The sequence below is a fragment of the Vibrio sp. 10N.222.55.A1 genome (assembly GCF_041473835.1).
Lineage (GTDB): Bacteria > Pseudomonadota > Gammaproteobacteria > Enterobacterales > Vibrionaceae > Vibrio > Vibrio crassostreae_C.
Genome location: NZ_JBFRSX010000073.1, coordinates 1 through 47,065, shown reverse-complemented (window position 1 = coordinate 47,065; position 47,065 = coordinate 1). Strand labels below are relative to the sequence as shown.

Sequence of the window (47,065 nt, the reverse complement as noted above, 5' to 3'; positions counted from 1 at the left end):
ACAGCAACAGCAACAGCAAGGCGATTCTGACTCCAAAGACCAGAATGACCAAAATCAGCAAGGTCAGCAAGGTCAGCAAGGTCAGCAAGGTCAGCAAGGTCAGCAAAATGATTCTTCGCAAAGCTCTCAGGATCAACAACAAAGCTCCAGTGGCAAGTCGCAAGATCAAAGCAGTAACCAAGATCAACGCGGTAGCCAAGACCAAAACTCATCTCAAGGCCAACCTGAAAATCACTCTGACTCTGAAAAGTCTAAACAAGACGACAAGCAAGCCACGCAACAAAGTAACAGTGATCAGCCGAAACAGAGTGACCAAGAAGGCGCTACACCTCAAAGTGCTAGCGCACAACAAGCTTCAAAAGAAGATGGTGAGCAAAGTAGTCAGCAAGCTGTAGCACAAACCTCAGATCAACCTCTGTCGAGCGACCCTGACATGCGAAAACTTGAGCAAGTAGAAAGCGCCCGTGACCCGAGCCAACTGCTTAAAGCGCAAATGATTTTACAAGCACGACAAAAAAGTGCTCCTAACAACCAGAACAAAAAGTGGTAACCATGCGATTTTTAAACAAGCCATTTTTATCCGTACTCCTAACATTGTTGTTGGGAGCTTTCTCGTCCTTCTCAGTATTGGCTGCAAACGCCGTGGCGAGCGTTTCACATAACAGTGTCACCAAAGATGAAGTGTTCCTTCTTAGAGTTGCAACCGATGAAAAGGTCTCCTCTGATGCTCTAGATCTAACAGCGCTCCAGCAGGATTTCTATGTTGGCACACCAAACTTTGGGTCGTCGATGCGAATCGTCAATGGCAGCCGTTCGGTATCAAGTGAATGGAACATTAGCCTTGCTCCACTGCGTTTGGGTAAGTTGCAAATCCCGAGTTTTGATATTGAAGGGGCAAAAACCAAGCCTATCACCATCAATGTTGCAATTAACAAAGCCGCTCCAACTCAACATGATATGGCAGAGTTCCAGCTTAATCTCAGCAAGAACTCGCTGTACCCAGAAGAAGTGGCTGAGCTTGATGTAAAACTCATCATCAAAGCTGACCCAAGAAGGCTGCAAGATCCTAAAATAGCGCCACCGAGCTCTTCAGGCTTAGATGTGGAACCTATTGGGGAATCGAAGCAATTTCAAGACGTTCTCAATGGAAAGGAGGTGACGGTAGTTCAACAGTCATTCCGTATCTCGTCACAAAAAGCAGGTCAATTTAAGCTTAACGGACCGAAGCTGACTGGAGCCGTTGTTTACTCAACCAACAACTCAAGCAAAACGCGCCTTTTCCAGCTCGACACGCCCGTTGAAATCTTAGATGTAACTGTGAAGGACGTACCAAAAGGCTACCAAGGTGAGTGGTTACCAACATCAAACTTCAAACTGATTCAACAATGGTCCGATAGCCAAGGCAATCAACTGGGAAATAGTAATGGTTTAGAAGGCGACAACCCAACCATTGAAATGGAAGCGGGTGACTCGTTAACTCGTACCATCACCATGACGGCTAGCAACTTAACGCAACACCAACTGCCAAAACTGAATATCACCTACCCTAATTCGGTACGTGTTTATGAAGAGAAGCCGCGATTTGGCACAACTCAGTCAGGTGATGCTGTCGTTGTTTACAAGCAAGTCTTGATTCCGAAAGAGGCTGGAAATATCTCGCTTCCTGATGTGTCTCAAGCTTGGTTTAACACCGATTTGCAATCAGAACAAACCAGCAAAGCGCAGGGGCTAGAGTTAGCGGTAAAAGCAAGTGATCGCGCAGCGTCAAGCACTCCACCAGTTACTGCTACGCCCGCCCAACAAGTAAGCCCGACGGTTGTTACTGTGGATAGCCCAGGGATCTGGCCTTATCTCACCGCCCTATTTGCAGCTTTGTGGCTAATCAGCTCAGCATTGGCATTCTACTTCTGGTCACGCCGCGGTGTAACGACAAAACCAACACACACTGTTGAACGTCAATCAGATACCGCAGAAGCGCTTATTGAAGCTCTAAGAACGAAAGATGGCGTGATGACCAGAACCTTATTTGAGCAATGGAAATCTGAAAATACAGATCTAAGTGATGAGACGTTACAAACCGTTGAAGCCGAACTCACCAAGCTAAACCAAAGCCTTTATGGTGAAGCCGGTTCACCAGCCCAAACATGGAGCCCTGAGCTGGCAATCAAAACGGTGAAGAAGCCCAAGAGAGTTGCGAGTAAAAAGCATAATAGTTCGCTAGAAAATCTTTAGTCGACGCTGTTCATCAAGAACAGTAAAACACAAAGGCCGTTGATCATCTTGAGATCAACGGCCTTTATTTTAAGAAAGAGAGGCTGTGACTTTTTTACGTTTTAAGGCAGAAACGATTCGATTTCTCCCAGAGTCTTTGGCTTGATACAAGGCTTTATCTGCCTTGCCATACAGTAGGTCGAAGTCAAACTGGTGCTGATCAGAAGTTATCGATGCATACCCGACAGACGCAGTTAAATACTGACTAGTGCTGCTTTCACAATGGAGGATCTTCGCCTCTTCAATGCATTTTCTGATCGACTCTGCTCGCCGCTTGGTCTCAGAGTGATGGGTGCCGATCATCAACAACATAAACTCCTCTCCGCCAATCCGGCAGAAGGTTTCTTTATCATTGTGAACATGGGCATTCAGTATCTCACCTACCGTCCTCAGAGCCGCATCCCCTTCAGTATGACCATAGACACTGTTGTACAAACCAAAGTGGTCGAGGTCGACAAGAATCAAGCCAAATGTAATTTCGTTCTGTAAGGCAAAGGCACCTTGATCGTCACCGTTCAAGTCTTCTAGAACCTGCGACAACATACGGCGGTTTCCAAGGCGCGTCAGTGGGTCTAGCTTAGAAATGATGTCTAACTGTTCATTGGCTCTTTCAAGCTCTTGAGTGCGCTTACTGACTTCTTGCTCCAATGTTTCATTGAGCTTTTTCAGTTCTTCTTGAGCCATGGTTCTTTGCAGCACCTCAGCAAGGCTCGAAGCAAAGATACGTATTACCTCACGAAGCTGTGAGGTTAAAGGACTGCGAGTTAATAGGTTATCAGCAGCGATAAACGCAATCGGCTCACCCGTATTGGTGGTGAGCATGGTCATTGCCGTCCAACCGACTCCCACAATATTGAAATCGTGATAGATAGGAACTGATTCTTCAAAGGCAACTTGATTAGGGCAAGCACGAGCTGCGGCTACAATGTCACGTTCCACCAGCTCAGAGCGATAATAGGACTCATCGACAATATCGCCTTTGATGTCAGTGCCCCAAGTACCTTGCATGTAGCTGCAATTCTTATCCGTCAGGAAAACTGCCAATCGGTCGATGCCTAGGTGTTGAATAGCAAAGCTAACCGCAGACTTACACACCTCACTAACACTGTCGCAGCGAGACAACTCCACCATGCTCGAGTGCAGCATGCGTATGTTCTGCTCTTGGCGTTTACGAATGTATATCTGAGAGAGCAGCGAGCCGAAGGACTCAAGCATCTGCTTTTGATAATTGGTAATGGGTGAACGGTGGATGTAGTTATCCATCGCAATCCAGCCGACCGGTTTATCCCCTTCACGCAAGATAAGCATCCCATTCCAGCCCTGCCCCACCACCTTGCCTTCGGTGTAGAGTGGCGCTTGTTCAATAATGACTAAGTTGGTGTGGTTGTCAGACAGCGCTTCAATGTATTCCGCTTCAAGTTGGTGCAAATCGTATTGAGTGTGGTGTTCACTGTTGGTTTTACCCGCTTCGTCAGTGCCATAAGTTCCGCTGAAACAACGCTTTTTCATATCAAGCAACATGAAGATCGCACGATCAAACCCTAACCTGTCTCGCACAGCCTCAACCGATGCTTTATACAAAGCATCGAGTGACTCAGGGTTAGAAAGCTCAAGCGCGACCTGATGAACCAGCTTCATGTTCTCTACAAACAGCTCACGTAACTTTATCTCATCTAAGTATTGAGCTTCACGTTTGTCTCTGTGTTTGATTTCTAGCGCCGCGTTCTTTTCGGCACGAATACATTGCCAACGGGCAGCCGCGAGCTGTAACACATCAAGATCTTGGTCAAAGGTTTGATTAACCTTCTCAGCATTGCAATTTTGAACAATTAAATAAGTTCTGGAGGCAGGTGCGTTGTCGAGCATCATGATAAACGACTCCCCACCAAGCACTTTCATGTGTTCCCACTTGCAGGTGTTGATAGCCATTGGCAAAACCCCGTCTGCGGTATCAAACTGTGAGACCCACGGCCAAAATGTAGAGGGGTAGCTCGCCAATGAGGTTAGGTCGCCATAAGAAAAAAGCGGTAATGCGTCGCTCTCCGGCGTCGGTTCAGCAAATATTCCTATCCCTTTTGGAGTAAGTACCTTAACCAGATAGTCAAAAAGAGACTCAGCCAACAGACGATGGTCGCGTGTCGCAGATATTTGTTTTGCAAAGGCTTTAACAGGCACAGCTTCCTTCCATTGGCGATTAAGAATAAAGCAAAAATACAGAAGGCTTGATATGCAATCAATGTAAGTGAAAATGAGATGTTAAGCGGGTCGCAGTTTCACCTTTAACATTATCACAAGCATGAGAAGGACGACAAAAATGGGATTCTCTGCCCAAAATCACATCGACATTGGGGATTTTTTAGACACATAAAAAAGCCCCACCTATAGTGGGGCAAAACTTCCATCGCTTATAGTTATAGTGATAATTCTGTTGTTCTATTTGATTATCTAACCTGCGTTTCAGTTAGTGTGTAAAGGTATCTAATCGCTTAAATACCACACGTAAATCGTCGATTAACCGAAGTCACCGTTTACGTAACCTTTAGTACGATCATCTTTTGGTTCACTGAAGATAACGCTGGTTTCGTTATGCTCTACAAGCTCTCCCATTAGGAAGAAAGCCGTGCGGTCTGAGATACGACGCGCTTGCTGCATTGAGTGCGTTACGATAACGATAGTGAAGTCTTTCTTCAGATCTTCCATCAATTCTTCAATCTTGTGTGTCGCGATTGGGTCTAGAGCCGATGTTGGTTCATCCATCAGGATTACATCTGGTTCCATTGCAATGGTACGTGCGATACATAGACGCTGTTGTTGACCACCAGACAGACCAAATGCATGCGCTTTAAGACGGTCTTTTACTTCATCCCACAGTGCAGCACTGCGTAGCGAGCGCTCAACCACTTCATCGATGTGTTTTTTGTCTTTGATACCTTGAGCACGTAGGCCGTATGCCACGTTCTCGTAGATGCTCATTGGGAACGGGTTTGGCTTTTGGAATACCATGCCTACGCGGATACGTAGGTCAGCGACATCGATATTACCGTAGATGTCAGTGCCATCCATATCCAGCTTACCCTTAATCGTAACGCCTTCAATTAGGTCATTCATGCGGTTCAAACAACGCAATAGTGTTGATTTACCACAGCCAGACGGGCCAATCAGAGCAGTAACCTGGCGAGTTGGAATTGGCAGGTTGATAGATTTAAGCGCTTGGTTGTCGCCGTAAAACAGATCTAGGTTCTCAATATCAAATTTATTCATGTTCGTAATCTCTAAATTCTTAAATTCGTGTCTAACTTGATGCTTTCTTTATCACGGGGGCTCGCTTTATTTATGAGCCAGCTAATGAGCTTAGTAAGTTGCCGTGTTGAAGCGTCTCGCAATCAGTTTTGTAACCATGTTGATCAAGAGAACCAGTACGATTAGGACTGTCGCCGTGCCGTAGGCTTGGTTCCACTCATCGATAGTAAATAGCTCTGTTGTCAGCTTATATAGGTGAACCGTTAGTGTACGGCCAGAATCGAATACCGACTCAGGAACACGTGCCACCATACCTGCTGTTAAAAATACAGGTGCTGATTCGCCAATTACACGACCAATACTAAGAATGACCGAAGTTAAGATACCTGGCATTGCGCTTGGTAAGATCAAACGCCAGATAGTGTAGATTTTTGAAGCGCCAAGGCCGTATGAGCCTTCGCGGTAAGTTTGTGGCACTGCCATCAATGCTTCTTCTGTAGTACGAATGATTACAGGAAGAATCAGGATACTTAGCGTTAGTGCACCCGACAGAATCGAGAAGCCAAGACCAAGAATCGAAACAAAGAAGGTCATACCGAACAGACCAAAGATGATCGATGGGATACCAGCTAGCGACTCAGTACAGAATCGAATCACTTTCACCAATCGGCTACCTACTTTCGCATATTCAGTTAAGTATATCGCCGTCATGATGCCTAGTGGTGCGGCTACCGCAATCGATGCAATTACCATGTAGATCGTGGCAATGATCATTGGAAAAATACCACGCTCTTCACCAGTACGAGTGTAATCGTCAGTGATGAAGTTCCAATCTACATATTGCAGACCGTTCGATAGGATGTACCAAATAATCCAGAATAAGAAACCAACGGTTACAGCTGCAGCTGCCCAGATAAAACCTTTTAGGATGTTATCTTTGGTTTGACGTGCTTGTTTTAGTTTTACGCGATCCATATTACTTATCCTCGCCTACTTCGCTTTTTCACGGTTAAGATAAAGTAGAGCACCATTTAACATCATGATGAACACTAGAAGTACAACACCTGTTGCGTACAGTGCGTTAGCGTGAACGCCACTTGCGTAAGACATTTCAATTGCAATGTTTGCTGTTAGCGTACGTGCAGAGTCCAAAATACCTTCTGGCATTGCTGGCGCGTTACCCATCACCATGATGATTGCCATCGTTTCGCCAAGTGCGCGACCGATACCCAAAATCACACCAGTCATAATGCCTGAACGTGCAGCCGGAACAAGTAGCTTAAAAATCGTGTAGATTTTCGAAGCACCCAGTGCAAGTGAACCTTCTTTGTATGTACGAGGTACAGCACGAATCGAAGTTTCAGAAACCGTTATAACGGTAGGAAGAATCATGATACCCAGAACAATGATACCCGCCAGGATAGTGTTACCTGCTGGTACTTGGAAAATGTTCTGAATCATTGGAACGATAATTACTAGACCGAAGAAGCCGTAAACTACCGACGGGATACCCGCTAGAAGCTCAACTGCTGGTCGAATAATATCTGCAAGACGCTTGGGAGCAATCTCAGCAATAAAAATAGCGGTTAATACACCTACCGGTACACCAACAACTACAGCTCCAAGTGTCGAAACAATCGATGCAACAATCATAGTTGCAACACCGAATAGAGCTGGAGGTAACCAGTCAACACCCAGAACGATGCCAGAAACACCGGCCTCTTGGAATGCAGGGATACTCTCTGCAACGATAAAGTAAGCGATAACGGCTAGTGATACGATGCCGATTACAGCACTCGATAAGAACAAGCCGTGGAAGATTCTTTCTCTCCAGTCGATGCGCTTCTTAGCACGTAGACTTGGCTTGTTGATTTGAGTCGCTTCAGTATTCATAAGCTTTTCACTATTTGCGATGGTCATATATAAAATCTCAAACTTTGTGGCTCAATAAGAGCTCGAAATAAACAAAGTTGAAAGAAAAGGCTCAGCCTAAAGCAGGCTGAGCAATAATTAAGATTGAGTCAGTTAAGATTAGTTAACTGTGATGTAGCCTTTCTTACCAGCGATAGCTTGAGCTTCATCTGCAACCATCCAATCTAGGAATTGTTGAGTTTCAGCTGTTGGAGCGCCTGCTTTGTAAAGAACTAGGAATGGACGAGCAACTTTGTAAGAACCGTTCTTAACGTTGTCTACAGTCGCAGCAGCGCCGTCGATAGTTAGAGCTTGAACAGATTCGTCAACTGTACCTAGAGAGATAAAGCCGATAGCGTATGGGTTGCTTGCTACAGAAACTTTAAGTGCGCCGTTACCGTTTGCAACTTGTGCACGTTGAGAGATAGCCGATACTTTCTTATCGCCAATCTTCTTCTTAAGCTTCATGATGTCTTCGAATGCACCACGTGTACCTGATGCAGTATCACGAGTGATTGCTACGATTGGCTTGTCAGCACCGCCAACATCTTTCCAGTTAGTGATGTCGCCTTTGTAGATTGAAGTGATTTGCTCAGCAGTAAGAGCAGATACTTCGTTGTTCGGGTTAACAACAACTGCGATACCGTCACGAGCGATAACTAGCTCTTTCAGGTCAGCTGTTTTCTCTTCTTCTTTTAGGTCACGAGAAGAGATACCAAGGTCAGCACTTCCATTTTTTGCTGCTTTGATGCCTGCAGAAGAACCTGGTGCTTGAATTTCGATGAACACTGGTTCGCCTTTATTCATGTAGGTTTCTGCAAAAACTTCAACCAGTGGAGAAGCACTGTTAGAGCCAACTACAGAGATAGTTTCTTTAGCTGAAGCTGTATTCACTGTTAGAGCGCCTAGTAGTGCGATTGCACCGATAACTGTCTTTTTCATCACAAATTTCCTTTAGTGGCGTTATTGCCGTAATGTTTTGCTTGAACGAGGCCTACTTTAGAATCCGAATGTGACAGTTGTGTTTCACTTAATTGAAGCCTATATGACAACTACAAATTAATGGCTAATTTCTCTCCTACTCGATGAATTGATAGTCGCGCCCCCATCAGATGCAGTTAGTGAATGCAGGTCTCACCATCGTTTGAGCACCAAAAAGCTAGATTTCCTTCCCTATTTATATCGAATACTAACCAATATATTTCTCTATTTATCAATCAAGTAGCCCTAACACGATGGATAAAAAGATCCACCTTTATCGCCATTTAGAACAATAAACAACCATCTATATCAAATACCTATCGCATATAACGAAATCAAAGCCTTTACTGATTGAATTGTCAGTCTCATTAGTTAGAATCGCCAACTAATTCTAATAATAATAATTCTCATCTTTTTATTTTATTCAAAGAAGGACATTACATGCGCCAACTTCTCAGTGGCTTATCAATCAAAATACAAATTCTTATACCCGTACTATTTTCCGTCGTTTTACTTTTAGCCGGTGTCATTATCGGTAGTGAAAAGCTAGAAAGTGCATTCAAAGATGTATCAGTAGCGACCGACCAATTAATCTTACATAAAGAAGAACTAAGCGAAATCGTCGACAACAGCTATGGCATGCGCATCAAAGCGATTTACAGTCTATTCAATGCTGATGACGTAAAAACACTGGTTGAAACACTAAACCAAAAACGCGACCAAAATACTCGCCTACTGAATTCATTAGACACAGTGCCAGGCATGCAAGATGAAGTGGCCGCGATGAACAAAGCGATGAATCACTATGTCGACTTTTCTCGCACCACCATGCTTCCTCTATTAAGAGCGAAACACGGCGATACATCACTCTCTTCAGATTTTGAAAACCGCTACCAGATCGCAATCGACCAATACCGACACGCGGGTAATGACATGGTGCAAGCGATCAACACGCTTTCTAAAAAGTTGAATCTGCTTGCGACTCAAGAAGTCGACATCAATGGTCAGCAACACACCAGCACACTCGATACCGCAACCATTGCGCTTCTAGTGATCCTATCTGTAGCTCTAATTATCAGTTGGACGCTGGCTGGCATCATTGTTAAGCCGATCAGCAACATTCAAGAAACGATGCGGGAAGTAGCAAAAGGTAACTTGTTAGTTAAAGCAGAAGAGTATGGCGACAACGAAATCTCACGCCTAGCGCAAGACGTAAACCAGTCTGTTGAACAGCTGCGTGACACGGTAAGCTCGCTGTCTCGAATCAGTATCGAAGTGGCTTCTGCGTCGACAGAGCTAGCGGCTGTAATGACACAGTCCAGCGTTAACTCAGACCAAGAGAAGCAAGAGGTGGAGCAAGTTGCTTCTGCTGTGAACCAATTGGAAAGCACAGCAGCACACGTTAATGAGAACGCAGTACAAGCCGACTCAGCGTCTAAGCAAGCTGACGAAATGGCGACACACAGCATGAGCTTGTTTAATGAAAGCAACAAAGCTAACGAACAGATGGCGATTCAGCTAAGCGAAGCCGCAAATGTTGTGGGCACGCTAAAAGAGCACTCTGAACAGATTGGTAAAGTGATTGAGGTAATTCAAAGTATCTCTGAACAAACTAACCTGCTGGCGCTTAACGCAGCAATCGAAGCCGCTCGTGCAGGTGAAAGCGGTCGTGGTTTCGCAGTGGTTGCTGATGAAGTTCGAATGCTAGCGGCACGTACACAAGATTCAACCAAAGAGATCCAAACCATCATAGAAGGTTTGCAGGTTCAATCCGGTAACGCGAATGAAAGCATGAGCAGCTCATTATCTATGCTGGAACACAACCAAACTCTTGCAGGTGAAGTAAGCGCGGCGCTTTCAGGCATTGCTAACTCGGTAACGGACATGACTGAGATTAACACTCAGGTTGCCTCTGCCGCCGAAGAGCAAAGCCAAGTAACCTCAGACATCAACCGTAACATCTCAAACATCTACAGCCTAGTAAGCCAAAACGTTACCGGCATTACTCAAGCCGCTGCAGCAAGCCACGAGCTTTCTAACCTAGCAGAACAACAGAAGCAGCAGTTGGATTACTTTAAGGTATAGGCTTCAAGGTACGAAGTTCAAGGCAAACAGATTCAGGCTGTATGCTCTTTAGAACTCGCCGATAAACAAAAAGCCAGCCATCATGGCTGGTTTTTCGCTTTTAGACACTACTGACGAGATTCAGCCGCTCGAATTCTTTCAATCGCTTCTACCCTTCTAAGCTGTTCTGGTAGGAAATGTTCAGTCCTAAGTTGCGCAATCTTCTCTTGTTGTTCGGTTTTTGATAGGAATGAATCTTTCAAGACATCATTTCGTTCTGCGAAGTAGACCTCTAACGAGTCTTCAAAGGCCGCTCTTTGTTTATCAAGTGCTTCAAGTCTCTGGGTTGCTTCTTCACCGACAAGTTCGCTTCTCTTTAAGTATTTACCCTGTTCATCGAGACCTTCAGAGCTAGAGAGCTGTTGGAGTAACACCTGATTCTGGTGACTCGACTGAACATAATCAGGTTGCTCAGATAGATAGGATTCGAGTCTTTGTTGGTATTCTTCATCCTCTAATCCCTCCTGTTTCAGAAGTAACTTTTCTAAGGCGATTTCTCTCATTCTGTTGTCGTGCGTAAACAGAATACTTATCTCGCTCTCACTGAAAAACTGAGCTTGGAGGTCAAGGAGCGCTTGATTGAGTGCACGTAGATCATCAGCGGAAATGGATGTGGTACCGAACTGCACGTCCAACGATGTCAGTGCCGACTTATACTCAAGATATTTGGCAAACAGTGCTTCATCAACCACGGTTGTTGATGATTGTTCGTGGTGTTTCGCCACGTTGTCTCGAATATCTTCAAGGGTTAATTCTGTATTACCTGACACGAAATATTCCATCATGTCTTTTGCTGATGCGTTATCGATGTCGGTATCTTGCTGAGAGGTGACTTTCAATGAGGAGACGCGTTGTTCGTCGTCAGTATGTGTATCTTGATTATTTAGATATAAAAAGACCGCCGCTGTGCTCATCAGGGCTATCGTGGTTATCGACAAAATGGCGGTCTTTTTCATCATACTTCCCTTGTTTTCTTATTAAACGGCTTTGCAGACTACAAGCCAGCCAACTTCAATCGATTGGCATGCTGACGATATAGAGTTACAGGATCTGTCTCAAACAAGTGGTGAATTCCCAATAACCCATTAATCTCATCTAGGTGGTTCATTTTGTAATCATCACCAATCACTTTGCCCAAATGCGCGCTGCATGCTCCTACTAAGCCATCATTAGGTTCGTTGAAGGCTAAGCCTAGGATTGTCATCGCTCCGTCGGTAGGATCAAGAAGGTTGGTAAAAGTGGAAGACCCTGTCCATGAATAGTAATAAACGCCGTTACTTGCTTGCCACTCACCATCGCCACACTCAGACGTCGGAACGCCCTCAGGGTAAAACTGGTTGAAGGCTAGCGAGCCTTCTGTGGTCAATGCTTCAACAGAAGCGAGGCCGTCTTGGTCGAGATCCGTTCCACCAGATAAAAGGTTAATCAGTGTCGTTAATCCACCTGCTAATTTAACCGCGATACCTTCTGTGACAGAGCCTTCAGATACGTTCCCTCGAACGAGATCAGCGACCTTAGAACCTTTATGCACACCGCCAATACTGGTCACTGAAGCAACAAGATCAGGTCGAACTGACGCAACATAACGAGCCGTAGGCCCACCGTGGCTATGACCAACCAGATTCACCTTACTTGTTCCTGTTGCAGCTAACAGCGTTTCAACTTGGCTGAGTAACTGTTCACCACGGACCTCTGAACTGTTGGTTGCAGAGACCTGAGCGACATATACGTTCGCGCCATCTTTGGTTAGGGATTCAGGTACGCCATAGAAATAGTCAACGCCCGCTAATGTATCGAAACCAAACAGACCATGTACCAACATAATGGGGTATTTCGTTTCAGTGTATCCGCTGGCTTCTAATGCTGATGCGCTCGTTCCGGCATATACGCCAAAACTGGATAGGCAGGCTATCGTCCAAATTAATATCTTTTTCAATGCTCTTTCCTTAAACAGATTAGACCTCTGATGAGTAAAAGGACCGTAGATGATGATTTTATAAAACAGAAAGTAACGACTTCATATTTGTGATGGCGAACTTGAATTAAACAGGTGCGATGAACATCAGGCAAACAGAATCAAGAGAAAAACAAAAATATAAGAAATTGATTAAATTAACATTTAACTAAGGTTGATGAGATTGTTCTTTCAATATCCCGACTCAAATATCAATTCAACATTCTCAATAAACCAAAATTATTCGACAAATAACCGTTTGGAAACAGGTATTTTTCAACCAAAACTCGTTGATAACTTGATGCTTATTCCATTAACGACACACCACAACCCTGAATGTATTGACGCTAATTATTGATTTTAGATATAGGTCGTACCAGTTATCCACTTATCAAGAAACAAGAAACAAGCAACAAGCAACAAGCAACAGCGTTTCTGTTTGGCTCATCTAAATATAAAAGAGAATACAGTGATGAAAAATACGGCTTTAATACTCACGTTAGCCCTGCCTTTTGGCGCTTATGCCGCTGAAGACTCAATACCAACACCTGAATCGATTACATCTGCACAAGTACTCAGTGCACAAGGCTCAGAGACCTATTCATATGTTAGATGTTGGTATCGAACCGATGCCTCTCATGACTCCCCAGCCACCGACTGGAAGTGGGCAAAGAAAGAGAATGGTGATTACTACACGATCAACGGATATTGGTGGTCTTCCGTTTCATTCAAAAACATGTTCTACAGCGATGCCCCGCAATCGGAAATTAAACAACGTTGCGAACAGACGCTCGACATCCAACATGACGCCGCTGACATCACCTACTTTGCCGCAGATAATCGCTTCTCTTACAACCACTCAATCTGGACCAACGACAACGCTTTTCAAGCCAGTAGCATCAATCGTATTGTCACCTTTGGTGATAGCCTGTCCGACACTGGTAATCTATTTAATGGCTCACAATGGGTTTTTCCGAACGCAGATTCGTGGTTTTTAGGGCACTTTTCGAATGGTTTAGTCTGGACGGAGTATTTAGCAAAAGCGAAAGATGTCCCTCTGTATAACTGGGCTGTGGGTGGCGCCGCAGGTACCAACCAATACGTGGCATTGACTGGTGTTTATGATCAAGTCACCTCTTATCTGACCTACATGAAAGTCGCCAAAAACTATCGTCCGGAAAACTCACTGTTTACTTTAGAGTTTGGCCTCAATGACTTCATGAATTACAACCGAGAAGTCGCCGATGTAAAGGCTGACTTTAGCAGCGCGCTGATCCGCTTAACAGAATCTGGTGCGAACAATATCCTGCTGTTCACCTTACCCGATGCAACCAAAGCCCCTCAATTCAAATACTCTACCGAACAAGAGATAATAAAAGTTCGTGGCAAGATCTTAGAATTCAACCAGTTCATCAAAGCTCAAGCCGAGTATTACCAAGGTATAGGGAAAAACGTGGTGTTGTTCGATGCAAGTGCGTTGTTCGCCAGCATTACCGATAACCCAGAACAACATGGCTTTCGAAACGCGAGTGATGCTTGTCTTAATATCAATCGAAGCTCAGCCGCGGACTATTTAAGAAGCCACAGCTTAACTAATGATTGTGCGACCTATGGTTCAGACAGTTATGTATTCTGGGGCGTGACGCACCCAACCACCGCCACACACAAATACATTGCCGACCATATCCTAGCTTTTTCATTCTCAACATTTGATTTCTAAAGCCTTTAGAGCAACTCCGTAACCTGAGGCAGCACCTCTTAGGCACAAAAGTCAGATACAAAAAAACCGCCTAATAATGGCGGTTTTTATTTATGTCAGTTTTACAAACAAACGCTTTTAGCTGGCTGTTGATTACTCGTCGTCAGTTTTTGGCGCAACTTTTTTCTTAGGGATAAACACGGTATCACCCACTGCCACATTCTGGTGGAAGCTCTTATCGCGCTTAACTGGTTTCTTCGGCGTTTTCTTCGCTTGAGTGTTGGTCTTCTTCTTAGCAGGACCGCCTTTAGCAAACGCAGGTTTACGTGGCTTAATGCCTTTGAATTTACCTTTTAGGCCTTCAAGTACAGAGAAGGTCAAATCTTGTTGAAGGTAAAGTTCAACACGCTTGAAGCTGTCCCAGTCTTTTGGACCAACCAAAGAAATCGCATCGCCTTTGTTACCCGCACGGCCAGTACGACCTACACGGTGCACGTACTCTTCCGTATGCTTAGGCATATCAAAGTTGATAACGTGGCTCACGTTTGGAATATCAATACCACGTGAAGCAACATCGGTAGTTACCAAGATCTTGTAAACCGCACGCTCGAACTGGCTCATAATAGCATTACGTTGCGTTTGGTTTAGGTTACCACTCAGTGCTACCGCTTTAAGCTTCTTCTCGTTCAACTTATCTGTTAAACGGTCAGTATCAGCGCGTGTTGCTGTGAAGATCATTACCTGACGGTATTCAGCTTCTTCCAGTACACGGTCTAAAATCGCTTCTTTGTGATCTAGGTGATCACATAAGTAGAATTTCTGTGTGATATCTAAGTGTTGCTCGTTAGAAACACCAACAGAGATACGCTTAGGTGCGTCTAGCATTTCATTTGCAATGCCATTTACTTCAGCGTGATCTAACGTTGCAGAGAACATCAACGTTTGACGACGACGGTGTTTAGCTGCATTGGCAATGCGACGAAGTTCTGGAGCGAAACCCAGATCAAGCATACGGTCCGCTTCATCAAGGATTAGCGTTTCAACACCATCTAGGAACAATGAACGATGTTCTAGGTGGTCAGCAAGACGGCCTGGAGTCGCAACGATAAAACGAGGGTACTTACGCAGTGCTTTAACTTGGTCGTTAAAGTTCTCACCACCTAAGATAAGAGCCGCTTCATAAGACAGACCACCAAGCATGCTACGCAGTTCGCCGTAAACTTGCTTCGCTAGCTCACGAGTAGGAGCCAAAATTACACCACGAGGATCTTTAGCAGAAAACGCTTTTGTTTTTAATGCTTTATGTATCATTGGCAACACAAACGCCAATGTTTTTCCTGATCCCGTTTTTGATGAAGCCAATAGATCCTTACCAGCAATAGCAACAGGGATCGCTTTTGATTGGATCTCTGTCGCCTTCTTGAAGTCGTAATGTTTTAAGTTCTTCAGTAAGCGGTTATCTAAGCCTAAATCTTTAAAGTGCAAAGGACTCTCCAGTCATGATGGTATTGAATAAAATTAATTTAACGTGACATGATACCGCGAAAGTACTTTATAAGGATAGAGATCACAGTAAATTTATCCCTTTATCTATCTTTAGCTAGAACAACGTATGCATTGCTAGCAAAGGGATAGCTCTCCAAAAACACCTTCAAGTCGTCTCTAAATCCTTCATCTCATAAATGAGACACAACGTGATACTTAGCTAATTACCTCAAAAATTTAGCAATTTCTTTAGTTATTGTTTTTGCAGTTAAAAAATTAGTCGCTACAATCATTAATGAAGCGACTATATGATAAAGAATGTATAGCGCATCTTTTGATGATAAATAAGCAAGGAGTTCTTATGAATAAGACGTTAATCGCAGCTGCAGCATCAGTTTTCATTTTAGCCGGTTGTTCTTCAGAACCAGAAGAAGCTGCAGTGTCAGAAATGGATCAACTAACTAACCAAGTGGCTCAACTTACAAGCGAAGTTGAAGCACTTAAGAGTGACAAAGCAGCCGCAGAAATGAAGGCTCAAGAAGCAGAAGCAGCCGCTATGGCAGCGAAAGAAGAAGCGGATCGTGCTAACGAACGCATCGACAACATCGCTGAGTCTTACACTAAGTAGTTTGAGATCTAATCGCGATTAAGCTGTAGATTAAATAAGTCGCAAAAAGCAGTATATAGACAGCACCACTTCTTATCGGATGTGGTGCTTTTTTTGGGTGACACTAATGCGAGTAAACAAGATAAAACCGCCCCTTGTTGCAGAAGAGGCAATCGAATTAAAACTCAATCACAGGTGGTGCTATCTCTACAGGTACGCCGTTTTGAGCAAAGATAACCGCTTTCGCCTTTGAATTTGGCAGTTCTGCGTCTTCAAGCCACCATTTTAGTTCCACAGGGATCTGTAATGATTTCTTTGAACCATCACTTCGAGTTAATGGCTCGTGCGCTTCTACAAACACACTTCTATCAGGCTCTAATGACACCTTAATCGGCTCATTGATAATGGTGACCTGTTCACCACGGTTCACTTGCTCAAACAGCCACTCAATGTCTTTAGGTTCCATTCGGATACAACCAGAGCTAACTCGTAAACCTATCCCGAAATCTTTGTTTGTACCATGGATCAAATAGTCGCCAGCGCCATAAGCAAGCCTCAAAGCGTACTCTCCCAATGGATTTTCCGGCCCGGCAGGAACCACTCTCGGTAATTCAATGCCCTTTTCAAGATACTCGTTGCGGATTGAATTTGGTGGCGTCCATGTTGGATTCGGTCTTTTTTGGCTTATCTTGGTGATCATCTCGGGAGTATCACGCCCCACTCGACCGATGCCGACAGGGAAAACATGCACCTGATTTTTCTCAGGCTCAAAGTAATACAACCTTAACTCAGCAAGATTGATGACAATCCCCTTTCTTGGGGTGTCAGGCAAAATCAAGCGGCTTGGAATGCTTAACACATAGCCTTCCGCGGGAAGAAAAGGATCCACCCCTTTGTTGGCTGCCATTAAAGAGAGAAAACCAATATCGTATTGCTTGGCAATGATGGCCAAGGTTTCGCCCGCCGCCACTTCATGCTGCTGGATTCTGCCCACAATGCGGCTTTCCGTTGGTGGCAATTCAAAGGTTGCAGCAGACACCCACGATGAAGCTATCCCGCTGGCAAGCAAAGTAGTTCTTACAACAAGCGACGCCGCCCTGTGGAGTCGTGTTTTCATTGACTGCAAAGGCGTCGAGTTAACGCAATACGACATACAAATCCTTGGTTTGTCTTTTATCAAAGTTTAGATTATCTCTGCTCAAACGTCTCTACAACGTATTGTTGTCTCGAAACTAATAGGCAACAAGTTTATATGTAAGCCTTTTCTTCTCATTCACTTGCAATTTACCCATACAAAATCGATTGCCTTTACGCTTTCAACATATTTGGTTATCAATATTAATAAAACTATAATGGCAGACCTATTTTGTGACTAAAGTCTCATGGAGCCACGTTCTAACTCGCTAATATTGCCTCAACAAAACGAATTCAATTCAACAGAATCGGTAATTGATTAAATCCTGTTCCTATAATTACCGTTTAAACTTTGGAGAACGACCATGGCTACACCTCATATTAATGCTCAAGCTGGTGATTTCGCAGAAACAGTACTTATGCCGGGCGACCCGCTTCGCGCAAAATACATTGCAGAAACATTCCTTGATGACGTGAAGCAAGTTTGTGACGTTCGCAACATGTTTGGCTACACAGGCACTTACAAAGGTAAGAAAGTTTCTGTAATGGGCCACGGTATGGGTATCCCATCATGCTGCATCTACGTACACGAGCTAATCGCTGAGTTCGGCGTGAAAAACGTTATTCGTGTAGGTAGCTGTGGCGCGGTACGTGACGACGTTAAACTAATGGACGTTGTTATCGGCATGGGTGCATCTACTGACTCAAAAGTAAACCGCATTCGTTTCAACAACCACGACTTCGCTGCTATCGCTGATTTCGGTCTTCTAGAAGAAGCAGTAAACCAAGCTCGTGCACAAGAAGTTCCAGTTAAAGTTGGTAACGTATTCTCTGCAGACCTTTTCTACACTCCAGAAGCTGACCTTTTCGAAAAAATGGAAAAGCTAGGCATCCTAGGTGTTGATATGGAAGCGGCTGGTATCTACGGCGTTGCTGCAGACCTTGGTGCTAAAGCACTAACTATCCTAACAGTATCTGACCACATCATCCGTGGTGAAAAACTAAGTTCTGAAGAGCGTCAAAAGTCTTTCAACGACATGATGAAAGTTGCTCTAGAGACAGCAATCAACATCTAACGATTTGATAAAAGATACATTGAAAAGCGTTACCCCGCAGCCAGGCTCGCTTGGCTGCTCAAATAATCCCGAGGGGGAGATCGTGTCTAACGACAAGCTGCCAAAAGATGCGGATGGTTTGCAACTCAACTTTTGTAAAACATTGGCGTGTGACAACTTTGGCTTGAGCGATGCAAAACGGTATGTTTTGCAACACGCGAACCCTAAGCGTCCAGCGATGGTTTGTCGTGAATGTGGAGCTTTCCCCCCCTTACTTAACAATCGTGAAGTGTTAAGCGAACTTCATCGCCTAAGACAACTTCACAGCGACGGGCTCCCTGCTTGTCGTAATGATGATTGCGATAACTTCGGCTTATCGGTTCATACCCATAAACATCTTTATCATGCCTTCGGCTACAGTGGCGACAGGCAGCGTTATCGATGCAAAGACTGCCAAACAACCTTCGTTGATAAATGGTCTGGATCCAATAAAAAACTCCAATTTCAAGAGAACCTCATGGGCTTACTGTTCATGGGCTATTCCGTACGTGAAATCTGCCGAAAATTAGAGATCAACCCAAAGACTTTCTATGATCATGTTGACCATATCGCGAGCCGTTGTCGTCGTAAATTAGCGATGATCGATGCACGATGGGTTAACCATGCGAAAGATTACGAGTTCGCATCTCACTACCAGCGTCTGCAACCACAAAGTAACAACGGTGTGGTGTGGATAGCGACGGGCGAGGCGCATTCTGGCTATATACTTTGCCAACACGTTAACTACTCTCAAAATGAAGAACCATCAGGAAACGTCGACCATAACCCTTATGATGATGTGGCACGATTTGTATCTAAAGAGCACTCTTCAGAAGCAAATCTCGAACTGCCTCAGCCCTCTGACAAACTAAAAGAGCGCATTGAACAGCAGTACCAAGTGATTCTTGCTAGAGGTAACGTAGAGGACCCTATGGGTAACCTCACCACATTTAGTTACCCTTCAAAAGGCGCTCTCATTCGACCGCCTTATACCTCTTATGCTCACTTCTTACATGTGTTGGATATGTGTAACGAAGACAAGCATGTCGCCATCTATATGCCACAAGATCCATTACTAAGATCTGCCGCTTTAAGTGTATGTTTGCCGCGCATTCAGAGTCAAAATATTGACCTCATGTATGTCGAAGAAGATTCAGGCTGGCAAGACGACCAAAGTTTTGAAAAGATCGACATCGTTCACATGAGTTGGTGGCGAGATCGCTGGGCTATTGCCAATCAGGGTGATAACCAGAAAGGTATCTGCTACCTAACCGGTAACAATCCAGAACCAAAACAGTGGTTTAACACAGCCTCAATTCAACAAACTAAGTTCTATCAACAGCGCTTTCAGTTGTTATTTGATAGCTTTATTAATGAGCCCAGACGTAAGCTTCGTCCTGGGGGCATTCTTCCATTGCTCGACATATTTAGAGCTTGGCACAATCTGTGCTACCAAGATAAGCAAGGGCTCACGGCAGCACAACGCTTAGGCGTAGCGGAGCTGCCATTAACTCTAAAGCAACTACTTTCATAGCAACAAAGCCTCTAGGTAATTATTCGGGAACTCATTGATTTTAAAGCGACAACATGAGGTAACACCCATAATTAGAAAAGATCGATGTTCCTTTGACGCTCTACGAAAGATAATTGGTGCTTATCTCAAATTACACTCTTATAATGATTGTGTTATCAATATGTTCGATAATCATGGATGTAAGTCTTGGACAAAAATCAGTACCTTCTTGAAACAGAATTAGAAAAACTCAAAACTCGAGTCGACTCTGAGCCATCGGTGATCCTAGAGATTGCCCAACAGTGCCTAGTCCGATCAGAGCAAGTTCTGTTTGAAGAGGGTGCCATCCAGTCATTAATGTTAATGGCAAGATGTAGCTGGAACCTGATGGATTACCAAAAAGGTTTAAAATACATCAAGGAAGCCTACAAGCGCCAAAGCCGATTAGATACCGACCTTTTTCTCCCTGAAATCCTCCATTTACACGCGCTCCAGTTCTGGGGACAAGCCAAGTACTATTCCGCCCAACAGTTCTGGATCAATGCTTTAGAGCAGTCCGCGTTGGTTGATGAAGTCGAAATTCAAATTGAATGCCTCATTGGCCTTGGCAATATTTGGCGGATGACCCACGAATATAAACTTGCACGTTCTACCCACCAGCTTGCCGTTAAAGTTGCTAACAACAGCCGCATTGGTTGGTTAGAGGGTAAAGCCAGAATACTGCTTGCGTGGGATTACTACCTGCTCAACAACTATGTTGAAATGCTGTCGGTATTGGACGGTGCAGAAGAAGCATTAAAAGACCATAAAGATAACACTTGGCACGCAGAGGTATGGGACTTTCGAGGCCTTGCCCTACTTGGTCTTGAACGCTTAGATGACGCGGAGCGCGCCACGGCCAAAGCGCACAATCTGGCAGTTGAACACAACCTAGTTTGGATGAAGGCGCACTCATACATCAGCCGAGCTCGATTGGAGCTCCTGAGAAAAAGACCAGAACAAGCGGCGGAATTACTGAGGCTCGCAGAACAATCCGCAAACGAGTTCGATAATGGCGAGTTGCTGAGCCAAATCTGTTACCAACAATCCTTGGTGGCGGAAGAAAACCAAGACTTCCAAGCCGCGCTCGTCGCCTTTAAAAAGTACCGTCAATATTCTATCGGCATGCTCAAAGAGCAAACGACACGTGTCGGTTTGGACAAAGCACGCAGTTCAAAACGCCAACTTGAACAGAGAGCACGAAAACTGATTAATCGTATTCGCGGTCAGCACGAGTACGATCCTGAAAAGCACCTCTCTTACGTTGTCTCTGAAACCTTTTGGTGGGAAAAGTTGGTGCTGTTCAAGACAGAGCTTAAACGTTCAAACCACAGCATCATTATGTTCCATCATGTCGATACTGATTACTTAGATGTCTGTACCGAGATTGCTCATGCTTTATGTAACCAGAATGACTTCATCGCAAGGCTAAGTTCTGAACGTGTGGCCCTTATGCTTTCCGAAAAAGGCGAAGCCGCAGAGCAAACATTCCAAACTCTCAGCACCATGCTTGATATCTATCCATGGCATAGAAAAGGACTAAAGGGTTCGAAACCGACCGTCAGCCTCAATGATATTTTGACGTTCCCGTTCACGCTTGAACAATTAGAAGAAGACTATGCTGAGGTAATAGAATAATGGAAACTCTATTAAGCAAGATCACAGACGCCGGTTTAGACCCTTCATCAGTATCAGGTGAAGAAGCGATCATCTTCTGGAACCACATTCGTCAGCACGTTTCGACGACGCAAACAGAGCAAGCACACTGCTATATCATTAGCTCTGAGTACCGTGCTGAGTTACAACAAAATCAAACCAGCATCGAAGAGTTAAGACGAGCACTCGATCTGCTCCACCTTCCTGCCGATATCGAAGACATACTGACAGTCAAAACCAGCCTAAGTGACCGCTTAGTTGAAATCGGTGATTACACGTCAGCACTCAATGAATTCGTCAGTTCGTCGACTATCGCGGTTGAACACGGCCATATCGATGAGTATGTATTAGCCATTTTAGGCATGGGCAACCTGTGTGACTCCTATGGCGATCACAACAGAGCACTTCGTTACTACCAAAAAATCAGCAGCATAGACCATGCGATAAGCAGTCGCTCACTTCGCCTCAAATTCAAGCTGCATATGGTAGCAAGCCTACTTCTACTCAATCGCATTACAGCAGCCAGCGATTTACTGAATGAGTGCGAAGAACTGAGTATTTTGGTCAGTGACAAGTTGCTCACAGCTCAAATACTGCTTTACCAAGCAAAGGTGCTGCGCGCTAAGAAAAAACACCATGAAGCGCTACGCTGTCTGTCTAAGGTTCAATACCCAGCCAACAGCACTCAAGCAAGCTGGCTTGCAACCATGACTCGTCTAGAGCTCTCACATTGCCTAAGTGCAACCGGCAAGCAAGACTACGCGAGCATGATTTTGTCGAGCACAGACAAACGCGTGAAAGCCTACTCGTCGCCAGTACTTGCAAAACGATTCTACGATTCGCTGAGTGATGTGTGTATGAATCAAGGGCGTTTTCAAGAAGCGCTAAGCTATGAGAAAAAAGGCTACCGAATTGAAACCGATCTGATGAAGCAGATCCCGATCAGTGAACTCGGTGCAAGCCAACTACGCCGCCTGTCCCGTTTTGAATTACAACTCAAACTCATTCTCTCTGAACAAGAAAACAAAGAGCTGAAAGAGACAACGGAACAACACAAGAATGCGGTTGCTCAGCTTCAACAAGACGTATTCACCGATCCATTGACAGGGTTACACAACCGTCGCTGGTTAGATGTGAAATTGAAAGACATGCTGTTGCACGATACCTCTTTCGCACTGATGGTTATTGATATTGACCACTTCAAGTCTATCAATGATGAACTGAGTCACTTAGTGGGCGATAAAGCGATTGTTAGTGTGTCTCAAGAGCTACGTTCATACTTTAAGTTTAGAGGCGCGTCATGTGTCAGATTTGGTGGAGAAGAGTTCCTCGTCATTCTAGAGAACACTGATCTTCCGAAGGCAGAAATGCACTCTGAAAATTATCGAGAGCGCATCTTCCAATTTGGATGGCATGAAATACTTGGGGAGCGTGGTTTGACCGTGAGTATTGGTATCACTTTGCATCGTGACGGAGAGAATACTCAACGCACCTTCTACCGTGCGGATAAAGCGCTATACCGAGCTAAAGCCAACGGCCGTAATCAAGTGTGTACAGAGTAGTGGCATATAGCTCTGTAGCTTAGGCCAACTGCTTATTGATAAAAGAACAGAGAAATACCAGCAAGGGCGGCAAGTGTGCCTATGATACTTTGCTTTGACACCTTCTCCCCTTTCAGCGCATAAATCACCAAAATAAAGACCGGGCTGGTCGCTATCAACGTTTGTGCAATCGCAGGGTTAGCATTCTTCAACGCCACTTGTTGAAGCCATAGAGCGAGAAACGTCCCGACAAAGATTGCTCCTAGTAACCACAGTTTATCGAGCTTGGTCATTTCCCATAAATCTCTTTTTATCGATGAATACGGCTTCTTTTCAACGAAAGGGATAATCAGCATCACAGCAAACACGCCAATCGTCAGGCGAATCAAAGCACCTAACAATGGTGGGATATCACCCGCCACTAACGCGTAATGAGAAATAACCACACCAGATGCCTGACAGACACTCGCCACAAGCCCATAACCAATGCCACCCCACTGCGCTTTGTTATTCGATTCACCGCTCGCCGATTTTGATGGCTGGAAGACAACGAAGGTCACCGCTAGTGTTGTAATCACGACACCGAGCCAACTTTGCACTGTCAATACAGCGCCCAGGAACATTAATGCCAGCACACCAGAAAGAGGCGGGGCTAAAGATTCCAGTAACAGCGTCTTATTGGCACCGATTCTTTTCAACGCCGCAAAATAGGCGCTATCTCCAATCGCAATGCCAATCACACCTGAAATTGCCAATATCAGAAAATGGTTGGTACTCAGTTCAAACTCCGGCATCGGAATAAGAGGCATCACCAGCAACATCATCCCTGACGCCACTATACCCTTAACAATGTTCAATTGCATCGCAGAGAAGCGATGACCAAACTGTCCATAAATCCATGTCGCACACGCCCACACAATCGCAGCACCAATAGCCGCCAATTCACCTATATACATCCGTGTTTATCCTTTGTGGTTGTGCACGTCATTTAGAATCGTAGCTGTCATCATTTCAGCTAAAATACCAACCAGAAAGCCGAAATAGCCTCTTCAAACGCGATGAGATTTTATAAGATTCGTCAATAGTTTTGCTCACATTAGAAGCGAACACTCATTATTTATAACTCAGCAAATCATTTTTATAACAATTACTTGGATGATAACGTACTATATTTATAACTAACATCTAACATTACAAGGATCTGTTATGTTTTTAGACTACTTTGCACTCGGCTTACTCATTTTCGTTGCTCTAGTCATCTTTTACGGCATCATCGTTATTCACGATATCCCTTATGAAATAGCCAAAGAACGTAATCATCCTCACCAAGACGCAATTCACGTCTCAGGCTGGGTTAGCCTATTCACTTTGCACACAATTTGGCCCTTTCTATGGATTTGGGCAACATTATGGCGGAAAGACCGAGGCTGGGGCTTCGAAAAACTCGAAGAAGAGCAGCACGATATTCATCACCGAGTGGATGTTTTAATCGATCAAGTTAGCACCCTTCAAGAAGAGATCGCACAGCTCAAACAAGCAAATACTAAACAAAGCAGCACAAAAAAAGAGTCAAACAACGTTCAAGATCAGGAGGCTAAGTAATGGATTTACTACTGATAATGACCTACGCGGCACTTTGTATCACTATTTTCAAAGTATTTAATATCCCACTAAACAAATGGACAGTGCCTACCGCAGTGCTCGGTGGTGTGGTCATCGTAGGAACATTGATCCTATTAATGAACTACAACCATCCTTTCACACAACTTGGCAACCAAGTTTACTCAACGACTCCAATTGTTTCAGGCGTTAGAGGTAAAGTCATTGAGGTTCCTGTTGAGGCGAATTCTCCTTTAAAGAAAGGAGACATCCTCTTTAAAATTGACCCTATCCCTTTTGAAGCAGAAGTCGCTAAGCTCGAAGCGAAAGTAAAAGAAGCAAGCCAAGGAGCACTTGGGCTTGAATCTCAAGTTGCTGAAGCTGAAGCTGCTAAAATCAAAGCGATTGCAGAAAGAGACAAAGCGCAACGCGAATTTTCTCGTTATAAGCGTGGCTTTGAAAGTGGTGCGTTTACCGAACAACAATTGGATACTCGTAGACAAGCTTATAAGGCATCGGAAGCAGCAGTAAAAGTAGCAGAAGCAAGTCAACAACAAGCTCAGATCGCTCTAAATTCTGAAATTGGTGGCGAGAACACCGCAGTGGCAGGATTACTTGCAGACTTACGTAAGGCTCAATTCAACCTTGACCAAACGGTCGTGAGAGCACCAACGGATGGATATGTTACACAACTAGCACTGCGTCCAGGCGTAATGGCTGTACCGCTACCTCTTGCTCCTGTCATGACATTTGTCCATACGGAAGAAAAATACTACATCGCAGCATTCAGACAAAACTCATTGCAACGACTGCATCCTGCTTTCGAAGCTGAATTTTTATTCAGAGCACTACCAGGCAAGATTTTCAAAGGACGCATTGATGAAATAATCCCAGCTATTGGTGAGAGTCAAATTCAAGCGCGCGGGACACTTATTGGTACCAATGCACTTCGTACTAATGGACGCGTATTTGCTAAAATGACCATCACTGATGACCTGTCTGACTACCATTTACCTATGGGTACCGCGGTTGAAGTTGCCGTTTATTCTGACAGCTTCACCCACGTTTCAATCATGCGCAAGGTCCTTATTCGCATGAAGAGTTGGCAAAACTATCTATACCTAGACCACTAAACGGTCAAAGGTACGTGACGAACCCGCTTAACACATTGTTAAGACGAATGAAAAAGTCAGACTCGCTCTGGCTTTTTTGTTGCTGGATTAACCGTAAAATTACGCTTTTTACACGATATTTAGGTGTTCAGATGGAATTTTAGACATCTAGACACTTACCTTCCCTTATGGAAGGGTTCTACTGTATAATGCGCGCCTTATTTTTTATATTTGCCCAAAAAACGTTCTCATTGAGACGCATATTAATAATGGCGAATATTTATTCTTTATTTTGCTTTATTTTTCAGAATTCGAGGTTATCTATGAACTTTTCAGCTAAAACAGTGGTCGTTATCGCCATTGGCGCGGCACTGTACGGCATTGGTGGTTTACCTATGTTTGGTGTCCCAGTGTTTGCTAACACGACATTGAAACCAGCAATGGCAGTTCTAGCACTGTTTTCTGTTTTGTTCGGCCCTATTGTTGGCTTCTTAGTTGGCTTTATCGGTCACTGGGTAACGGATCTGTTCGCAGGCTGGGGTGTGTGGTTAACTTGGGTTTTAGGCTCAGGTATCGTAGGCATGGTTATCGGCTTATTCCCGATGTTGACCAAGAACCGCCTTCAGCAAGGTGAGTTGCCTATGAAGGACTTCGCGCTGTTTGTGGTACTTGCCCTTGCCGGTAATGTGGTTGGTTACGGCTGCTCTGCATTCCTAGATACCATCCTTTATGCAGAACCGTTTACTAAAGTCTTCACTCAACTCTCTATCATTGCTGCGGGTAACACCGTTCTGATCGCTGTTGTTGGCTTACTGATCCTAAAATCAGTCGCTAAACGCAACAAACAAAGCCGTAACCTGACTGAGGCATAAGCGATAATGACTATAGCATTTTCGAACTTCTCTTTTAGATATGAGTCGCTGGATAAACCGACGCTAAAAAATATCAATCTAAGGATAGAGAAAGGAGAGAAAATCGTCATTATTGGACCAAGCGGTAGTGGTAAATCTACCCTAGGTCAATGCCTTAACGGTCTGATTCCTCATGCTATCAAAGGTGAGGTGACTGGCTCTCTAGAGATCAACGGTAAGAACATTTCTGATTTTTCTATGCACGACTATACCGAGCAGGTTGGCACAGTATTACAAGATACTGATAGCCAATTTGTCGGTTTGAGTATTGGCGAAGACATCGCATTCGCACTGGAAAATCAGTTAGTGTCGAACATTGATATGTACCCTCTGGTTAAGTCGACAGCAAAAATGGTCGACTTAGCAGATATGCTTGATCGCTCGCCACATGATTTATCCGGCGGCCAGAAACAACGCGTGTCATTAGCGGGCATCTTAGTTGATGACGTTGACATCCTGTTGTTTGATGAACCTTTGGCTAGCCTTGACCCGAAAACGGGTAAAGCGACTATCGAAATCATCGACCAACTTCATAAAGAAACCAACAAGACTATAGTCATCATCGAGCATCGCCTTGAAGATGTACTACATCGCGATATCGATCGAGTGATCTTGATGGAGCGCGGTGAAATTGTCGCGGACATGACACCCGATGAAATCTTAGCTTCTGAACTGCTTGAAACACACGGTATTCGTGAACCACTTTATTTATCTGCTCTGAAGGCAGCGAAAGCACCTTTGACCAGTCAAGATAAGCTATCAAACCTCAAAGCTCTCGATTACAAAAGATTCCGCCCTGCGGTTCAGGCTTGGTTTGCAGAGCGCCCGACTCCAGTTGCCGAGAAGCAGTACCAACCTTTGCTTGAGGTCCACGGCCTGACTTACTCTTACGATGGTGAAAAGAACGCTCTCGAAGATGTCAGCTTTAAGATTGGTAAGGGTGAGTTCGTTTCAATCTTAGGTAAAAACGGTTCAGGCAAATCTACCATCACTAAACTCATCATGGGTGTGATCGATGCCGATTCAGGCTCTTCCTATCTAAATGGTGAAGACCTATCTGAGCTTTCTATCTTTGAAAGAAGCCAGAAAGTCGGTGTCGTGATGCAGAACCCAAATCATATGATCTCTCATCATATGATTTTTGATGAAGTTGCATTCGGTCTGCGTAATCGTGGGGTTGCAGAGCAGGAAATCAAAGAGAAGGTGGAAAACGTTCTTGAGCTGTGTGGCTTGAGCAAGTTCCGCCACTGGCCAATCGAAGCGCTAAGCTACGGTCAGAAAAAACGCGTAACGATCGCTTCTATCTTAGTATTGGAGCCAGAGCTTCTGATCTTGGATGAACCAACAGCGGGTCAAGATTACCGCAACTACACCTCAATGCTGGCGTTTATCCAAAAGCTTAACCGCGAGTTAGGTATCACCGTCGTGATCATTTCACACGACATGCACCTTGTTCTAGAGTACACCACACGCTCAATTGTCATTGCTGACAGCAAGCTGATTGCCAATGCCGCGATGACGGAAGTATTCAGTCAGCCATCGCTGTTAGAACGCGCAAATCTTTGTACCACCAGCATTTATGAACTCGCGACTATGATGAAAATCGACGACACCAACGCATTCATGCAGTACTTCATCGACTACGAGAGAAGCGCTCAATGAACGTATCAAAAGTAAAATTCGGCATCAATTACATTGATACAAAATCACCGCTTCATGCACTTAACGGCATCACCAAATTTGCGCTCTTCTTAGCTTGGGTAACCGTGGTCTTAACTACGTTCGACCTAAGATTGATTGCACTGCTTATTGTGACTGGTTTATACCTGCTAAAGCTGACCAATGTGCCTGTACGCGTATATAAGCCTCTGTTATTGGGTACGGCGAGTGTATTGAGCCTAAATGCTTTGTTCATGTATCTGCTGGCTCCACAGCAAGGTACTGAGCTCATCGGCAGCAAAACCTTATTGCTGACATTGCCGGGTAACTACTCGTTGAGCCAAGAGACTCTGTTTTACTTGGTTACTGTGACGCTCAAATACATGAGCATGTTCCCGATAGCGTTGATTTTTGTCTTCACAACGCATCCGACTGAGTTTGCAGCTAGCCTCAACCGTATCGGTGTTCCTTACAAGATCGCCTATGCGGTCAGCTTAACACTGCGTTACTTGCCAGAAGTTAAGAAAGACTTCATCAATATCATGCATGCTCAACAGGCTCGTGGTGTAGAGCTCTCAAAGAAAGCGCCTCTAATTACTCGAATCAAAAATGTGGCTAAGGTTCTAGGCCCGCTCATTTTCTCTAGCTTGGACCGAGCAGACGAGATCTCTAACGCAATGACGTTACGAGGTTTTGGCCGACACAAAGCTCGCACTTGGTATAGCTATGCACCTTTGAAACGTATCGACTTTGTTTGTTTAGGTGTCATCGCTTTTATCGTGGTGTTAGCCATTGCGAAACGCATTCTAGAGCCGCAGTTATTTTGGTATCCGTTCTAGTCATCTGAATTAGCATAGATAAACAAAGACTTTAAATAACACACCGCTCAATAGGGCGGTGTTTTTGTTTATGCCAAAATCTGATTGATAATTGAACCAATGACACAATACTGACTATATTTAACGATAAATTGACCTGTTATTTACCCTTGGAGTTTGAGATTTAATTCATAAGCTCTTAATATACTCTTTTACAGAATGTTACAATCAATAGAGATTTGTAATGGCTCGAATTACTCAAGTACAGAAACTAGAAAATCAAAAAAACTACGATGAGATCGTACTAAACCTTTTTCTGGCTGAAGGACATGAAGCACTAACTTATGCAAGGATTGCTCAAGAGATTGGCATTAGTTTAACGACGCTTCAGGGCTATTATCCGTCGACCCGCGCTATTCGTTCAGTACTTCACGAACACATGCTATCGATCGTTATAGACAGTCTAGACTTTTCATCGGAAGCGCTTTTTATCCAATCTTGGCAAGCCGCTCTAGATAATGAGCAGTTTCGATACGTGATTAAATTGATGTTTTTCCATGCTTCGCAAATAAAGAACCCTGAGCAATTTAACCTCAGCTCGAACGGCGAATTTCGTGAAAAGATGTTGGACAGTTTAGGCAACGACTCAGTTCGAATCCTTGAAATGGTAGTCGGACGCTCAATGTTCTATCTCACCAACTTCAAGTAACGCTAACCAGCTTACTGAAATAGAAAAAGGGAACCCTAGGGTTCCCTTTTTTAGACTTTCAGAAAAGTGAGCAGCGATGACCTGCTCAACTTATAGACCTAATTTAGCTTGTAAAAAACGGTCGATAACGGCGGCAAACGCAGCTCAATCGATGTGTCTAGCCCTTCGCTCTCTACAGATTCAATCTCAGCAGTCTGCTTCACTTCAAAACCGCTGCCTGCATAGTCGACAGAGTCTGTATTCAACAACAATGCGTATTCACCTTTTGCAGGAACACCTAAGCGGAAATGCTCGTGAGGCACTGGCGTAAAGTTAGACACTATCAATACTCGCTCACCAGATTCACTGATGCGCTCGTGCGCAAGAATGCTCGCTTCAGCAGAGTCCTGTAGACGCCATTCAAAGCCTTTCGGATCAAAATCAAGATCGTGCATTGCAGCTTCAGAGCGGTACAGATTGTTCAGGTCTTTCGTTAAACGCTGAACACCTTGATGACGCTCGTAATCCAGCAAAAACCATTGCAGCTGGTCGTCATGGTTCCATTCAGCCGTCTGACCAAATTCTGCACCCATGAAGTTCAGCTTCTTACCTGGTTGCGCATACATGTAACCCATATAAGCACGTAGGTTTGCCGTTTGCTGCCATTCATCACCAGGCATCTTGTTGTGGATAGAACCTTTACCGTAAACCACCTCATCGTGAGACAGAGACAATACATAATTCTCACTGTGTGCGTAAACCAGTGGGAAGGTAATCGTATCGTGGTGATATTTACGGTTGATTGGGTCTTCTTGAATGTAAGACAAGCTGTCGTGCATCCAACCCATGTTCCACTTAAAGCCAAAGCCTAAGCCGCCCATAAAAGTCGGTGCTGAAACACCAGGGAAAGCCGTTGATTCTTCAGCAATCGTCATCGCATTCGGAAAGTGTTTATACACTTCTTCGTTCATCCACTTAAGGGTTGCGATAGCGTCGTAGTTTTCGTTGCCGCCATCCGCATTCGGGATCCATTGGTCATGGCTACGCGAATAGTCGAGGTACAACATCGAAGCAACCGCATCAACACGGATGCCATCAATGTGGAATTGCTCGAACCAGTACAGTGCATTAGAAACTAAGAAACGACGAACATGCTCTTTGCCTAAATCGTAAATGTACGAGTTCCAATCTTGATGCCAACCACGACGTGGATCTGGATCATGGAATAATGGCGTACCATCGAAGTTTGCTAGGCCGTGATCATCACTTGGGAAGTGAGCAGGAACCCAGTCCAGAACAACGCCAAGACCCGCTTGGTGACATTGATCGACGAAGTATTTGAAATCATCTGGAGAGCCAAAACGGCTAGTCGGTGCAAATAGACCTACAGGCTGATAGCCCCAAGAACCGTAGAATGGATGTTCTGAAACTGGCATTAGTTCAACGTGCGTGTAGCCAAGATCCGTTAGGTATGGGATCAGCTCTGCCGCAAGCTCGCGATAATTTAAGAATTCACCTTCAGCGTTACGCTTCCAAGAACCTGCATGCAATTCATAGAACGAAAGCGCTTCTTTGCGCTTTTGCGTTACCGGGCGATTTTGCCATTGAGTATCTTGCCACTGGTAACGAGCGTGATCGTAAGTTACAGATGAGAACGATGGGTATTGCTCAGAGTAGAAACCCCATGGGTCAGCTTTGTGTGGTAAGCCTTCGCCATTTGGTCCTTTTAATTCAAACTTGTATTGAGCGCCTTCTTCCAGTTCAGGAATGAATAAGCCCCACATACCGTAATCTAGGCGTTGCATTGGGTGGCGGCGACCATCCCAAGCGTTGAAGTTACCCACCAAGCTTACCGCAGTTGCATGCGGTGCGTACACCAAGAAACGCGTACCTGAAATCGTCTGTCCATCACGCTCTAGCGTAATAAACTGAGCCCCCATGTGATGATACATATCTTTCGGTGTATGAAGATCTTCATAACTCGCGTACAGATCGTGGTACTGGTAAGGATCATCGATGATCTGTTCTACGCCAGCCCAATCAACCGCAAGCTTATAGTGAGTAAAACGTAAGTCTCTCTCTTGCTTAAGAATGAAACCACTTTCACCCTCTCGCGCTAACTCAATACGAGGTTCCTTTCCAACAATCAACTCGACTTTATCTGCCCCAGGAATCCACACACGTAATGCACCTTGCTCAGAAGGTAGGTATGGCCCTAAAAACGCGAATGGGTCTGTGAAACAAGCCTGTGATAGTTGGGTATATATTTGTTTTTGCTTTGAAATCGAACTTAGTTCCAAAACGTTTCTCCCTAACCAAACATCCAAAAAACATAATACAAAAATGCCCGCTATTAGTGCGGGCAATATAACGACGGTTTATTCTACCAGATGAGCATTCATTATTGAGTGACCGAGGTTGTAGTTTCGTACGGCGTAAGCAAAAAACCACCTAATTTCAAGTCACTCACGTCATTACTTAGCGGCTTTTTCTCGAACGTCAGTCAGCTTAGAAGCGATACGATTAACGCCTTCGTGAGCAAATATTTCGTCCAAGTTCATTGATAGTTTACGACGCCAGTTAGGGTATTCATCAACCGTGCCAGGAATGTTTACTGGCTTGTCCATCTCTAGCCAATCTTCTAGCTGAACGCTCAGTAGTGTTGAACCACCAGCCGCTACGTGCAGTTGAAGTGCCTCAGCAAGGTAAGAGTCCATCGGTACTTGGCTCGCATCGCGGCCCACACCTTCTGGTAGGAAACCATGCCATGCTACTGAATCTAAGATACCTTGCTTGCACTCTAGGCGGTCATCGAACAAGGTTTCTAATTGTTCTGCATCTGGATATAAGCCAATCTCTTGGCCCATTTTCAGGTCATCACAGTGCCAGAAGCCACGAAGCGTTGGCATATCGTGAGTACACAGTGCCGCCATCGATTGTGATGCGTAGTGTTTTGGTGAGATGAAACCACCGTCATCTTCTGATGTTTCGAAGAAGAACACTTTGTAAGAGTGCACGCCAGCATCTGCAAGGATGTCGACAATCTGATCCGGTACCGTTCCTAAATCTTCACCGATAACGCTACATTGGTAACGGTGAGATTCAAGCGCCAGAATAGACAGCATATCTTGTACTGGGTAGTAGATGTACGCGCCCTTAGTTGCGTTCTCACCCTTTGGAATCCACCACAAGCGCAGTAGACCTAAAACGTGGTCGATACGCAGTGCACCACAGTGCTTCATGTTCGCACGAAGTAGCTTGATGTAAGCGTCGTAGCTTGTTTCTTGAAGCACTTCTGGGTTTAACGGAGGTAGACCCCAGTTCTGACCCAAAGGACCAAGAATATCAGGTGGAGCACCAATGCTCGCATCCATCACTAGGTTGCCTTCGTCAGCCCAAGTCTCGCTGCCTGAATCTGCAACACCTACCGCTAAGTCACGGTACAGGCCAACAGCCATGCCCTTCTCTTCTGCAAGAGACTGTGCATCGTTGATCTGGCAATCTGCTAGCCATTGCAGGTACATGTACAGATGAACGTTTTCTAAGTTCTCTTTGATGTATTTCTGTGTCGCTGGGCTGTCGAATGTACGGTACTTCTCAGGGAATACCGGCCATCCCCACATGCCAGAATCTTCTGCATGCAGTTCACCATGTAGAGCATCAAACGCCGCTTGATGCATCAGGCTATCGCCACCCTCTTCTACGAAGGCTAAGAACGCTTGTGCACGGTCGCTGTTTTTGTCTAGATGACGAGTCTTAAATTCTGCGAATAGCAGAGGCAAGATGCTCATCTTAAGCTCAGACACTTCGGTGTAGTTTACCCAGTGTGCTTCACGCGCTTTTTGTAGACGCTGTTGGAACTCTGCGCTGCCGACTGTTTGTTGTGCTTCTGCACTTAGTGCAAATTCAGGAACTGAACTCACATCAATGTATAAGATGTTCAACCAGCGACGAGAAGATGGGCTATATGGGCTCGCACCTTCAGGGTTCGCAGGGAACAATGAGTGAATTGGGTTTAGACCAACGAAGTCACCACCACGAGAAGCGATATCCGCAACAAGCTGTTTTAGGTCTCCGAAATCACCAATACCCCAGTTATGCTGAGTTCTTAGGGTATAAAGTTGAACACTGGGTCCCCAAAGCTTTTTGCCTTGCTCGATTGGTGACTGCTTGAAACACGCTTTTGGCGTAATAATCAGTGTCATCTCGTAAGGCTTCTTACGGCGCTTACGGCTCACAATGAGCTTGTGATAACCCCATGCCAAATCACTTGGCAATGCAAACACTAAAGGGCCACCCTCGGCACGCTCGTCACGAATGACTTGAGATTGAAGATAGCCTTCAAGTACCTCTCCTTGCTCGGTTTCTAAGCGCCAGCTGAACTCACTTTCACGAGCACTTACACCTAGATTAAGCGCCACTTCTACTGGCTCACCGTCACGCAAGACAAGAACTGGGTCTAGTACATCTTTTTTGTGTTTTCTTTCTGCTGACTTAAGCAGTGCATCATCGCTGCTTGTATCGTAGCCCAACGAAGCCAATAGAGACGTGATCGTCTCGTCTGATACTTGTGCTTCATCGCCCCACGCACTAACGTAACTGTCGGCAATGTTTGCCATTTCTGCGACTTGTTTTAATACGGTCTGTTCTTTCATCGCTCTCTCCGAAAACGTTCTGACGCTTTCTATTTTGTAGGGTTGTTAATTTAATTTTTACTAATCAATTAGCTTGTGACAATCGGTTTGTAAGCAGCTTGTTTATAAACGAAACCTTTAAGCCTTTCGTTTGCTCACAAGCTAATTGAGCCAAGGCAGAAACTGCCTTGGCTACTTTGGAAGTATTAACGGTTAACCGCTTCAAGTTTCCAGATGTTGTTCACGTAGTCGCGGATAGAGCGGTCTGATGTGAACTTACCAACCAATGCTGTGTTAAGAATTGCTTTCTTAGCCCAACCTGCTTGGTCTTTGTATTGCGTGCCCATGTCTTCGTGCGCTTTCACGTAAGATGCGAAGTCAGCAAGACATAGGTAAGGGTCACCACCGTCTAGCAGGCTATCAAACGTTGCACGTAGAAGGCCTGGTTGACCTGGAGTGAACTCATCGCCAGTCAGTAGGTCTAGAGATGCTTTCAGTAGTGGGTCTGCATTGTAGTAGTCGTATGGGTTGTAGCCTTGAGCTTTCAGAGCTTGAACACCATCAACGTCTAGGCCGAAGATGTAGATGTTTTCATCACCCACTTCTTCACGAATCTCAACGTTTGCACCATCCATCGTACCGATAGTTAGCGCGCCGTTTAGAGCCATCTTCATGTTGCCCGTACCAGATGCTTCTTTACCCGCTAGTGAGATTTGCTGAGAAACGTCTGCTGCAGGGATGATGATTTCAGCCATGCTTACACGGTAGTCAGGAATGAATACCACTTTCAGTTTGTTACCGATGCGAGGGTCGTTGTTGATCTTCTCTGCAATCTTGTTAACCGCGAAGATGATCTCTTTCGCTAGGTGGTAACCCGGTGCTGCTTTCGCTGCGAAGAAACATACGCGTGGCTCACACTCGAAACCAGGTTCGTTAAGAATACGGTGGTACAGAGATAGAATGTGTAGCAAATCTAGGTGCTGACGCTTGTATTCGTGAAGACGTTTGATTTGAACGTCAAAGATAGCGTTAGTATCTAGCTCGATACCCATGTTCTCTTGAACCCAATCAGCTAGGCGCTGTTTGTTTTCTTTCTTAACAGCCATGAATTCTTTTTGGAATTTCGCGTCTGTTGCAAACTTAGCGATGCCTTCTAGCTGCTCAAGTTTTGCTGGCCATTCAGTGCCGATCTTACCCGTGATTAGCGTAGATAGACCTGGGTTACAGAACTTCAACCAACGACGTGGCGTGATGCCGTTCGTTACGTTAGTCAGTTTACCTGGGAAGATTTCGTTGAACTCAGGGAACAAGTCTTTCTTAACCAGTTGTGAGTGAAGCGCAGCTACACCGTTTACTTTGTAAGAACCAATCACACATAGGTTTGCCATGCGAACCATGCGGTGGAAACCTTCTTGGATGATAGAAAGCTTCGCTTGCTTCTCACCGTCACCAGGCCACATCTTGCGAACTTCTTGCATGAAGCGGTGGTTGATTTCAAAAATGATTTCCATGTGACGTGGAAGAAGACGGTTGATCAGTGATTCAGACCAAGTCTCTAGTGCTTCAGGAAGTAGTGTGTGGTTCGTGTATGCGAACGTATGAGCACTGATTTCCCATGCTTGGTCCCAAGATAGACCTTTCTCGTCAATCAAGATGCGCATTAGCTCAGGAATCGCAATCGTTGGGTGCGTATCGTTAAGCTGAATCGTTTCTTGCTTAGGCAGATCTTCTAGAGAGAAACCTGCTGCTTCGTGACGACGTAGAATATCGCGAACAGACGCTGCTGAGTGGAAGTACTGCTGCATTAGGCGCAGAGTCTTGCCTTTCTCGTGGTTGTCGTTCGGATAAAGTACTTTAGTGATGTTACCTGCATCGATTAGCGAGTGTTGCGCTTCGAAGTAGTCACCGTTGTTAAAGCTTGCTAGTGAGAATGGTGCAATTGCCTGACATTCCCAAAGACGCAATGGGTAAACCGTGTTTGACTCGTAACCTACGATAGGTAGATCCCAAGGCATTGCTTTCACTTCCATACCTGGAACCCAAGTACGTACTTCTTTACCGTCGATGAATTCAACTTCTACATGACCGTAAAAACCAATGTGTTGTGCTAGTTCTGGACGAGCCACTTCCCATGGGTAACCTTCAACACCGCGCCATGCGTCAGGTGCTTCTTGCTGACGACCGTCTTGGAAAGACTGTTTGAATAGACCGTATTCGTAGTGAAGACCGTAGCCTACTGTTGGGTATTCTTGAGCGGCACAAGAATCCATGAAACAAGCAGCTAGACGACCAAGACCACCATTACCTAGTGATGGGTCACGTTCTTCTTCTAGAAGGTCAGTTAGGTTTTGACCTAGCTCTTCCATTGCATGAGTGATCTGTTCGTATAGACCCATGCTGATCAGGTTGTTACCTGTTAGACGGCCAATCAAAAACTCAAGTGATAGGTAGTTAACGCTCTTCGCGTTCTTAATTTTTTCGTCATTTTCAGTTTCTAACAGATCAAATGTTGTGAGTTCTGCTAGCGCACGCCCCATTGCTAGGTACCATGCGCGGCTATCTGCGTTTTCAATCGTTGTTGCGTAGGTTGCAGATAAATGTTTCTTAACACTCTCTTGGAATGACACTTTATCGAAAGTTTTTTGCTGAGTTGGTTTCATTTCAGAAATCTCGCTTTTAATAGTTCTAATTCATCTGTGACATATCGTGCATGGTCACCATAAACTAAACATCCTCCCGCTAATGCAACTGACTAGGAGTAGATGGGAGGGCGTAGGGGGCGTACCGACTTAGGGTTAGTGATCTGACTCTCATGTTCTGACTGCGAACAAAAACTTGGAGTGACTAAGATCACAAGCTCCCGTTCGATAACTTAACTTCAATTGATGTGACTTTTATTTAACCCATTTAAAGTCATTGCCAAATCTGAGTTTCAGATCACGAAAATAATTTCCAACTCTCATCTTTTGCATTGATTCCCGTGTAGGGATGAACGAAGTCACATTCACAAACCAACCCGCAACGTGAGCAAAGTCTCAAATAAAGGGCGTAGACACCCAAAAACATGCAGGAGTGCAAGGTTTCTGAGGAGGATCGTAGTCGGTAACGTTTGGCTTCACGTAATATGAGTAAAGACTTAAGTAATTAGGCTCATGTCATTGGAGTGCACTCAACGATAGATTGGGATATTCCAGAACATAGCCACGGAATAGGTGTAAAACTTCGATATGTGGATCCCTTCGAAACTGACTCGTCCCGGCCGCTTACATAATGCAATCCTACGACCTAGGGTTCTCGATCTGCTTCACAATGCAGATTGCTATAAGCTTGTGTTGTTCCGCTCTCCAGCGGGCTACGGCAAAACCACCATGGCTGCACAATGGTTGGTAGATAAACCTAATGTGGGTTGGTACAGCATTGATGATAGCGACAATGATGCCTTCCGCTTTATCAACTACCTACTTCAATCACTTAATAAAGCGACTCAAAATGCCTGTCCGAATGCCCAAAAACTGGCAGAAAAGCGACAGTTTTCATCGCTGCATTCTTTATTAAGTGAAGTATTTGCCGAGATGTCGGAATTCCATCACGAGTGCTTTCTGGTGTTGGATGACTATCACTTGGTCAACAATGACGACATCCACGAAGCCATGCGCTTCTTCCTCAAACACATGCCCGATAACCTAACGTTGGTTGTCACCAGTCGTGGTACGCCACCACTTGGTACAGCAAACCTGCGCGTTCGTGACTTAATGATCGAATTAGGTAATGACTCGTTGGCGTTTGATACCGAAGAAACCACACGCTTTTTCAACCAACGCGTAGCCGACGGCATTGATGACACCACGGCAGATAGCATTTGTAGTTATGTAGAAGGTTGGCCTTCTGCACTGCAACTTATCGCGCTACAAGCACAACACCAAAAACGCACTCTTGCACAGTCCGCGGAGTCGTTCTCTCACTTTAACCACGCCCATCTTTGGGACTACTTGGTTGAAGAAGTATTCGACCTGCTAGACAAAGAAACCCGACAGTTCTTGATGCAGTGTTCAGTGCTTGATCACTTCAACGACGAGCTTGTTTGCGCACTAACACAACGTGAAGACGCGCTCGGTATGATCGAATCACTTAACCGATTTGGTTTGTTCATCTACCCTCTTGAGGGCGAGAAAAACTGGTACCGCTTCCATAATCTATTTGGTGAGTTCCTCGCCCACGAGCGCCAAGCTCGAATTCCTCAGCAAGAAGCTGAACTGCATCGAAGTGCTGCAAAAGCGTGGATCAAGCAAAACACACCACACCAAGCACTACGTCACGCACAGCGCGCTGAAGATCCAGAACTGATCATTCAAATCCTGACTGAGCACGGTTGGCCGATGTTCAACCAAGGTGAGCTGTCGTCACTAGAGATGGCGATCAAGCAACTGACTACCGACCAACTTTACAGTGAGCCAAAGCTTTCGATGTTGCGTGCTTGGCTTGCACAAAGTCAGCACCGTTATGACCAAGTGGGTACTTTGTTGGAAGAGGCTGAGACTCAATATCAAGCGCGAAACATTGAACTCGATACTCAGCAGCAAGGCCAATACAACGCCTTACGCGCACAAGTTGCCATCAACAGCAATGAGCCTGAGAAAGCATTGGAATTGGCTGAGCTTTCGTTGAGTCAGTTGAACACCACCGTTTATCGTAGCCGCATTGTCGCAACCTCGGTTGTGGGCGAAGTGAATCACGTAATGGGTAACCTAAGCCGTGCGCTACCGATGATGCAACAAACAGAAAAACTGGCACGTCAGTATCAGGTTTACCATCAGGCCCTGTGGGCGATTCTGCAACAAAGCGAAATCTTGATTGCTCAAGGTTATGTTCAAGCTGCATTTGAGCTACAAGACAGTGCATTCAAATTGATTGAAGAACATCAGCTGCAATACGTACCTCTGCACGAATTCTTGCTGCGTGTTCGCGCTCAGATCTTCTGGTGTTGGAACCGACTAGATGAAGCGGAAGAGTGTTGCTACAAAGGCTTAGATATCCTTGGTCACCACTCTCCGAGTAAACACCTGCACAGCTATTCTATGTTGGCTCGTATTTCATTGAGCCGTGGTGAGATTGATAAAGCGTCGAAATTTATCGACCAGATTCAGCACCTATTGCGTCAATCGACTTACCACGTAGATTGGACGGCAAATGCTTCTCTTTCTTTGATTCTGTTCTGGCAAGTAAAAGGCGATAAAGAAGCTATCCGTGATTGGCTGAGTGTGGCTGTTCGACCTGAATCGGCAAGTAACCACTTCTGCCAACTTCAGTGGCGAAACATCGTTCGTGCTCACATCATCCTTGAGCAGTATGAAGACGCAGAAGAAGCGCTGACCTTCCTTAAGAGTGAAGCCCAGCGTTCGCACCTGATTACAGACACCAACCGCAACTTGATCGTTGAAGCCGTGTTACGTACACAAATTAACGATGAAGACAGCGCACGAATACTACTCGAAGAAGCGCTTCATATGACTAACCAAACCGGTATGGTCGGTAACTTCTTGGTAGACGGTGGGACTATCGGGCATATCTTGGATAAGTTGAGCAACAAGCCAGGCTTAGGTGATTTAGAACGTCACCGCGCACAACAAATCATGAAAGATATTTCCGCGACCCAACGCAGCCGCTCGGTTCACTTCGATGAAGACTTTGTTGAGAACTTGGTTAATCACCCGAACATTCCTGAGCTTGTGCGTACTAGCCCACTCACCCAGCGTGAATGGCAAGTACTTGGTCTGATCTACTCAGGATTCAGTAATGAGCAGATCGCTCAAGAACTCGATGTAGCGGGTACCACAATCAAGACTCACATCCGTAACCTTTACCAAAAGCTCAATATTGCTAACCGTAAAGAAGCAATCAGCACAGCGGAGAACTTGCTGCAGTTGATGGGGTACTAAAACGGATTCGAGATTCGAGATTCGAGATTCGAGAAAAGTTTAAGCTAGTCACCTATGGTGGCTGGCTTTTTTTCATCTGAAGTTTAGAGCCTAAAAGTGTAGGAACGGGAAATGAAAAAAGACAATCACCAAATGACAAGCAAAAAAATAGCCAACCGCAATAATCGCGATTGGCTCTATATATTTGTGAACAAATCATAAGTTCACTAACAACGTCAGTTGGCTAGGTGACCCTCGGCTTAAGAAGGGTCAATGTATATAATGCAGTTAGCGTGCCAACTTTTATTCGACGTTTTATAAGCCCTGCATCGCATAAAAACCATGAATTTGTCATGCGAATTGCAAAGTGCATTTGCATAATGCAACCAAGATGCAATATCGATAAGAGATCAGTTTCATCGCTGCTCTTAATGACAAATCACTAAGTGGTTGTTATATTAAATGTTAGGCAAATATTCACTTCAACTTATTACGTTACAATTAATAGAGTAATAAAAGCCTTTCCCCAAAAGCATATCCATACTTTTTTTACACTAAAGTTTGTATACTGCACAAAATCATCCTCAACTCTATGAAGCAATGAACTACTTAAGTACTTTTTTCAAAGGCATGGCTATGGGCGCAGCAGACGTTGTTCCTGGCGTGTCGGGCGGAACCATCGCATTCATCACTGGTATCTACGATACGCTGCTAGAAAGCATTCGCAGAATTAACCCTAGCGTACTTGGCTTATGGAAACGCGAAGGCTTCAAAGCCGCGTTTAATCACATCAATGGTTTCTTCCTAATTTCACTGTTCGCGGGCGTATTCACGAGCATTGCGACATTCGCAAAATTGATTTCTTGGTTATTAGTCACCCACCCTGTTCCACTGTGGTCTTTCTTCTTCGGCCTGATCTTGGTCTCGGTTTTCCATATTCTTAAGCAAGTAGAGAAACGCGATATGATTCGCTTCGTGTTTTTGCTGCTTGGCGTTGCTTTCGCTTATAGCATTACCGTGCTTAAACCGCTGCAAATGGAACCAACCAGCATCAACGTATTGATTGCGGGTGCGATTGCTATCTGCGCGATGATTTTACCCGGTATTTCAGGCAGCTTTATTCTGCTCCTGATTGGCATGTATGGCCCCGTGCTTGGCGCCGTTAAATCATTTCAAGTCGATGTACTTGCGCTATTCCTTGCGGGCTGTGTGATCGGACTGCTGACTTTCTCACATGTACTGTCTTGGCTATTGCGTTCATTCCGCGACTTCACATTGGTATTCTTAACCGGTTTGATGATCGGTACGCTGCCTAAGATCTGGCCTTGGAAAGAGACCATCAGCTGGCGCACAAACTCAAAAGGTGAACAAGTTCCTCTGATTCAAGAAAACCTGTCACCGTTTGATTTTGAAGCCGTAACTTCTCAGCCTTCTCAGCTGGTAATGGCTATTGTGATGATGTTTGTTGCGATTGCATTGGTTCTAGGACTAGAGAAGTTTGCAGAGCGTAATGCTGACTAATCATTCAGCCAGCTTCTGGAAAGCGTTTAGAACGGATAATGCTTAGAAATACTAAGCTCACATATCTATTAAACAGACAAAAGCGAAGCCAATGGCTTCGCTTTTTTAGTTCTACCATACGCACAAAATTGCTTTTTGATACAAGCACGTATTGAGGGGTGTGATAACATCGCCGCTCTTATAAAATTAAATGAGAACACGACATGCACTCTGCATTAAAGGTTGCTGCTGTTGGGATCGCTCTCGTGGCAGGCTTTTATGGGCCGCAAGCAATTCAGCAATTTAAATCAGCGATGGAGCACTCAACTGCCGACGTCAGCTTGGATGATTACTGCATGCTTTCAACCACATCGTGTGAGCAGGAATCCATTTCAATGTCGCTTGACCGAGAAACCGCGCAACCTCTTCTACCCACAAAGATAAAGGTAGTTTGGGAAGGTGCTGCATCTGAGACACTGGTGTTATCGCTCACAGGTTTAGAAATGGAAATGGGATCAGCGCGTTTTCAATTAAAGAGCATTGGCAACAATACCTATGAAGGTGATGTGATTTTACCTGTATGTACTTTAGATAAAATGACATGGATCGGTGAACTCACTGATGGTGTCGATACTGTAAACCCTGCAATAAGGATGGCAAGATGAGTAGAAATTGGTCGTTAGCATTGGTTGTCGCTTTTGTACTTGGCTTTGGTGTCAAAAGCTATCTTGATGGGCAAAACGAAGTTCAAGAACAACACGCTGCAAAACAAGAGTTCTCCGCAACGACTCTTTTCGGCAAAGACAACCAACCAACGGAAATCTTTGACCAAACCGATGACAGAATTCGTATCGTTTACTTCGGTTTCACACGCTGCCCAGATGTGTGCCCCACTTCTTTGGCTATGTTGGCCGGAGCACTTAACCAAGTCTCTGATGAAGCAAAAGCCAAGATTCGCCCGATGTTTGTCTCTCTCGACCCTGAGCGTGATGCAGCAGAAGCCTCATACGAATACGCACAATACTTCCACCCAATGATGGAAGGATTAAGTGGTCCTTTGGATGTGACAACCACGCTTGCACACAACTACGGTGTTATTTTCAGAAAGACCAAGCTGGAAGGTTCAGAGTTGGAATACACCCTAGACCACAGCTCATATTTTTATTTTTTAAAGCCCGACGGTACCTTGATTACCAAAGTACCGCACACGTTGACGCCAGCGCCAATTGTTGAGGCTATCAACAAGCTGACGCAGTAAAACGTAAAAACAAAGAACTTACTCAATAAAGTTCAAAAAAAGTCAGGTCCCAGACCAAAAACATAAAAATTAAGGACAACAACATGAAGTTAAAAGCACTTGCTCTAGCAGGCTTATTGCTCACCCCTTTTGCTCAGGCTAGTAGCGATATTATGGTTCATGACGCGTACGCTCGTGCAACCCCGCCTTCAGCAGTGAACAGCGCGGTGTTCACGACTCTGATGAACCACAGCGATAAAGATCGCGCTATTGTTTCTGCAACAACACCTGCAGCAGGTAAAGTAGAACTTCATGATGTAATCATGGATGGCGATGTTATGAAAATGCGCCAAGTTCAAGAGATCACCATCCCTGCAAACGGTGAAGCGGTACTTAAACCTGGTAGCCTACACATCATGTTGTTCGACCTAAAAAGTAGCCTAAAAGAAGGTGAGCAAATCGAGATGACTCTGACTTTCGCTAACGGTGAAACGCAAACCTTCGACGCACCAGTGAAGAAAGTGATGAGCGGCATGAAAAAGATGAACCACGACCATCATTAATCGTATTCACAATTGATAAAATAATTTAAGCCACGATGACTTCTCGCCATCGTGGCTTTTTGTTAAACTGAGCGCGCTTTTTATTCAAAGCCTGAACACATTAATAAACCAAGGAGAATAGAAGATGATTGTAATGAAAACACTAAAACTGGCAGTAAAAGTAACGCGTTAATTTGTTTGGTTAATCAAACTTTAATCTCGAACTACCAACATTAAGCCATCAGCTGGCTACCGCACACTTTTACCCGGTTTACTGTTGATCGTAAGTGATCAATATCTGCATGCCTGTAAAGCATGACTCAAATCCGGGGTCCTATCGATTTTGAATTCGACCCAAGCTCAAACATTTTTGACGTCTCGACGCTTTTTGAACTGACCAACGCTTTTCGATCTCATCGACAACCTGAGATCTTACAAGACGTTAATGCTCTCATAAGAAAAGAAAGCTCGCACGTCTGGGTAAATAGACATGAATTCACAAAACGCATTTTCTCATCCAATGTCACTTCAACAACTTGGATGGCAACCTGTATTCCAACAACAACTGACACTCGAAGACTATGACCACTCCGTCATTGCTCGTATCGTCGCACATCACCGTAGTGGCTATACATTAGCGTCAGAGCAAGGTGAAATTGTTCTACCCATCCACCAAAACCAACCAGCAATGACCGTTGGCGACTGGGTGATTTTGAACTCTGATCTGCAATTCGACCGCTTACTAGACCGTCAATCGCTCTTCCGCCGTAAAGCTGCTGGCAGTCGCGTAGCTGAACAATATATTTCAGCCAATATCGACACGGTTTTTATCGTGGTTTCGTTAAATAACGACTTTAACCTAAGCCGCATCGAGCGTTATCTCGCTCTCGCTAATGAAGCGCAAGTTGAAGCCGTTATCGTACTCACCAAGAAAGACTTGTGTGACGACTACCAAGACAAAGTACAGCAAGTACAAAGCCTAGACCCAATGCTGATGATCGAAGCCGTTAATAGCCTAGACCAAGACTCTACTCAAGTATTGTCGCCTTGGTGTAAAACGGGCAAAACGGTGGCTTTGATGGGGTCGTCTGGTGTTGGGAAATCTACGCTGGTCAACTCGCTGCTTGGGGAGACTCAGCAGGCCACGGGTGGCATTCGTGAAGACGACAGCAAAGGTCGACACACAACGACGTCACGCTCACTGCATTTACTGACATCGGGCGGCTTACTGCTTGATACGCCAGGAATGCGAGAGTTGCAACTTGCAGACTGCGCCGAAGGGGTAAGCGAAACCTTTTCTGATGTCGAAGAGTTAGCTATGCACTGTCGTTTCTCTGATTGCCATCATGAATCAGAGCCTGGATGCAAAATACGCAAAGCCATTGAGAGTGGAGAGTTGTCTGAAAGACGATTTAATAACTATCAAAAGCTATTGCGAGAGCAAGCCAGAAATGGTGCCTCATTGGCAGAGCAACGTGCTAACAGTAAGCAGCTTTCGAAGATGTACAAAACCGTTCAATCAGAAAGTCGAAATCTTAAAAAAGCTTCTGACTAAACCTTTAAGTTAACGACTATAAGTTGTATTTGAGACAAGCTTAGCCCCTTAGTGTTAAACACGTGGGGCTTTTTGTTTCAATTTGGTCTTAGTGTGACTATTTATGCACACAATGTTCTTACCAATAGTCGTTTACATTTCCAAATTTACAGTATATTGAGTCTATTAAATGTCATTTTGTAGATTTATAGCTCAATCAAAACACATTTGATTAACATTTAGCTCTAAAAACACCACGTAGCGCAAACAATCACCCTAAAAGTAAACTATTCCTAGACACCCTCTTAGATCCCGCTAATATGACCGCCCATTCCACTAGTGTATAGTTGGATTTGGTACAACTTTATAAAAAAATACATCACTATAATAAATTAACAATTGCAGGTATTTTATGCAAAATCACAACATGCTCGCCCGCATCGCTCGTGGAAATCTCGTTCTACAGATCCTTGCTGGTATTGTTTTCGGTGTCGTTCTCGCCATGGTTTCTCCTTCAGCAGCTCAAGATGCAGGCCTATTAGGTAGTCTGTTTGTTGGTGCTCTGAAAGCTGTTGCCCCAATTTTAGTATTCATTCTTGTTGCAGCTTCTATCGCAAACCAAAAGAAAGGTCAGCATACTCATATGCGTCCAATCATTGTGCTTTACCTGATTGGTACGTTCTCTGCAGCACTGACTGCTGTAGTACTGAGCTTCATGTTCCCAACCACTTTGACACTGGTTGCTGGCGCTGAAGGTGCTAACCCTCCTCAAGGTATTGCAGAAGTTCTTCATACGCTTCTATTCAAGCTTGTAGATAACCCAGTTAGCGCACTAATGAACGCGAACTACATCGGTATTCTTGCTTGGGCAATCGGTCTTGGTCTTGCACTGCACCACGCATCTGCAACAACCAAAGCGGTTTTCGAAGACCTTAGCCACAGTGTTTCACACATTGTTCGCTTCATTATTCGTCTTGCGCCATTCGGTATCTTCGGTCTTGTTTCGGCTACATTCGCAACAACGGGCTTCGATGCACTAGCAAGCTACGGTCAACTGCTAGCGGTTCTACTAAGCTCAATGCTTATCATTGCTCTTGTCGTTAACCCACTGCTTGTCTTTGTAAAGACAAAACAGAACCCATACCCACTTGTACTGCAATGTATTCGTGAGTCTGGTGTAACGGCATTCTTCACTCGTTCAAGCGCTGCAAACATCCCAGTGAACATGAACCTTTGTAAGAAGCTAGAGCTAGATGAAGACACTTACTCTGTATCAATCCCTCTAGGCGCAACCATCAACATGGCAGGTGCTGCAATCACCATTACTGTGTTAACGCTTGCAGCTGTACACACAATGGGTATTGAGATTGATATCTTCACTGCGATTCTACTAAGCCTTGTTGCTGCAATTTCTGCATGTGGCGCATCAGGCGTTGCCGGTGGTTCACTGCTACTGATTCCTCTAGCTTGTGGCCTATTCGGTATCTCAAACGATGTAGCGATGCAGGTTGTAGCGGTTGGTTTCATCATTGGTGTGATTCAAGATTCTGCTGAAACAGCGCTTAACAGCTCAACTGACGTAGTGTTCACTGCGGCTGTATGTAAAGCTGAGCAAAACAAAGCTTAACAGCTCTTGGTATTAGGCTTTAGCTCTAAGCTCTAAGCTC

The 47,065-nt window shown here is 44.7% G+C and carries 34 protein-coding genes and 1 pseudogene; 22 read left to right on the top strand and 13 right to left on the bottom strand.

Features of this window, described 5'->3' with window-relative positions; translation table 11 throughout:
* Together AB4493_RS19520 and AB4493_RS19515 are read left to right on the top strand one after the other, a co-directional pair.
* Positions 1-550: pseudogene (locus AB4493_RS19520) on the top strand (hypothetical protein); the annotation flags it as partial.
* Positions 551-552: 2 nt separating this feature from the next.
* Positions 553-2,232, top strand: a complete 1,680-nt coding sequence (locus AB4493_RS19515; RefSeq protein ID WP_372148030.1) for a BatD family protein — start codon at positions 553-555, stop codon at positions 2,230-2,232.
* A 69-nt stretch (positions 2,233-2,301) separates the two neighbouring features.
* Here AB4493_RS19515 and AB4493_RS19510 read toward each other — a convergent pair whose 3' ends face one another.
* The 5 genes from AB4493_RS19510 to AB4493_RS19490 all read right to left on the bottom strand — a co-directional run bounded on the left by AB4493_RS19510 (position 2,302) and on the right by AB4493_RS19490 (position 8,364).
* Entirely contained in the window at positions 2,302-4,446 is a 2,145-nt protein-coding gene (locus tag AB4493_RS19510; protein WP_372155635.1) for a GGDEF domain-containing protein, read from the bottom strand.
* Positions 4,447-4,782: 336 nt separating this feature from the next.
* Positions 4,783-5,532: a phosphate ABC transporter ATP-binding protein PstB gene (pstB, locus tag AB4493_RS19505; RefSeq protein ID WP_004737715.1), complete on the bottom strand. Its 750-nt coding sequence runs from the start codon at positions 5,530-5,532 to the stop codon at positions 4,783-4,785.
* 90 nt (positions 5,533-5,622) lie between these two features.
* Positions 5,623-6,486 (bottom strand): phosphate ABC transporter permease PstA, encoded by an 864-nt coding sequence (gene pstA, locus AB4493_RS19500; RefSeq protein WP_017064256.1) that lies wholly within the window; start codon positions 6,484-6,486, stop codon positions 5,623-5,625.
* Between the two features lie 15 nt (positions 6,487-6,501).
* Positions 6,502-7,431, bottom strand: a complete 930-nt coding sequence (gene pstC, locus AB4493_RS19495) for a phosphate ABC transporter permease subunit PstC (RefSeq protein WP_019822958.1) — start codon at positions 7,429-7,431, stop codon at positions 6,502-6,504.
* A 111-nt stretch (positions 7,432-7,542) separates the two neighbouring features.
* Positions 7,543-8,364, bottom strand: coding sequence for a phosphate ABC transporter substrate-binding protein (locus tag AB4493_RS19490; RefSeq protein WP_017064254.1), 822 nt, complete (start codon positions 8,362-8,364; stop codon positions 7,543-7,545).
* Positions 8,365-8,844: 480 nt separating this feature from the next.
* On the opposite strand from AB4493_RS19490, the gene AB4493_RS19485 reads away from it, so the two are divergent.
* On the top strand, positions 8,845-10,488 hold the full coding sequence (locus tag AB4493_RS19485) for a methyl-accepting chemotaxis protein (protein ID WP_372155634.1): 1,644 nt from the start codon (positions 8,845-8,847) through the stop codon (positions 10,486-10,488).
* A 107-nt stretch (positions 10,489-10,595) separates the two neighbouring features.
* Here the strand turns inward: AB4493_RS19485 and AB4493_RS19480 are convergent, their stop codons facing one another.
* Both AB4493_RS19480 and AB4493_RS19475 read right to left on the bottom strand, forming a co-directional pair.
* Positions 10,596-11,483 (bottom strand): lipase secretion chaperone, encoded by an 888-nt coding sequence (locus tag AB4493_RS19480; protein ID WP_065583797.1) that lies wholly within the window; start codon positions 11,481-11,483, stop codon positions 10,596-10,598.
* A 38-nt stretch (positions 11,484-11,521) separates the two neighbouring features.
* A complete protein-coding gene (locus tag AB4493_RS19475; RefSeq protein ID WP_372123353.1) occupies positions 11,522-12,463 on the bottom strand; it encodes a lipase family alpha/beta hydrolase in 942 nt (313 codons plus the stop codon).
* A gap of 490 nt (positions 12,464-12,953) precedes the next feature.
* On the opposite strand from AB4493_RS19475, the gene AB4493_RS19470 reads away from it, so the two are divergent.
* Positions 12,954-14,201, top strand: coding sequence for an SGNH/GDSL hydrolase family protein (locus tag AB4493_RS19470; protein ID WP_372155636.1), 1,248 nt, complete (start codon positions 12,954-12,956; stop codon positions 14,199-14,201).
* A gap of 132 nt (positions 14,202-14,333) precedes the next feature.
* On the opposite strand, the gene AB4493_RS19465 is transcribed toward AB4493_RS19470, so the two are convergent.
* Positions 14,334-15,665, bottom strand: coding sequence for a DEAD/DEAH box helicase (locus AB4493_RS19465; RefSeq protein WP_048609810.1), 1,332 nt, complete (start codon positions 15,663-15,665; stop codon positions 14,334-14,336).
* 361 nt (positions 15,666-16,026) lie between these two features.
* Between AB4493_RS19465 and AB4493_RS19460 the strand changes: the two genes are divergently transcribed.
* Complete coding sequence (locus AB4493_RS19460) at positions 16,027-16,293, top strand: Lpp/OprI family alanine-zipper lipoprotein (protein WP_017061882.1); 267 nt, start codon at positions 16,027-16,029, stop codon at positions 16,291-16,293.
* A gap of 157 nt (positions 16,294-16,450) precedes the next feature.
* On the opposite strand, the gene AB4493_RS19455 is transcribed toward AB4493_RS19460, so the two are convergent.
* Positions 16,451-17,425: a L,D-transpeptidase family protein gene (locus AB4493_RS19455; protein WP_029235199.1), complete on the bottom strand. Its 975-nt coding sequence runs from the start codon at positions 17,423-17,425 to the stop codon at positions 16,451-16,453.
* A gap of 346 nt (positions 17,426-17,771) precedes the next feature.
* On the opposite strand from AB4493_RS19455, the gene deoD reads away from it, so the two are divergent.
* The 4 genes from deoD to AB4493_RS19435 all read left to right on the top strand — a co-directional run bounded on the left by deoD (position 17,772) and on the right by AB4493_RS19435 (position 23,270).
* Positions 17,772-18,482: a purine-nucleoside phosphorylase gene (gene deoD / locus AB4493_RS19450; RefSeq protein WP_017061880.1), complete on the top strand. Its 711-nt coding sequence runs from the start codon at positions 17,772-17,774 to the stop codon at positions 18,480-18,482.
* A gap of 82 nt (positions 18,483-18,564) precedes the next feature.
* The gene (locus AB4493_RS19445; protein ID WP_017064249.1) at positions 18,565-20,034 is read left to right on the top strand and encodes a lactate dehydrogenase; all 1,470 of its coding nucleotides are present in this window, start codon (positions 18,565-18,567) and stop codon (positions 20,032-20,034) included.
* Positions 20,035-20,220: 186 nt separating this feature from the next.
* Positions 20,221-21,690: a hypothetical protein gene (locus AB4493_RS19440; RefSeq protein ID WP_372155633.1), complete on the top strand. Its 1,470-nt coding sequence runs from the start codon at positions 20,221-20,223 to the stop codon at positions 21,688-21,690.
* On the top strand, positions 21,690-23,270 hold the full coding sequence (locus AB4493_RS19435) for a diguanylate cyclase domain-containing protein (protein ID WP_372155632.1): 1,581 nt from the start codon (positions 21,690-21,692) through the stop codon (positions 23,268-23,270). Before AB4493_RS19440 ends, AB4493_RS19435 begins: the two co-directional genes overlap by 1 nt.
* 32 nt (positions 23,271-23,302) lie before the next feature.
* On the opposite strand, the gene AB4493_RS19430 is transcribed toward AB4493_RS19435, so the two are convergent.
* Positions 23,303-24,205: a DMT family transporter gene (locus AB4493_RS19430; protein WP_372131756.1), complete on the bottom strand. Its 903-nt coding sequence runs from the start codon at positions 24,203-24,205 to the stop codon at positions 23,303-23,305.
* 250 nt (positions 24,206-24,455) lie between these two features.
* Between AB4493_RS19430 and AB4493_RS19425 the strand changes: the two genes are divergently transcribed.
* The 6 genes from AB4493_RS19425 to AB4493_RS19400 all read left to right on the top strand — a co-directional run bounded on the left by AB4493_RS19425 (position 24,456) and on the right by AB4493_RS19400 (position 30,057).
* Complete coding sequence (locus AB4493_RS19425; protein WP_017061875.1) at positions 24,456-24,851, top strand: DUF3302 domain-containing protein; 396 nt, start codon at positions 24,456-24,458, stop codon at positions 24,849-24,851.
* Complete coding sequence (locus AB4493_RS19420) at positions 24,851-25,981, top strand: HlyD family secretion protein (protein ID WP_372155631.1); 1,131 nt, start codon at positions 24,851-24,853, stop codon at positions 25,979-25,981. Before AB4493_RS19425 ends, AB4493_RS19420 begins: the two co-directional genes overlap by 1 nt.
* Before the next feature lie 302 nt (positions 25,982-26,283).
* A complete protein-coding gene (locus AB4493_RS19415; protein WP_017066579.1) occupies positions 26,284-26,832 on the top strand; it encodes an ECF-type riboflavin transporter substrate-binding protein in 549 nt (182 codons plus the stop codon).
* 6 nt (positions 26,833-26,838) lie between these two features.
* The gene (locus AB4493_RS19410; RefSeq protein ID WP_372155630.1) at positions 26,839-28,533 is read left to right on the top strand and encodes an ABC transporter ATP-binding protein; all 1,695 of its coding nucleotides are present in this window, start codon (positions 26,839-26,841) and stop codon (positions 28,531-28,533) included.
* Positions 28,530-29,369 carry an energy-coupling factor transporter transmembrane protein EcfT gene (locus tag AB4493_RS19405; RefSeq protein WP_017064241.1) on the top strand — a complete coding sequence of 280 codons (840 nt, stop codon included), beginning with the start codon at positions 28,530-28,532 and terminating at the stop codon, positions 29,367-29,369. Before AB4493_RS19410 ends, AB4493_RS19405 begins: the two co-directional genes overlap by 4 nt.
* Before the next feature lie 223 nt (positions 29,370-29,592).
* A complete protein-coding gene (locus AB4493_RS19400; RefSeq protein WP_136973659.1) occupies positions 29,593-30,057 on the top strand; it encodes a TetR/AcrR family transcriptional regulator in 465 nt (154 codons plus the stop codon).
* A gap of 98 nt (positions 30,058-30,155) precedes the next feature.
* Here AB4493_RS19400 and glgB read toward each other — a convergent pair whose 3' ends face one another.
* The 3 genes from glgB to AB4493_RS19385 all read right to left on the bottom strand — a co-directional run bounded on the left by glgB (position 30,156) and on the right by AB4493_RS19385 (position 37,330).
* Complete coding sequence (gene glgB, locus AB4493_RS19395) at positions 30,156-32,336, bottom strand: 1,4-alpha-glucan branching protein GlgB (RefSeq protein WP_017064240.1); 2,181 nt, start codon at positions 32,334-32,336, stop codon at positions 30,156-30,158.
* A 174-nt stretch (positions 32,337-32,510) separates the two neighbouring features.
* Positions 32,511-34,691, bottom strand: coding sequence for a 4-alpha-glucanotransferase (gene malQ, locus AB4493_RS19390; RefSeq protein ID WP_372155629.1), 2,181 nt, complete (start codon positions 34,689-34,691; stop codon positions 32,511-32,513).
* A gap of 185 nt (positions 34,692-34,876) precedes the next feature.
* The gene (locus tag AB4493_RS19385) at positions 34,877-37,330 is read right to left on the bottom strand and encodes a glycogen/starch/alpha-glucan phosphorylase (RefSeq protein WP_069597239.1); all 2,454 of its coding nucleotides are present in this window, start codon (positions 37,328-37,330) and stop codon (positions 34,877-34,879) included.
* A gap of 567 nt (positions 37,331-37,897) precedes the next feature.
* Here AB4493_RS19385 and malT point away from each other — a divergent pair.
* The 7 genes from malT to sstT all read left to right on the top strand — a co-directional run bounded on the left by malT (position 37,898) and on the right by sstT (position 47,025).
* Entirely contained in the window at positions 37,898-40,606 is a 2,709-nt protein-coding gene (malT, locus tag AB4493_RS19380; protein WP_017061867.1) for an HTH-type transcriptional regulator MalT, read from the top strand.
* Between the two features lie 579 nt (positions 40,607-41,185).
* Positions 41,186-42,106, top strand: coding sequence for a DUF368 domain-containing protein (locus AB4493_RS19375; RefSeq protein WP_017066617.1), 921 nt, complete (start codon positions 41,186-41,188; stop codon positions 42,104-42,106).
* A 203-nt stretch (positions 42,107-42,309) separates the two neighbouring features.
* Positions 42,310-42,750: a hypothetical protein gene (locus AB4493_RS19370; RefSeq protein ID WP_017061864.1), complete on the top strand. Its 441-nt coding sequence runs from the start codon at positions 42,310-42,312 to the stop codon at positions 42,748-42,750.
* On the top strand, positions 42,747-43,343 hold the full coding sequence (locus AB4493_RS19365; RefSeq protein ID WP_004732104.1) for an SCO family protein: 597 nt from the start codon (positions 42,747-42,749) through the stop codon (positions 43,341-43,343). Before AB4493_RS19370 ends, AB4493_RS19365 begins: the two co-directional genes overlap by 4 nt.
* 83 nt (positions 43,344-43,426) lie before the next feature.
* Positions 43,427-43,885 (top strand): copper chaperone PCu(A)C, encoded by a 459-nt coding sequence (locus AB4493_RS19360; protein WP_017068936.1) that lies wholly within the window; start codon positions 43,427-43,429, stop codon positions 43,883-43,885.
* 469 nt (positions 43,886-44,354) lie between these two features.
* Complete coding sequence (rsgA, locus tag AB4493_RS19355) at positions 44,355-45,419, top strand: ribosome small subunit-dependent GTPase A (protein WP_052879180.1); 1,065 nt, start codon at positions 44,355-44,357, stop codon at positions 45,417-45,419.
* 391 nt (positions 45,420-45,810) lie between these two features.
* Positions 45,811-47,025: a serine/threonine transporter SstT gene (sstT, locus tag AB4493_RS19350; RefSeq protein WP_017068938.1), complete on the top strand. Its 1,215-nt coding sequence runs from the start codon at positions 45,811-45,813 to the stop codon at positions 47,023-47,025.
* The last annotated feature ends 40 nt before the right edge of the window (positions 47,026-47,065 follow it).

What these genes read in the sequence shown, in the direction of transcription:
- AB4493_RS19515 (WP_372148030.1), top strand. Translation starts at nt 553, where the DNA reads ATGCGATTTTTAAACAAGCCATTTTTATCCGTACTCCTAACATTGTTG.
- pstB (WP_004737715.1), bottom strand. Translation starts at nt 5,532, where the DNA reads ATGAATAAATTTGATATTGAGAACCTAGATCTGTTTTACGGCGACAAC.
- pstA (WP_017064256.1), bottom strand. Translation starts at nt 6,486, where the DNA reads ATGGATCGCGTAAAACTAAAACAAGCACGTCAAACCAAAGATAACATC.
- pstC (WP_019822958.1), bottom strand. Translation starts at nt 7,431, where the DNA reads ATGACCATCGCAAATAGTGAAAAGCTTATGAATACTGAAGCGACTCAA.
- AB4493_RS19490 (WP_017064254.1), bottom strand. Translation starts at nt 8,364, where the DNA reads ATGAAAAAGACAGTTATCGGTGCAATCGCACTACTAGGCGCTCTAACA.
- AB4493_RS19485 (WP_372155634.1), top strand. Translation starts at nt 8,845, where the DNA reads ATGCGCCAACTTCTCAGTGGCTTATCAATCAAAATACAAATTCTTATA.
- AB4493_RS19480 (WP_065583797.1), bottom strand. Translation starts at nt 11,483, where the DNA reads ATGAAAAAGACCGCCATTTTGTCGATAACCACGATAGCCCTGATGAGC.
- AB4493_RS19470 (WP_372155636.1), top strand. Translation starts at nt 12,954, where the DNA reads ATGAAAAATACGGCTTTAATACTCACGTTAGCCCTGCCTTTTGGCGCT.
- AB4493_RS19460 (WP_017061882.1), top strand. Translation starts at nt 16,027, where the DNA reads ATGAATAAGACGTTAATCGCAGCTGCAGCATCAGTTTTCATTTTAGCC.
- AB4493_RS19455 (WP_029235199.1), bottom strand. Translation starts at nt 17,425, where the DNA reads ATGTCGTATTGCGTTAACTCGACGCCTTTGCAGTCAATGAAAACACGA.
- deoD (WP_017061880.1), top strand. Translation starts at nt 17,772, where the DNA reads ATGGCTACACCTCATATTAATGCTCAAGCTGGTGATTTCGCAGAAACA.
- AB4493_RS19435 (WP_372155632.1), top strand. Translation starts at nt 21,690, where the DNA reads ATGGAAACTCTATTAAGCAAGATCACAGACGCCGGTTTAGACCCTTCA.
- AB4493_RS19430 (WP_372131756.1), bottom strand. Translation starts at nt 24,205, where the DNA reads ATGTATATAGGTGAATTGGCGGCTATTGGTGCTGCGATTGTGTGGGCG.
- AB4493_RS19425 (WP_017061875.1), top strand. Translation starts at nt 24,456, where the DNA reads ATGTTTTTAGACTACTTTGCACTCGGCTTACTCATTTTCGTTGCTCTA.
- AB4493_RS19420 (WP_372155631.1), top strand. Translation starts at nt 24,851, where the DNA reads ATGGATTTACTACTGATAATGACCTACGCGGCACTTTGTATCACTATT.
- AB4493_RS19415 (WP_017066579.1), top strand. Translation starts at nt 26,284, where the DNA reads ATGAACTTTTCAGCTAAAACAGTGGTCGTTATCGCCATTGGCGCGGCA.
- AB4493_RS19410 (WP_372155630.1), top strand. Translation starts at nt 26,839, where the DNA reads ATGACTATAGCATTTTCGAACTTCTCTTTTAGATATGAGTCGCTGGAT.
- AB4493_RS19405 (WP_017064241.1), top strand. Translation starts at nt 28,530, where the DNA reads ATGAACGTATCAAAAGTAAAATTCGGCATCAATTACATTGATACAAAA.
- AB4493_RS19400 (WP_136973659.1), top strand. Translation starts at nt 29,593, where the DNA reads ATGGCTCGAATTACTCAAGTACAGAAACTAGAAAATCAAAAAAACTAC.
- malQ (WP_372155629.1), bottom strand. Translation starts at nt 34,691, where the DNA reads ATGAAAGAACAGACCGTATTAAAACAAGTCGCAGAAATGGCAAACATT.
- AB4493_RS19385 (WP_069597239.1), bottom strand. Translation starts at nt 37,330, where the DNA reads ATGAAACCAACTCAGCAAAAAACTTTCGATAAAGTGTCATTCCAAGAG.
- malT (WP_017061867.1), top strand. Translation starts at nt 37,898, where the DNA reads ATGTGGATCCCTTCGAAACTGACTCGTCCCGGCCGCTTACATAATGCA.
- AB4493_RS19375 (WP_017066617.1), top strand. Translation starts at nt 41,186, where the DNA reads ATGAACTACTTAAGTACTTTTTTCAAAGGCATGGCTATGGGCGCAGCA.
- AB4493_RS19370 (WP_017061864.1), top strand. Translation starts at nt 42,310, where the DNA reads ATGCACTCTGCATTAAAGGTTGCTGCTGTTGGGATCGCTCTCGTGGCA.
- AB4493_RS19365 (WP_004732104.1), top strand. Translation starts at nt 42,747, where the DNA reads ATGAGTAGAAATTGGTCGTTAGCATTGGTTGTCGCTTTTGTACTTGGC.
- AB4493_RS19360 (WP_017068936.1), top strand. Translation starts at nt 43,427, where the DNA reads ATGAAGTTAAAAGCACTTGCTCTAGCAGGCTTATTGCTCACCCCTTTT.
- rsgA (WP_052879180.1), top strand. Translation starts at nt 44,355, where the DNA reads ATGAATTCACAAAACGCATTTTCTCATCCAATGTCACTTCAACAACTT.
- sstT (WP_017068938.1), top strand. Translation starts at nt 45,811, where the DNA reads ATGCAAAATCACAACATGCTCGCCCGCATCGCTCGTGGAAATCTCGTT.